The organism is Natronorubrum amylolyticum (assembly GCF_052040145.1).
Classification (GTDB): Archaea; Halobacteriota; Halobacteria; order Halobacteriales; family Natrialbaceae; genus Natronorubrum.
On the sequence record NZ_JBPPFW010000005.1, the window covers coordinates 112405 to 167252 of the forward strand.

General features: G+C 63.4%; 57 protein-coding genes and 1 tRNA gene (1 of these 58 running past the window's edge). 29 read left to right on the forward strand and 29 right to left on the reverse strand.

Features of this window, described 5'->3' with window-relative positions; translation table 11 throughout:
* Positions 1–49: 49 nt before the first annotated feature.
* Positions 50–628 carry a hypothetical protein gene (locus ACSFDB_RS18360; RefSeq protein WP_440772361.1) on the reverse strand — a complete coding sequence of 193 codons (579 nt, stop codon included), beginning with the start codon at positions 626–628 and terminating at the stop codon, positions 50–52.
* Between the two features lie 149 nt (positions 629–777).
* A complete protein-coding gene (locus ACSFDB_RS18365; RefSeq protein ID WP_440772362.1) occupies positions 778–1956 on the reverse strand; it encodes an aspartate kinase in 1179 nt (392 codons plus the stop codon).
* 308 nt (positions 1957–2264) lie between these two features.
* Here ACSFDB_RS18365 and ACSFDB_RS18370 point away from each other — a divergent pair, with 308 nt between their 5' ends.
* Complete coding sequence (locus ACSFDB_RS18370) at positions 2265–2702, forward strand: hypothetical protein (protein WP_440772363.1); 438 nt, start codon at positions 2265–2267, stop codon at positions 2700–2702.
* Between the two features lie 74 nt (positions 2703–2776).
* Here the strand turns inward: ACSFDB_RS18370 and ACSFDB_RS18375 are convergent, their stop codons facing one another.
* Positions 2777–3538 (reverse strand): hypothetical protein, encoded by a 762-nt coding sequence (locus ACSFDB_RS18375; protein ID WP_440772364.1) that lies wholly within the window; start codon positions 3536–3538, stop codon positions 2777–2779.
* Between the two features lie 714 nt (positions 3539–4252).
* On the opposite strand from ACSFDB_RS18375, the gene ACSFDB_RS18380 reads away from it, so the two are divergent.
* Together ACSFDB_RS18380 and ACSFDB_RS18385 are read left to right on the forward strand one after the other, a co-directional pair.
* A complete protein-coding gene (locus ACSFDB_RS18380) occupies positions 4253–4456 on the forward strand; it encodes a hypothetical protein (protein ID WP_440772365.1) in 204 nt (67 codons plus the stop codon).
* A gap of 52 nt (positions 4457–4508) precedes the next feature.
* Positions 4509–4649 (forward strand): hypothetical protein, encoded by a 141-nt coding sequence (locus ACSFDB_RS18385; protein WP_440772366.1) that lies wholly within the window; start codon positions 4509–4511, stop codon positions 4647–4649.
* A 207-nt stretch (positions 4650–4856) separates the two neighbouring features.
* Here ACSFDB_RS18385 and ACSFDB_RS18390 read toward each other — a convergent pair whose 3' ends face one another.
* Together ACSFDB_RS18390 and ACSFDB_RS18395 are read right to left on the reverse strand one after the other, a co-directional pair.
* Positions 4857–5708 (reverse strand): hypothetical protein, encoded by an 852-nt coding sequence (locus ACSFDB_RS18390; protein WP_440772367.1) that lies wholly within the window; start codon positions 5706–5708, stop codon positions 4857–4859.
* 420 nt (positions 5709–6128) lie between these two features.
* Complete coding sequence (locus ACSFDB_RS18395; protein ID WP_440772368.1) at positions 6129–7697, reverse strand: DNA-directed DNA polymerase II small subunit; 1569 nt, start codon at positions 7695–7697, stop codon at positions 6129–6131.
* Positions 7698–7986: 289 nt separating this feature from the next.
* Here ACSFDB_RS18395 and ACSFDB_RS18400 point away from each other — a divergent pair, with 289 nt between their 5' ends.
* Entirely contained in the window at positions 7987–9150 is a 1164-nt protein-coding gene (locus tag ACSFDB_RS18400; RefSeq protein WP_440772369.1) for a S24/S26 family peptidase, read from the forward strand.
* Between the two features lie 211 nt (positions 9151–9361).
* On the opposite strand, the gene ACSFDB_RS18405 is transcribed toward ACSFDB_RS18400, so the two are convergent.
* The gene (locus ACSFDB_RS18405; RefSeq protein WP_440772370.1) at positions 9362–9805 is read right to left on the reverse strand and encodes a hypothetical protein; all 444 of its coding nucleotides are present in this window, start codon (positions 9803–9805) and stop codon (positions 9362–9364) included.
* A 184-nt stretch (positions 9806–9989) separates the two neighbouring features.
* Complete coding sequence (locus tag ACSFDB_RS18410) at positions 9990–11630, reverse strand: Cdc6/Cdc18 family protein (protein ID WP_440772371.1); 1641 nt, start codon at positions 11628–11630, stop codon at positions 9990–9992.
* 1760 nt (positions 11631–13390) lie between these two features.
* On the opposite strand from ACSFDB_RS18410, the gene ACSFDB_RS18415 reads away from it, so the two are divergent.
* The 4 genes from ACSFDB_RS18415 (at position 13391) to ACSFDB_RS18430 (ending at position 16744) form a co-directional block, all read left to right on the forward strand.
* Positions 13391–14029: an Era-like GTP-binding protein gene (locus ACSFDB_RS18415; protein WP_006092808.1), complete on the forward strand. Its 639-nt coding sequence runs from the start codon at positions 13391–13393 to the stop codon at positions 14027–14029.
* A 6-nt stretch (positions 14030–14035) separates the two neighbouring features.
* Positions 14036–14437, forward strand: coding sequence for a DUF2073 domain-containing protein (locus tag ACSFDB_RS18420; RefSeq protein WP_006092809.1), 402 nt, complete (start codon positions 14036–14038; stop codon positions 14435–14437).
* 13 nt (positions 14438–14450) lie between these two features.
* Positions 14451–15497, forward strand: a complete 1047-nt coding sequence (locus tag ACSFDB_RS18425) for a Zn-ribbon domain-containing protein (protein WP_440772372.1) — start codon at positions 14451–14453, stop codon at positions 15495–15497.
* Positions 15498–15961: 464 nt separating this feature from the next.
* Positions 15962–16744 (forward strand): DUF7089 family protein, encoded by a 783-nt coding sequence (locus ACSFDB_RS18430; RefSeq protein ID WP_440772373.1) that lies wholly within the window; start codon positions 15962–15964, stop codon positions 16742–16744.
* 848 nt (positions 16745–17592) lie between these two features.
* On the opposite strand, the gene ACSFDB_RS18435 is transcribed toward ACSFDB_RS18430, so the two are convergent.
* From ACSFDB_RS18435 to ACSFDB_RS18445, 3 genes are all read right to left on the reverse strand, one after another.
* Positions 17593–18171 carry a DUF7090 family protein gene (locus ACSFDB_RS18435; protein WP_440772374.1) on the reverse strand — a complete coding sequence of 193 codons (579 nt, stop codon included), beginning with the start codon at positions 18169–18171 and terminating at the stop codon, positions 17593–17595.
* An 80-nt stretch (positions 18172–18251) separates the two neighbouring features.
* Complete coding sequence (locus ACSFDB_RS18440) at positions 18252–19871, reverse strand: ABC transporter permease (RefSeq protein ID WP_440772375.1); 1620 nt, start codon at positions 19869–19871, stop codon at positions 18252–18254.
* 322 nt (positions 19872–20193) lie between these two features.
* Positions 20194–21324: an extracellular solute-binding protein gene (locus ACSFDB_RS18445; protein ID WP_440772376.1), complete on the reverse strand. Its 1131-nt coding sequence runs from the start codon at positions 21322–21324 to the stop codon at positions 20194–20196.
* A gap of 293 nt (positions 21325–21617) precedes the next feature.
* On the opposite strand from ACSFDB_RS18445, the gene ACSFDB_RS18450 reads away from it, so the two are divergent.
* Positions 21618–22298: a class I SAM-dependent methyltransferase gene (locus tag ACSFDB_RS18450; protein ID WP_440772377.1), complete on the forward strand. Its 681-nt coding sequence runs from the start codon at positions 21618–21620 to the stop codon at positions 22296–22298.
* Between the two features lie 251 nt (positions 22299–22549).
* Here ACSFDB_RS18450 and ACSFDB_RS18455 read toward each other — a convergent pair whose 3' ends face one another.
* Positions 22550–23125 (reverse strand): DUF1684 domain-containing protein, encoded by a 576-nt coding sequence (locus tag ACSFDB_RS18455; RefSeq protein ID WP_440772378.1) that lies wholly within the window; start codon positions 23123–23125, stop codon positions 22550–22552.
* A 157-nt stretch (positions 23126–23282) separates the two neighbouring features.
* Positions 23283–23522, reverse strand: coding sequence for a DUF7127 family protein (locus tag ACSFDB_RS18460; RefSeq protein WP_440772379.1), 240 nt, complete (start codon positions 23520–23522; stop codon positions 23283–23285).
* 135 nt (positions 23523–23657) lie between these two features.
* Here ACSFDB_RS18460 and ACSFDB_RS18465 point away from each other — a divergent pair, with 135 nt between their 5' ends.
* A complete protein-coding gene (locus ACSFDB_RS18465; RefSeq protein WP_440772380.1) occupies positions 23658–26033 on the forward strand; it encodes an ATP-dependent DNA helicase in 2376 nt (791 codons plus the stop codon).
* A gap of 17 nt (positions 26034–26050) precedes the next feature.
* Here ACSFDB_RS18465 and ACSFDB_RS18470 read toward each other — a convergent pair whose 3' ends face one another.
* A complete protein-coding gene (locus ACSFDB_RS18470) occupies positions 26051–26362 on the reverse strand; it encodes a DUF7521 family protein (RefSeq protein ID WP_090311839.1) in 312 nt (103 codons plus the stop codon).
* A 163-nt stretch (positions 26363–26525) separates the two neighbouring features.
* Positions 26526–27662, reverse strand: a complete 1137-nt coding sequence (locus ACSFDB_RS18475) for a thiamine ABC transporter substrate-binding protein (protein WP_440772381.1) — start codon at positions 27660–27662, stop codon at positions 26526–26528.
* A gap of 111 nt (positions 27663–27773) precedes the next feature.
* Between ACSFDB_RS18475 and ACSFDB_RS18480 the strand changes: the two genes are divergently transcribed.
* Positions 27774–28907, forward strand: coding sequence for an AI-2E family transporter (locus tag ACSFDB_RS18480; protein ID WP_440772539.1), 1134 nt, complete (start codon positions 27774–27776; stop codon positions 28905–28907).
* Between the two features lie 78 nt (positions 28908–28985).
* Positions 28986–29537 carry a DUF5518 domain-containing protein gene (locus ACSFDB_RS18485; protein WP_440772382.1) on the forward strand — a complete coding sequence of 184 codons (552 nt, stop codon included), beginning with the start codon at positions 28986–28988 and terminating at the stop codon, positions 29535–29537.
* A 30-nt stretch (positions 29538–29567) separates the two neighbouring features.
* Here ACSFDB_RS18485 and ACSFDB_RS18490 read toward each other — a convergent pair whose 3' ends face one another.
* The 4 genes from ACSFDB_RS18490 to ACSFDB_RS18505 all read right to left on the reverse strand — a co-directional run bounded on the left by ACSFDB_RS18490 (position 29568) and on the right by ACSFDB_RS18505 (position 32577).
* Entirely contained in the window at positions 29568–30938 is a 1371-nt protein-coding gene (locus ACSFDB_RS18490; protein ID WP_440772383.1) for an ABC transporter permease, read from the reverse strand.
* A complete protein-coding gene (locus ACSFDB_RS18495) occupies positions 30938–31693 on the reverse strand; it encodes an ABC transporter ATP-binding protein (protein ID WP_440772384.1) in 756 nt (251 codons plus the stop codon). The genes ACSFDB_RS18490 and ACSFDB_RS18495 overlap by 1 nt, the downstream gene beginning before the upstream one ends.
* 113 nt (positions 31694–31806) lie before the next feature.
* A complete protein-coding gene (locus ACSFDB_RS18500; RefSeq protein WP_440772385.1) occupies positions 31807–32235 on the reverse strand; it encodes a DUF5788 family protein in 429 nt (142 codons plus the stop codon).
* Between the two features lie 48 nt (positions 32236–32283).
* Entirely contained in the window at positions 32284–32577 is a 294-nt protein-coding gene (locus ACSFDB_RS18505; RefSeq protein WP_440772386.1) for a hypothetical protein, read from the reverse strand.
* A gap of 325 nt (positions 32578–32902) precedes the next feature.
* On the opposite strand from ACSFDB_RS18505, the gene ACSFDB_RS18510 reads away from it, so the two are divergent.
* The 3 genes from ACSFDB_RS18510 (at position 32903) to rpiA (ending at position 35518) form a co-directional block, all read left to right on the forward strand.
* Positions 32903–33835 (forward strand): ABC transporter ATP-binding protein, encoded by a 933-nt coding sequence (locus ACSFDB_RS18510; RefSeq protein ID WP_440772387.1) that lies wholly within the window; start codon positions 32903–32905, stop codon positions 33833–33835.
* Complete coding sequence (locus ACSFDB_RS18515; RefSeq protein WP_440772388.1) at positions 33832–34683, forward strand: ABC transporter permease; 852 nt, start codon at positions 33832–33834, stop codon at positions 34681–34683. Before ACSFDB_RS18510 ends, ACSFDB_RS18515 begins: the two co-directional genes overlap by 4 nt.
* Positions 34684–34810: 127 nt before the next feature.
* Positions 34811–35518, forward strand: coding sequence for a ribose-5-phosphate isomerase RpiA (gene rpiA, locus ACSFDB_RS18520; protein ID WP_440772389.1), 708 nt, complete (start codon positions 34811–34813; stop codon positions 35516–35518).
* Between the two features lie 3 nt (positions 35519–35521).
* Here the strand turns inward: rpiA and ACSFDB_RS18525 are convergent, their stop codons facing one another.
* Together ACSFDB_RS18525 and ACSFDB_RS18530 are read right to left on the reverse strand one after the other, a co-directional pair.
* Positions 35522–35941, reverse strand: a complete 420-nt coding sequence (locus tag ACSFDB_RS18525) for a hypothetical protein (protein ID WP_440772390.1) — start codon at positions 35939–35941, stop codon at positions 35522–35524.
* A gap of 62 nt (positions 35942–36003) precedes the next feature.
* Positions 36004–36420, reverse strand: coding sequence for a hypothetical protein (locus ACSFDB_RS18530; RefSeq protein ID WP_440772391.1), 417 nt, complete (start codon positions 36418–36420; stop codon positions 36004–36006).
* 148 nt (positions 36421–36568) lie between these two features.
* On the opposite strand from ACSFDB_RS18530, the gene fni reads away from it, so the two are divergent.
* Positions 36569–37630, forward strand: coding sequence for a type 2 isopentenyl-diphosphate Delta-isomerase (fni, locus tag ACSFDB_RS18535; RefSeq protein WP_440772392.1), 1062 nt, complete (start codon positions 36569–36571; stop codon positions 37628–37630).
* A 140-nt stretch (positions 37631–37770) separates the two neighbouring features.
* Here fni and ACSFDB_RS18540 read toward each other — a convergent pair whose 3' ends face one another.
* Positions 37771–37938 carry a DUF1931 family protein gene (locus ACSFDB_RS18540; RefSeq protein ID WP_005578700.1) on the reverse strand — a complete coding sequence of 56 codons (168 nt, stop codon included), beginning with the start codon at positions 37936–37938 and terminating at the stop codon, positions 37771–37773.
* 792 nt (positions 37939–38730) lie between these two features.
* Here ACSFDB_RS18540 and ACSFDB_RS18545 point away from each other — a divergent pair.
* The 6 genes from ACSFDB_RS18545 (at position 38731) to ACSFDB_RS18570 (ending at position 42288) form a co-directional block, all read left to right on the forward strand.
* Positions 38731–39156 (forward strand): type IV pilin domain-containing protein, encoded by a 426-nt coding sequence (locus tag ACSFDB_RS18545; RefSeq protein WP_440772393.1) that lies wholly within the window; start codon positions 38731–38733, stop codon positions 39154–39156.
* Between the two features lie 18 nt (positions 39157–39174).
* Complete coding sequence (locus ACSFDB_RS18550) at positions 39175–39720, forward strand: type IV pilin domain-containing protein (protein ID WP_440772394.1); 546 nt, start codon at positions 39175–39177, stop codon at positions 39718–39720.
* A gap of 134 nt (positions 39721–39854) precedes the next feature.
* Positions 39855–40622: a nickel pincer cofactor biosynthesis protein LarB gene (gene larB / locus ACSFDB_RS18555; RefSeq protein ID WP_440772395.1), complete on the forward strand. Its 768-nt coding sequence runs from the start codon at positions 39855–39857 to the stop codon at positions 40620–40622.
* A 113-nt stretch (positions 40623–40735) separates the two neighbouring features.
* On the forward strand, positions 40736–40885 hold the full coding sequence (locus ACSFDB_RS18560) for a DUF7563 family protein (protein WP_006092839.1): 150 nt from the start codon (positions 40736–40738) through the stop codon (positions 40883–40885).
* Positions 40886–40966: 81 nt separating this feature from the next.
* Positions 40967–41215: a GIY-YIG nuclease family protein gene (locus ACSFDB_RS18565; RefSeq protein ID WP_440772396.1), complete on the forward strand. Its 249-nt coding sequence runs from the start codon at positions 40967–40969 to the stop codon at positions 41213–41215.
* Between the two features lie 80 nt (positions 41216–41295).
* Positions 41296–42288, forward strand: a complete 993-nt coding sequence (locus tag ACSFDB_RS18570) for a DUF8054 domain-containing protein (RefSeq protein WP_440772397.1) — start codon at positions 41296–41298, stop codon at positions 42286–42288.
* A gap of 35 nt (positions 42289–42323) precedes the next feature.
* Here the strand turns inward: ACSFDB_RS18570 and ACSFDB_RS18575 are convergent, their stop codons facing one another.
* Positions 42324–42917: an NADPH-dependent FMN reductase gene (locus ACSFDB_RS18575; protein ID WP_440772398.1), complete on the reverse strand. Its 594-nt coding sequence runs from the start codon at positions 42915–42917 to the stop codon at positions 42324–42326.
* 175 nt (positions 42918–43092) lie between these two features.
* On the opposite strand from ACSFDB_RS18575, the gene ACSFDB_RS18580 reads away from it, so the two are divergent.
* Together ACSFDB_RS18580 and ACSFDB_RS18585 are read left to right on the forward strand one after the other, a co-directional pair.
* Positions 43093–44493: a phosphoglucomutase/phosphomannomutase family protein gene (locus ACSFDB_RS18580; protein ID WP_440772399.1), complete on the forward strand. Its 1401-nt coding sequence runs from the start codon at positions 43093–43095 to the stop codon at positions 44491–44493.
* 102 nt (positions 44494–44595) lie between these two features.
* Entirely contained in the window at positions 44596–44967 is a 372-nt protein-coding gene (locus ACSFDB_RS18585; RefSeq protein WP_440772400.1) for a hypothetical protein, read from the forward strand.
* 64 nt (positions 44968–45031) lie between these two features.
* On the opposite strand, the gene cysE is transcribed toward ACSFDB_RS18585, so the two are convergent.
* The 4 genes from cysE to ACSFDB_RS18605 form a co-directional block, all read right to left on the reverse strand.
* Entirely contained in the window at positions 45032–45541 is a 510-nt protein-coding gene (gene cysE, locus ACSFDB_RS18590; RefSeq protein ID WP_440772401.1) for a serine O-acetyltransferase, read from the reverse strand.
* Positions 45542–45755: 214 nt separating this feature from the next.
* Positions 45756–46424, reverse strand: a complete 669-nt coding sequence (locus ACSFDB_RS18595) for a metallophosphoesterase family protein (RefSeq protein ID WP_440772402.1) — start codon at positions 46422–46424, stop codon at positions 45756–45758.
* Positions 46425–46526: 102 nt separating this feature from the next.
* Positions 46527–47219: a ferredoxin--NADP reductase gene (locus ACSFDB_RS18600; protein WP_440772403.1), complete on the reverse strand. Its 693-nt coding sequence runs from the start codon at positions 47217–47219 to the stop codon at positions 46527–46529.
* 134 nt (positions 47220–47353) lie between these two features.
* Positions 47354–47944: an IMP cyclohydrolase gene (locus ACSFDB_RS18605; RefSeq protein WP_440772404.1), complete on the reverse strand. Its 591-nt coding sequence runs from the start codon at positions 47942–47944 to the stop codon at positions 47354–47356.
* A 174-nt stretch (positions 47945–48118) separates the two neighbouring features.
* Here ACSFDB_RS18605 and ACSFDB_RS18610 point away from each other — a divergent pair.
* Together ACSFDB_RS18610 and ACSFDB_RS18615 are read left to right on the forward strand one after the other, a co-directional pair.
* Positions 48119–48191: transfer RNA gene (locus ACSFDB_RS18610), tRNA-Gln, on the forward strand.
* 131 nt (positions 48192–48322) lie between these two features.
* The gene (locus tag ACSFDB_RS18615) at positions 48323–49123 is read left to right on the forward strand and encodes a rhodanese-like domain-containing protein (RefSeq protein ID WP_440772405.1); all 801 of its coding nucleotides are present in this window, start codon (positions 48323–48325) and stop codon (positions 49121–49123) included.
* Between the two features lie 24 nt (positions 49124–49147).
* Here the strand turns inward: ACSFDB_RS18615 and ACSFDB_RS18620 are convergent, their stop codons facing one another.
* The gene (locus ACSFDB_RS18620; RefSeq protein ID WP_440772406.1) at positions 49148–50527 is read right to left on the reverse strand and encodes an oxidoreductase; all 1380 of its coding nucleotides are present in this window, start codon (positions 50525–50527) and stop codon (positions 49148–49150) included.
* A gap of 252 nt (positions 50528–50779) precedes the next feature.
* Between ACSFDB_RS18620 and ACSFDB_RS18625 the strand changes: the two genes are divergently transcribed.
* On the forward strand, positions 50780–51196 hold the full coding sequence (locus ACSFDB_RS18625; RefSeq protein ID WP_440772407.1) for a hypothetical protein: 417 nt from the start codon (positions 50780–50782) through the stop codon (positions 51194–51196).
* Positions 51197–51237: 41 nt separating this feature from the next.
* Here ACSFDB_RS18625 and ACSFDB_RS18630 read toward each other — a convergent pair whose 3' ends face one another.
* The gene (locus ACSFDB_RS18630) at positions 51238–52281 is read right to left on the reverse strand and encodes an NAD(P)-dependent alcohol dehydrogenase (RefSeq protein ID WP_440772408.1); all 1044 of its coding nucleotides are present in this window, start codon (positions 52279–52281) and stop codon (positions 51238–51240) included.
* Positions 52282–52466: 185 nt separating this feature from the next.
* On the opposite strand from ACSFDB_RS18630, the gene ACSFDB_RS18635 reads away from it, so the two are divergent.
* Positions 52467–53531 (forward strand): amidohydrolase family protein, encoded by a 1065-nt coding sequence (locus tag ACSFDB_RS18635; RefSeq protein WP_440772409.1) that lies wholly within the window; start codon positions 52467–52469, stop codon positions 53529–53531.
* A complete protein-coding gene (locus tag ACSFDB_RS18640; RefSeq protein WP_440772410.1) occupies positions 53531–54352 on the forward strand; it encodes an iron-sulfur cluster assembly protein in 822 nt (273 codons plus the stop codon). Before ACSFDB_RS18635 ends, ACSFDB_RS18640 begins: the two co-directional genes overlap by 1 nt.
* A gap of 27 nt (positions 54353–54379) precedes the next feature.
* Here the strand turns inward: ACSFDB_RS18640 and cgi121 are convergent, their stop codons facing one another.
* On the reverse strand, positions 54380–54848 hold the 3' portion of the coding sequence (gene cgi121, locus ACSFDB_RS18645; RefSeq protein ID WP_440772411.1) for a KEOPS complex subunit Cgi121. It continues 101 nt past the right edge of the window; the window shows 469 of its 570 coding nt (coding positions 102–570); the start codon falls outside the window, past its right edge — the gene reads right to left on this strand; its stop codon occupies positions 54380–54382.

Consider the following 54848-nt stretch of genomic DNA (forward strand, 5'->3'; position numbering starts at 1 on the left):
CTCACGACGGCGACGAACGGCTCGTATTCGTCGCCCCGAAGCAGTAACGTCAGCAGACGTCGGCTTCGAGACCGCTGAACGCGTCGTTGGTGACCCGCGTCGGCGTCGGGCCGGGGCCGACGAGTTCCAACTCGTCCGCGGGTTCGGATCGAACGGTGAGTTTCGCGGTCGAATCGGCGGTCTCGACCGTTCGCTCGGCGTCGGTGGCGTCCGTCGCCTCGAGACCGTCGTCGGTGTCGGTTCCGTTCTCGAACGACGAGTCGCCCGCAACGAGTTCGCCGAGTTCAGCTGCCGCGGATTCGATCACGTCGCCGTCGTCGCGGACGGTCACGTCGGAGTCGCCGACGAATTCGAATCCGAGGTCGTCGACGTCAGGTGCGGGTTCGTCGTCCTCGGATTCAGTATCGGTCCCGCTCGCCGAGTCCGCCGTCTCGAGGTCCGCGAGGCCGGCGAACAGTTCGGCCGCCGTCGTATCGTCGACGTCGAGTTCGTCGTCCGGGATCGTATCGTGGGCGCCGTCGCTCTCCTCGAGGTCGTCCGGCGATTCCACGCCGAACTCGGCGAGAACCGCGTCGGGATCGGGCTCTACGTCCGCGAACACTTCCGTACCAGTCGAATCGGTGCTCATGACAAGAGCTGTTACACTCATGACTTTCGTTACGAGGGCGTTACCGGCGGTTCACGGACTGGTTACCAGGGCGACTGCGGACGAAACGAGGGTCTCGGTCAAGACTGCGCAATACGGTGTAATCCGGAAAACGACTACAGAGCTGCGTCCTAGAAGAGGTCCTGCGTCAACTCGAGGGTCTTCTCACGGTCGTCCCATTCGACGAAGAGGGCGACGCTGGTCGCGCTCGTGATGATGTCCTGGAGGTGGATCCGCTCCTCGGCGAGCGGGTTGACGATCTCGCTGATGATCCCCGGCTGGTTGGGGAGTTCGCCGCCGGTGACGCGGACGACGGCGATAGGCGAGTCGACGGTGACGCTCGAGAGTTCGTCGCGGGCGATGACCTCCCGGTGGAGGATGTTCTCGGCGCGTTCGGCCTCCGCCTCGTCGATGTAGAACGTGACCGTGTCCATCCCGCTGGCGACGGCGTCGATGTTGATGTCGCTCTCGGAGAGCGCCTCCGAGAGGTGATTGAAGATCCCCGGCTGGTTGCGGATCGCCCGACCGGCGACGGTTAGGCAAGCGAGCGGTCGCTCGCGCAGGTCGACGAGGTTCTTGAACTCGCCTTCGATGCTGGTGCCGCCCGAGAGCAGATCGCCGTGCTGGTAGTGGACGACGCGGACATCGAGATTTCCACCCTTGTACGACAGCGCGGAGGGCGCGACGACCTCGGCTCCGCGGAACGAGAGGTTCCGGAGTTCGTCGACGGAAATCTCGCCGACGTTACGGGCTCCTTCGACGACGTGTGGGTCGCCGGTCATGACGCCCTCAACGTCGGTGACGATGACGACCTCGTCGGCGTCCATGTACTTGCCCATCATCACGGCCGTCGTGTCGCTGCCACCGCGGCCGAGCGTCGTGATCGAGCCGTCCGGCCCTTCCGCGAGGAAGCCCGTGATGACCGGCACCGTGGTGTCGAGATCCTCGGCGACCTCGAGCGCTCGCTTCTGGGTCTCCTCGACGTCGACCTCGCCGTACTCGTCGGTGACGACGGGCCAGCCGTCGGCACCGGGTTCGAAGAAGGTCGCGTCGATGCCTCGAGCAGAGAGGGCGGCCTTGAGCATCCGGACGGACGTTCGCTCGCCCATACTGACGATCTGGGCGCGGTCAGCTTCGTCGGTCTCGAAGGTGATCTCCTCGAGCAGGTCGTCCGTCGTCGATCCCATCGCACTGGCAACGACGGCGATCTCGTGGCCGTCCTCGACGGCCGCCGCGATCGAGTCCGCGGCGCGATTGATGCGATCCCCGCTTCCGAGGCTCGTTCCTCCGAATTTAGCTACAACGCGCATACTGACACCTCGTCCGCGACTGGCGTGGCGATCTCGTGGCTCATATGCCAGACCGTTACCAGAGCGCGCAGATAACTGTGTCCCATCGTTCGTATTTTTACCACTGGTCGCGACGCTCTCGAGGAGAGACCGATCGCCTCGAATCGCCGTACACCGGACGGGTGACCGACAGGTCGCGCGTTCGGAGGGGCCACCGATTCACCGGCTCGAGATCGCTGTGTCGAGCGGCGATCGTCCGGTCGATTGGAAGTCGAAACGACACTGTTGCGGGCGGGATTTATGTTTGTGCGTGGCATTACCACACCCTAATGAACGTACGGGACGCTCTCGAGGCCGACGCGGACGCGCTGGCGTCGATCGCCGACTCACCGACCGACGTGATGCGAAATCTGGTTCACGATCGGACGGTGCGCGTCGCCGAAGACGGCACGCACGACCCGAACGCGGACGTGTCGGGATCGCAGTACAACGGCTCCGATCCGGAGGATCTGCTGGGGTTCATCAGCTTCGACGCGAAAGAAGACACCGTCCACGTGACCCAACTCGACGGGACGGCCGACGCGTGCAAACGGCTGCTCGCCGAACCCGTCCGGTTCGCCGAACGCGAATCGATGAACGTCGAAATGCTGGTTTCTCCCGAGACGACGGGTGTCGAGGACGCCGCCGAAGAACTCGGCTTCGAACGTCGCGGTCAAGGGCCGCGGTTCGAAGGCGCACCGACGGTCCGGTTTCGACTCGAGCCGTAGCGACTGGCCGCCGTCGGGGCCGCTCGGTCTCGTTCCGTCGCCGTTCGTCGACGCCCCGGTCCGAACACCAGCCATCAGCCGAGCAGGAGAATAATCGAATATCCCACTAAGCCGGCAGCGAACGCCCAGAACCGGCTTTCACGATCCGCCGGTAGTTCCTCCTTGATCACGTTGAGAATGACGCCGCCGGCCAGAAACGCGAGCAGGAGGCTCAACACGAGTTCCGGTACGCCGACGAGCGCGCCGACCGCCGCACCGCCGAGGATCGAACCGGCGAGCAGCCAGCGACCGACCCGATCGTAGGTGGCTCGGTGGTGTTCACGCAGCCCGTAGTCGTTGACGACGAAGTGGACGCCCATCGCCACCGCGTAGAGCAGCAGACTCGAGACCCCGGTTTCCTCTCGGTGAAGCAAGAGATAGCCGATGAGTCCGTTGTACAGCGCAAACGAACCGATGTGGATCCAGAACACGCCGGAAACCGCTCGAATCGTCCGTTCACCGGCACTCGCTTCGCCATCTGATCCACGGCGCGACCGGCGAACGATCTGTTCGAGTCCGTAGAAGAGCGTGAAGCCGACGAGCGCCGCGACGAACAGCGACCGTTCGTGCGTCGCGGCGAGGACGACGTTCGTCGGCTCGAACGCCTCGACGACTCGAGACTGGTGTTCCGTGACCTCCGGAAGCAGGTGGACGAAAACGTAGGCGACGGAGACGCCGCCACAGAGCGAGAGCCACCCGCTTCGAGGCATCCCGCGCAGAAACTCGAGCCGTCCGGCGCCGACGTGCACCGCTGCCAGTCCGCCGGCGACGAGCAAGACGCCGAGCGTCGAGAGCATCGGCCGTCACTTCGGCGAGGGCGACAATAAAGGACTGCCGATGCGTTTGAGCGATGGCTTGCCGAACGGGGCCGGTTCGCCGACTGCGAGCCGAGAGTCCTCGAGGCGCTCGTCTCGCTCGATATGGATCCAATCATAACCGTCCCTGAAGACGTGGGATCGAGCGTCGCAGCCGCGGTCTGCGGTTCGAGGGGTCCCCGATGGCTGGGTTTGGCCTCGATCCGCGTCGATGAACGGCGGGTCGTGTGCAGTACAAGGCACGGCGTTACCGACCGGACCGATCGGACCACGTGCGGTGGCGTGCGCTGACTCTCGGTGAGCGAACAGCGAACCGTGGGCCGAAGTCGCACGAGGTCGTCGCGAGTAACACGAGCGACTGCGTGGAAGACGTGAAGCGTCGTCCTTTGGATGAGTGAGCGCCTCTGGCACGAGCGTTAGCGCGGAACCATCGGTTCCGTGAACTATCCGAACAGGCAGTGCGCGGCGCATAGCGCCGCGACCATCGAGGCGGTGAAACCGCCTCGCAGCGCCCGTGAGGAGAAATCGGCTGGGGAGGACGTGGCACTCATCCCCGCCAGCGACAGCAACACGCTCGACCTCACCAATTCCTCATTAACATAGCTCTTGATTGAGCAAATCCTCGTCCCCATCGATAAACAGCTCAGTTACCTCAGACACAATTCTCTGAAAAAGTGTGATGCTTCCTGTTGTTGCGTGGCTGAAGTCGCAGGTGGCGGGGACATCCTCGAGATCGAACTCGAGGACGCCTCCGACGACGAACTCGAGCCCGCTCGGACGATCGCCCGCGAGACCGACCTGTTCGACGATGGCGAGGCAACCGCGGTCACCGACGAGGGCATCAGCGTTCCCCCACAGAGGCGCGACGGCTCGGCACCGATCTGCCCGCGTGCTGCGTGAGGCCGGTTTCCGTCGTCGGCTTCAGCGTCTGGAGTCCGACGCCGTCTTCCTGGTGATCACCGACGGTTCCGATGGTGACGACGAGGGCGGCAGTGGAGACGGCGCGGAGACCGCGGGCGAAGGCGATGAGGCCGTAGACAAGAGTGATGAGACCGCGGACGAGTCACTCGAGAGCGAGGAGGTGGCGCGATGAGCGCCGAAACCGAAACTGGCGGGCAGAAGACGACGGGGAACGGCTTCTTCGGAGACACGCGGGTGAACCTGAAGCGCTGAGTGCTGAAGACCGTCCGCAACCCGTTTGTGATGACGGTCTCGCTGCTGAAGCAATTATCTTCCTCGTCTTCGGGTTCGAACAATTATACTCGAGTGCCACAGCGGACGCCGCGTCCGTTGTCCTCAGTTAGCCGCACCGATAATCGAGTTCGCCAAGGTGTGTGCCGCGGTTAGTGAGTACCCGCTGAAGATCATCAGGGTATAAATTCCATCCTGCACCGACACCCAGTCGCACCTGTGGTCCGCTCCCAATTCCACCGATCGTGCCACTGGAGTCACGGTCCCAAGGTGAGATTGTGTACGATCTACCAGTACCAACGCTGATTATCGCAGCAGCGATAATTCCGACGGCACCACCGATCCATCTTGCCCATCGATTACTCATGTACATCTCCACTAAAGCACCGATAGCGGCACCGACAGTACCGACTCCAAGTTCGTCAGCGAGGTCGGAAAACTCCACACTAAACCCGGTTTGTCCGTGTTCGTACGTGAATCCATCACAGAAGTCTTCATTACAGTACTCTCCTAATGAACGATCGATATTCGTTGATCGTTCGACGACAGCGAGGGAAGTAGTGGCAAAATCCTCTTGAATACTGTACTGAACGTTCGCTGCTTCGTTTGATCGGACACCTTCTACGAGATGTACATCACCGACCGGTCCGACTTCGGCAAGTTCGAGCTGTCCTTCCCTCCGTCCATTAGTGTAGAACTTTCCTAACCAGATCTTGCCGTCAAACGCAACCCTGACCAAATTATATTTATCAGTACGAGAGAGTACAGATGTTGTAGCGCTGACATCGTCAGTATCAGCTGCTCTTTTGAATTCCGACTCGAAATCGTCAGTTGATTTTGCCGAGGTCGTTGCTGGTATCGCACCTAGTGCAGTGAGACCGACACCGCACTTTAAAAAATTCCGGCGGTTATCATTGATCGATAATTTACTCTTGTCACCACATTGTTTTTTGTCTACCATATACACCACCAGTTATAATTCTATTCATATTAAAACTCCTGTTAACTAGATAGTTCAAATTCACAACTAGTAATCAAAAAATAAAGACCCATATATAGTTAGCAGATGATACTGAATTAGACGACTATGAAGCGTCTGCTAATAGATACGCTACTAATAGGACTAATCGGAATCCCGATCATAGCGATAATTTACTGGATAGCGGGGCAATCGATCACGTATACATCTCTGTTTGCCCTAGTTTTCGGGATTATGCTGGGCTTCCTGCTTTTCAGACTCCCATCGGTGATCAGTTCGCGGTAGACGTGTATCCAATCCATTCGGTAAAGAGCGGGAGTGAGCGCTCGTCTCGAACGAGAACCCGATGCCGGCTACGCGTTCGAGTCGAAATTGGAGGGGCGATAGAACGGGCTGGCGAACTTAGCTGAACTTCTGGACCGTCACGTCGAGCGTATCGAGGTCGACGATCGGCGCAAAACCGGCGTCGGGATCGATGTTGACGCTCTTCTGGAAGTCGGTCTGGGACTGCCAGCAGCCGGAGTTGATCGCGAGCACGTTGTGGTACTTCCCGAAGCCGAGTTTGTGGACGTGACCGGTGTGGAAGATGTCGGGCACCTCCTCCATCACGAGGAAGTCCTCCTCTTCGGGTGCGAGTCGCGTGTGGCCCCCGAACTGGGGCGCGACGTGGCGTTTCTTCAGGAGGTGGAACATCGCCTTGTGCGGGTCGTCGTAGCTCGCTTTCTCCTCGGGCAGTTCCGCGATCACTTCGTCCAACGAAACACCGTGGTACATCAGGACGGAGACGCCCTCGAGCGTCACCGTCGAGGGATTGCTGACGATCCGCGAGTCGTGAGCCGACATGATCTCCCGGAGGTTCTCGTCGAATCCGGGCTGGGGTTCGGCGAGACGCACCGCGTCGTGGTTGCCCGGAATCATCACGATCTCGATGTCGCCGGGCACCTGTTTGAGGTACTCGTTGAACACCTCGTACTGCTCGTAGATGTCGACGACGTCGAGTTCCTCGTCCTGATTCGGGTAGACGCCGACGCCTTCCACCATGTCGCCCGCGATGAGCAGGTACTCGACGTGTTGGGCCTCAGGGGTGTGTAGCCAGTCGGCGAAGGCGTTCCAGGCGTCGTGCATGAACTCCTGGCTTCCGACGTGAACGTCGCTAATCAGCGCCGCCTGCACGTGGCGATCGGCCGTCGACGGCTTGTGCGTCCGTGGTACGTCCGGGAAGTACATCGAGTCGACGAACGCGATCCCGGAGTCGTCGGCGAGGGTCCCCTCCATCGCCAGCACCTCGTCGCAGAGCAGTTCTTCCACCAGGTCGGCGTACTCCCGGTCTTTCATCACCAGCCACGGGAACGTTCCCGTCGCGTCCTCGAGTTCGATCAGCCAGTGGCCGCTCGCCGTCGAGCGGATGTCGTTGACTAGCCCGACCATCCCGACCTCGCCGCCGCCTGGCATCTTCTGGATGGCCGTCGCGGGTCGGTGGTTGACTCGCCCCCGCAGTTTCGACCCCAGCTTCTCGAGTCGATCCCGAAAGACGGCGACGAAATCCTCGTACTCGCCCGTTCCGGTGCTGTCACCGGTCATATCTCCCGCGATCTCGAGCGAACGCAGCTCGGGATCGACGGAACGGTTCGCGGTCCCCGACCCCTCTGTTTCGACTGGAGCGTCCCCATCCACGTCTGACGGATCGGCTGTTCGATCTCCAGTCGAAACGGAGGGGTCTCCGCTGTCAGCTGAGACCGGTGGTTGCTGCCCGCCCGCTGTCGGTTTCGCGTCCGCGTCGGTCGTCGAGAGGACGGCTTCGACGTGGTCGGTCCGAACGACCAGCGCGTCCGCCGGCAACTCCTCGACGACGCGCTCGAGGGTCGCGTGCGGGTCGTCGGCCGACGCGAGTTTCGTGACGGCCTCGCGTTCGGCGTTGTATCCACGACTGGTGAGTTCGCTGACGATCCGAGCGGAGGCCTCGAGTGGCACACGATTCGTATTCGCGAGCGGGGAGAAAAGGATATCGTAATGGGAGAGTTCTCGGGACCGTTCCGTTTCGCCGACCGGCGGACGAGACGGCGACCCGACCGTCCACTGTTCGCACCAGTAGAGTTATTCCCGTAACTAAAATAGCAACGCGGACGAGTGATTCAGGTGTGTCCGTCTTCCATCGCGCCGGTCCGGTCATCGTGCGAAACGACTACCGCAGTGTTCGCCGCGCTCGATCCGGGGTGTCGGAGCAGAAGGTTGATTGCAGGCCCCAGCAAAACGGGTGACGATGAGCGGTTCTAACCCCGGTGACCCGCCTGACGATCCCGACGAGCGTGGTGACTACACCGGTAAGCGGGGTGATCCGGACGGTGAGGGACGCCGGGATTCGGATACAAACACGGGTCGAGGTCCGGACGGTGACGGAGGCCAGAATCCGGACGCAAACACGGGTCGAGGTCCGGACGGTGACGGAGGCCAGAATCCGGACGCAAACACGGGTCGAGGTCCGGACGGTGACGGAGGCCAGAATCCGGACGCAAACACGGGTCGAAACCCAGTTGCCGACGCGAAGCGAGATCCGGCCAGCGGGACTCGAGAGTCGGCCGGCACCTCCGCCGGGACGGCCGACACGGCCGCCACCGACGACCGGGTGACGATCGAGGACGACGGCGTCGTTCGCTGGTTCCTGAAATCCAACGACGGGAACGTCGTCTTCGTCCGCGATATCCTGAGCAGCGTCGCTATCGTCGCCGTGATCGGACTCCTCCTGTTCGCGCTCAGCGGGGTCTGGCCGCCGCTGGTCGCCGTCGAGAGCGGCAGCATGGAACCCGATATGGAACGAGGCGATCTCATCTTCGTCATCGACGAGGATCGGTACGTCGGCGACGATCCGGCCGGTGACACCGGGATCGTCCCCCTCGAGAACGGCGTCGAAAACGGCCACGAGCGCTTCGGTCAACCGGGCGACGTCATCATCTTCCAACCCAACGGCGACGAGCGACAGACGCCGATAATCCACCGGGCGCACTTCTGGGTCGAGGAGGACGAAAACTGGGTCGACACGAAAGCTGACGAAGAGATCATCGGCGATACGACCTGCGACGACCTCCAGACCTGTCCCGCGAACCACGATGGGTTCATTACGAAAGGCGACGCCAACAACGGCTACGACCAGCAGTACGGCAACTTCAACGAGCCACAGAGCGAGGTCGTCGACCCCGACTGGGTCACCGGCAAGGCGAGATTCGGAATTCCGTGGCTCGGCCACATCAGACTGACATTCGACTCGATCCTCGGCGGGATGCTCGCCCCTTCGCCCGTAATCGAGATTGGTCCCACTGGGATGACCGAACTCGACTCGAGCGCCGCACAGGTCGGGCTCGTCGGATCCACCGGCGCTGCCGGAGCGACTGGCGGGATTGCCGTCGCGGTTAACCGGTACCGCGACTGAGCCTACGGATCCGACTCGACTGCGCTCCCGATTCGCCCGTTTTCTACGTTTCTTTCTACGTGAATGCAACGGCTTCGAGGCGAATCGCCACTACGGACCATCCGTTCGAGTGGAAGTAAACCGGAGGAGCGACGCTGAGCCGAAAACGAGGGTCAATCGTCGAGTACAGATCATCGAGCACGGATCGGTGAACGTGCAAATCGAGCGACGATCAGACGTCGGTGTCGATCTCGAGTCGGAGGTCGTCGCCGTCCTGGACCACGTACTCGCTCGGATCGACGGATTCGCCGTCGACCAGAAACGTCAGTTCGGTGTCCCCGTCGGTACCGTCGTAAATCGTTCCGTCGATGGTCACGACGTGGGATCCGTTCGCACGCGTACACTCGAGATGGGGGAGAAGATCGATCCCCTCGGCGAACGTCACCGGCTCCTCGCCCTCCATGTACCAGTACTCGTCTCGCTCGTGGAGGTGAAAATCGATCGAGTGGTTCTCGGCGTGTTCGGCCTGATATCGGTCGGCCTCGAGGTTGACTGGGTCCCCGTCGACTAGGACCTCGATCTCGCCGCGCTCGTACTCGACCTCGCCGTCGACGAATACACAGCCAGCGAGCGAGACGAGACCTGCCGTCGCACCGAGAACGGCCCGTCGTTTCATGTCGAATCGAAGTGACCGCGGCTATATCGGTTCGTCGGTAGCTCCCGGGAAGGTAGAGACCGAAGGGACAGCGGCGGCGAGCAGAATGGAGAGGGAAGCTCTAGAGTGGCGTCGAGAGGTGCGTCGGACAGAGCCGGGAGTTGCCGAACAGAGTGACCTTGAGGTTGTGCAGCCACGAACGAAGTCAGTTCTCGAACCGCGCCTGAACGAACGGCTGGACGTCGTCGATATCGGAAAGGCGGGAGTCAGAGAGGAGGACGGCCTCCGTCTCGTCGATCGGTACCGAGAGACTGATCTCCTTGGTCCGGCCGTATCGGCCCTTCGAGACGACGACAGCGTTGACAATGCCGAGCATGTCGAGTTCGCTGATGAGGTCGGTTACGCGGCGCTGAGTCAGGACGTCGGCGTCGATCTCCTCGCAGAGCCGTTTGTAGATGTTGAACACCTCGCCCGTGTTGATGCTGTGGACGCCGTTTTTCTCGAGCAGGATGATCGCGAAGAGGACGAGTTTCGACTGCGTGGGGAGGGTCCGGACGACCTCGACCACGCGGTCGAGTTCGATCTTGTCCTGGGCCTGCCGGACGTGTTCCTCGACGATCGTCTCCGTTTGGGAGCGCTCGGCCAGTTCGCCCGCGGTCCGAAGGAGATCCAACGCGCGACGCGCGTCACCGTGTTCCTGTGCCGCGAAGGCCGCACAGAGCGGGATCACGTCGTCCGACAGCGCGCCGGGCTTGAACGCGACGTTCGACCGGTGCTCGAGGATATCGCGCAGCTGGTTCGCGTCGTACGGCGGGAAGACGATCTCCTCCTCGCCCAGCGAGGACTTGACGCGCGGATCGAGGAAGTCGGTGAACTTCAGGTCGTTCGAGATTCCGATGATGGAGACCCGGGAGTTCTCGAGTTCGGAGTTCATCCGCGAGAGGTTGTAGAGCGTATCGTCACCGCTCTTCTCGACGAGTTTGTCGATCTCGTCTAGCATGATGACGACGACCCGTTCGTCGTAATCGACCGCGTCGAAAAACACGCTGTAGACCCGGTCGGTTGGCCACCCCGTCATGGGGACTTCCTCGAACGACTCTTTGTCCGCCTCGAGGTCCTCGATTTTCGTCTCGACCTCGCCTCTGGAGTCGAAGGGAGTCGACTCGAGCGGATGGGCCGCCGGCAACTGTCCGTTCGCGTCCACATCGTCCGCAGGGACCGCAGTCGCTCGATCGGAAGACTCCGTATCGGCGAACCGGTCTGATTCCGCGGGATCGTCGGAAACAGCCGTCTCGGCGTCGAGCTCCGGCTCGGCATCGGCGTCGGTCGTGTACTCGTCGAGAGCCTCGAGCAGCACCTCGAGTTCGGCGACCCGGTCGTCGATTCGGGCCTCGTTCTTCTCGATGAACTTGTTCGCGAGCTGTGCGAGTACGCGGTACTGCGTGTCCGTGACCTCGCAGTTGATGTACTCGACGTCACACGGAACGCTGTACTTCTGGGAGGTGCTCTCGAGTTCCTTGCTGACGAACTTTGCGCTGGCCGTTTTCCCGGTTCCGGTCTTACCGTAGATGAGGATGTTCGACGGCGTCTCGCCGCGAAGTGCGGCGACGAGAATCGTCGCCATCTTGTTGATCTGATCGCTGCGGTGGGGGAGTTCGTGCGGCGTGTAGGACGGCCGAAGCACTTCCTTGTTCTCGAAAATCGGTTCGCCGCTGAGCAGGTCATCGAACAGCCCCTGGCTCGACGCTTCGTCGTCGAGATCGGATCGCTCGAGGTTCGAGAACCCGGGACTCTCGTCGCTATCGACCTCCTCTCCGCCTCTCGGTTCTGAATTGTCGTCTGACATCCGTCGTGTACATACCCCCTTGCTTCGAGTGGAAGACCGGACCCTAAATCAGGAATATTGCGCGGTAGATAGCCCGACTGGGGCAACCTCCTATTCCAAGCACCCAACCTGGGTCCAGTTGATGCAAACGAAACAGAGGAAAACCATGCTATTAAATTCTTCCCTTCCATCCACGGCCGTTTTCGAATCTTCGGAGGAACGAGCCCGTTAGCCACTGAGAAAGGCGATTTCATGTAACGAGCGCGTCACGGAGCCGCTGGAGTGAGATAGAACGTGCGTTTCAGGTCGACAGAGCAGTAGTCAGAATTCAGACACCTTTCGAGCAGTCACCAGTGGGCGAGAACCGAGCAAAGAAGTATGAGAATTGTCATACTTTGAGGATCCTCCGGTGTTCGGTTGGTATCGACCGAGAGCCGGACGGGAAGCTGGAACAGCAGTCGTGCGGTGATTCCAGTGGAGAAGCCGGACCGGCACCAGAGTGGCGGCGTTGGTACGGATCGTCAGAACGGCGAGTTCTCGAATTCGATCCGCCGGAGCCGTTGACAACTCGGGACGGCGACGAGACTCGGGGGAAATCGGAAGCGATAGCGGTGACGTACCGTGGCGACCAACCAGGCAGGCCCTCGAGAACGGAGAACCGGTGGTTGTCGTACAGAAGGAAATGAACGATCGGTTCGGTAGCGAGCAAACGAGTGTCGGAGAACGCGAGGGCGAATTTCGAAGCGTGCGAACAGGACGGTAGAGCGAGTGCGATGTGGCTCGAGTGCACCGGTATGTCTGAGGTGGAGAAAAGAGAGGGAGGTCAGTCTACGAGTGATCGAACGACGTGAAAGAGCAGTGTGTTAGAGGATGACATGAGCCCTATGTTAACAATGTCTCGAGGAGGGGCTAGCCCCCCACCCCTTCGTTTCGGGTGGAACGAGTCAACAGAGGGGGTGGGGGGAGGGGGGTGTCTCTAGGACGGGAATCTTTAAGTTAGTAGGTGAGAAACACGGTCCGTAGCACTAGCAAAACGCATTTTTTACTAGAGAAAGTGGATATAGTTACTAGTCCCTACTAGAATTGTCTCTCTCACCGTCTCGAGTTACTAGATCGCTCCCTTTTGCCGAATTCCCTCCGCTGAACTCTTCTCGCTCCGGTCTCGAGGCGATCTTGCTTTCTTTCGACGGGATCGCGATCGATTTCGCCTACTCGCCTACCACCTCCCTCGACCGTCTCCAGTTGAAACGAAGGGGTGGGGGTGTCTCGACTCGGTTGTCTACTGCTATCGTTCCCCACACGTGGCTGCCGAATCCGTCGAATCCTCCCCACCGATTCACGTAGTCTCACAGTCACTCTGGTGTCGCGCTTTCTTCGATCCCGTGAAACTCACACACAACTGGCTCGCCGTCGTCGCACCGCTGTCGTAGCCGGACCAACACTCATCATCGAACGGACACACCGCCTACCAGTAGCCGTCCCAAATCCAATGGTTTCGCGCGTACCCGCGTGTGTCCGTGCAACGTGCGTAGTGTCCGTGCAACGTGCGTAGTGTCGCCCAGCTTGACGACTTCGACGAGCAATTACGACTCTCGACAACTCCGACGAGCAACTAACCGAACGGGGCCGACGCGGAACGCCGTACGGTATCCGATCGACCCCCTCACCGGGCGGGACGGACTCTTTGTCGCGTTGAATTGTCTACACGTCTGACGTAGGCTTAAGTGAATTCAGTTTGTAGTACGCGCAACTGCACCCCGCGGTGCTGGAGGGCCCCACTGATGGGACTGTTCACAGAACTCAAAGATAGTATCTCTCGGGTTACGGACCGCCTGTTTTCGGAACAGGAACCCAAACGAATCGGCATCTACGGTCCGCCGAACGCAGGAAAGACAACGCTTGCCAATCGTATCGCTCGTGACTGGACCGGTGACGCCATCGGCGCGGAGAGTCACATTCCACACGAAACGCGGCGCGCGCGCCGGAAGGAAGGCGTCGAAATCGAGCGCAACGGCAAGTCGGTGACCATCGACATCGTCGACACCCCCGGTGTCACGACGAAAGTCGACTACGAGGAGTTCACCGACGAGATGGAAGAAGACGACGCGATCCGTCGCTCCCGTGAAGCCACCGAAGGCGTCGCAGAAGCGATGCACTGGCTGCGCGAGGACGTCGACGGCGTGATCTACGTACTCGACAGCGCAGAGGACCCGATCACGCAGGTCAACACGATGCTGATCGGCATCATCGAATCTCGAGATCTCCCGGTTCTTATCTTCGCGAACAAGATCGACCTCGACGACTCGAGCGTCAAGCGGATCGAGGACGCGTTCCCACAGCACAAGACGGTCCCGCTGTCGGCCAAGGAGGGCGAGAACATGGACGAAGTGTACGAAAACATCGCGGAGTACTTCGGGTGAACGAGGATGCCAAAAGCAACTAACGCGGACGACCCGGACGCTCCCAACGGTGTCCAGATCGACCTGATCAGCGGCGAGCGCATGGAGAACATGGCGACGATGGAGAAGATCCGGATGATCTTGGACGGCGTCCACGACGGCAACATCGTCATCTTGGAGGAAGGGCTGACGCCCGACGAGGAGAGCAAACTGATCGAGGTGACGATGTCCGAGATCAGCCCCGACGAGTTCAACGGGATCGAGATCGAGACCTATCCGAAATCCACGACGCGTGACTCCTCGCTCCTCGGCCGGATCATGGGTGGCGACGAATCGACGGCTAAACTGACGGTCATCGGACCAGCGAACCAGATCGAGACGCTTCACAAGGACGAAACGCTCATCAGCGCGCTCGTCTCTCGAGACTGATGTCACACGAATAATGCCACACGAATGTACGAACTGCGGCCGCACGTTTCCCGACGGCTCCAAGGAGATGCTGTCGGGCTGTCCCGACTGCGGCGGGAACAAGTTCCAGTTCGCCCCGTCCGGACGGGCGACGAGCGGGTCGTCCGGGTCGACTGCGAGGAACGCAGCCGATTCGGGCGCGGGAACTGCAGAGTCACCCGACACAGCCGCGGACCCCGACACCTCCGGAACCGTCGGACGCGCCGCAGAAACCGTTCGTGGGTGGATGTCGTCGGAATCGGACGACTCGAGTACTGAACCGGAGTCGCAACCGACTGCGTCGAATCGCTCCGGATCGCCGACAGTCGACGATCGCTCCACACCGACGGCCGGAACTCGGACCGGATCGGCGGATGCAAACCGATCCCAACAAACCGAAGTCCAACAGACGGATCGGTCGTGGCCCGACAGCGACGGATCGGTCGACCCTGACGAGCGTTCCGAACCGGGCGAGTTTGCCGAGTGGCCGGAGACCGCCCGTCGGCCCGAAGACCGTTCGACACCTCCGGGCGACGCGTCCAGTGGAATCCAGGGGGACAACGCTGGGGCCGGCTCTGTGTCACCCCCTGCTGATTCGATCGACGATGGCGGATCGCTCGAGGACGATGGGACGCTGACGGACGGGCCGACGCTCGCGGAGAGCGAGAACACGGCACAGGCCGACGCGCGAAGCGAGGTCGTGTCGACGGACGACCTCCCCAGCGACGTCGATCGGACCACTGCACCCGAAACGGGGGCCGCTGGACCGTCGGGATCACCGGACCCCGCAGACGGTACTGGTGAGCAGCCGCCGGATCACGGCCGCGTCGTCAGCGAACCGTCGGGAGCCCAACCGTCGATCGAGGAACTCCGCGCGGAGCTCAACGAGCAGTTCGAGAGCATCAAAATCGTGAGCCCGGGACAGTACGAACTCAACCTGATGGAGCTCTACAACCGCGAGGAGTACATCATCTCGCTGCAAGAAGACGGGCGGTACGTCATCGACGTGCCGGACTCGTGGCGCTCGGACGACGACTCGTAGCGGTTGGAGGGCGACTCGTAGCGCTCGGACGATGACCCCTGGTGCTCGGACGACGTTTTGCCGGCCGTCCCGACTCTGTACGGTCTGGCGAGGGTTCGCCGATCGTGTCGCCTCCGATCCATCGTCCGACCCCCATTACTTCGACTGCAAAATCTACTGTCCAAGACTCTCATGGATAATAATACGAGATGCGTGTTCCAGGTGAACTACTGGTTTTCAGTCGTTGCTCTCGGTTCGAACGCGTCTCCGTCGCGGTCCGAGATCGTGACGGACGACGATCCGTGTTCCACTCGAGGGGCGAGACTCACCGGCGAATCGCTCGCCGTATTAGGCGAGAAAGATGGATTTAAGCGAGACGGCTGACTGTGTTCGCGTATGAGCACTCCCACCAAGGTCGTTCTCACCACGATCGCCGTCGCAGCACTGCTGTCGCTGCTGGTCATCTTCCAGACCGTCCTCGCGTAATGTTCGAGGCTCGCGATCTCTCGAGTCCGGTCGAGGCAGTTCGCGACGAGTACGCGTCTGACGTACAGGTACTCGACTGTGCACGCGATTTCGAGACGCTGGATCCCGCACGGGCGGAAGACCTCGGTCTCGTCGTCGACGCACTCGAGCCCGCGGGCTATCCAGCGGACTGGCTCCCTGCGGACGCCCCGACGCTGCTCGCGCGCTACGCGGGGTCGGATCTCACCATCGGGATGCCCGGCGACGGCAGCGTCGTCTGGACGCGCCAGACCGAGCCGCCGCTCGTTCTCGTGAAGGCTCGCGTCGAAGGCTCTCCGGAGGCGTTCGTCGACTTTCTGATCGCCGAAGCGCTCGTCGAACTCGCGTGTGAGGTGCCAGAACACTTCCTCGGCTTCTTCGAGGCGGACTACCTCGCGCTCGACGCAGCGACCGATCTCGAGCCGAACGACACCTATCAGGTTGCTGCGGCGCTGTTCGACGGCTGGGTTGGACTCCAGACCCGCGAGGAGTTTGCGGCGTGGCAGGACGATCACCCCGAACTCTTCGACGCCTGGCAGGACGCCGGCGACCGACTCGAGGACCGCGTCTCCGGCCTCTCTCGGGCCGTCGCTCGCGGCGAGACGGATTTCGCCGACGCGACGGAACTCGCGTGTGCGGCGATCAAACACGGCCTCGAGTTACCGGCTCCGTTCGCAGCGCTCGACACCGACGCGTACCGGGATCACGGCCCGGAGTACGCGGTCAAGTGGGCCGAGAAGACGTTCGATTCGCTCGCTGAATAACGGACACACGGCTGGTTGTCTACGCTCTCCTACGTTTCAGATTCGACAGTATCGGTAGCGGCAGTGGCCGTCATAACGCAGTTCCCCTCGCGTGGCCACTATCGTGACAACTGGAACCATTTACACACTGGTCGTACGTCCGCAGTTCTCGCTTACTCGGTTCGCTCACGGCTCCCGTCGGTCACCGTTCGCTATTCCGCGGTTCTCGCTCACTCCGTTCGCTCACGGCTCCCGTCGGTCACCGTTCGCTTTGCCGCGGTTCTCGCTCACTCCGTTCGCTCACGGCTCCCGTCGGTCACCGTTCGCTATTCCGCGGTTCTCGCTCACTCCGTTCGCTCACGGCTCCCGTCGGTCACCGTTCGCTATTCCGCGGTTCTCGTTCACTCCGTTCGCTCCGAACCGCGCTCTCGCTCCGAACCGCGCTCTCGCTCCGAACCGCGCTCTCGCTCCGAACCCGTTGCTGTCGTGCGATCAGGTGTGCATTGACTTCCGGTGGACACTAGGTTTTCCACGTCCTCCCCAGCCGATTCGCTCGTTCGCGGGCTCACGGCCGCCGGCCGCTCGCCTTGTCGCGGCGCGTTGCGCCGCGGTTTTGTTCACTCGCTCATCCACAGGAAGACGCTTCGCGTCTTCCAGGCTGCTCGAAAACGTGACGCGTTTTCGGCATCACGAAACGACAAAGCCGTTTCGAACGACGCCACTCGCTCGGCTCGCGACGACCTCGCGTGATTTCGAATCGCGCCTCGTTATACTCCACGCGATTCGGTACGCGCCGCGTGGTTCGTCGAGTTTAGCACTCGAGACGTCACTATCCACAACCGACTTGCAGCGAAAATCGGGGCCGGGAGTTAGAACTCGCTTTCGATGCTGCCGTCCTCGTCCAGGTCGATGGTGCCGTCGAACAGGGCGCGGAACTCGTCGACGAGGGAGACGTCGTGGGGCTCCTCCGAGACGTGGAAGAGGCCGATGGCGTCGTGTTTTTCGAGCAGTTCCAGGATTCGCTCGACGGCCTCGAGTGCGGCGTCGTCGCCGGCGTAGTAGGCGAGTTCGGTGACGGAGTCGAAACTGAGCCGGAGTTTGCCGTCGTGGGCCTCGAGGAAGCCGTCGATGTGTTCGACGATGCCGTCGACGTCGTCGGGGGCGGCGACGTAGTGGACGTTGTCGGAGGAGCGTCGGGAGTAGCCGCGTTCGATGCTGAGCGTGTCGAGAATTTCGGCGCGCTCTTCGTCGACGTCGTAGTACTCGAGTTTTTGTCTGACTTCGCGGGCAGTGGTTCGGGTGGAGATGACGAGGAAGTTGTCGGTGTCGGTTTTCAGAAAGTCGGTGTCAATGCGGTCCGTTTCGCCCGTACTCGGGTGGAGGAGCAGTACGCCCGTCCCACCCGGTACTGTTTCTGGCGTCCCGTCGATTGCAAGCGAATAGTCCATATTGACGTGAACAACTTTGGGCACCGACTTAATTGTGCGGATGTCGCGAGATACCTGAGTGCGAGAGGATCGGTTCGTCCTCAGCCGACGTCGTTTCCTTCCTGTCTGAGCAGGATCAGCATCGAGAGCCCGGAGATGAAGATGAGCAGGAGCGACGGGATCGCCGCATACCGATAGGCGATGGCGTCCTGGGCGTTCCAGATGATACTGACGAGCGTCTCCATGCCGATGGGCCTGAGCATCAGCGTGACCGGGAGCTCCTTCATCGTCGTCAGAAACACCAGGACACCGCCGGCGATCACGCCAGGCATGATCAGCGGCAGCGTCACGCGCCGGAACGCCTCGAGCGGACCGGCGTTGAGCGTCCGTGCGGCCTCGATCGTCTTATCGTCGACCTGGAGCACGGAGGACCGAACGGTGCCGACCACCTGCGGAAGGAACCGGACGACGTAGGCGAAGATGAGCAGCCAGATCCCCTGTCTGTACAGCGAGGGGAGGAGTCTGTTGCCCATGAACACCAGCGCGAGTCCGATGACGACGCCCGGAACGGCAAAGCCGACGTAGGTCGCTCGCTCGAGAATTCTCGAGACGATGGAGTTCGACCGTCCGGAGTAGTAGGCAACGGGCAGGGCGAACGCGCACGCGACCAGTGCTGCGATGAGCGCGAGATGGACCGAGTTGTACGCGAACTCCCACTGGAACTCGTAGGCCGGGATCCGGTCCCCTTCGCTGTAGAGCAGCCAGCGCGTAAAGATCGCGACGGGGACGACGAGCGTGAGCGCTCCGAGCAGCGAGACGAACCCCATTGCGGGCCACTTCCAGTGTCCGAGTCGAACCGTACTGCCGCTTCCACCCCCACCGGTGGCGTCCTCGTCCCGCCCGATGCCGGCCTCGATGACGAGCACGATGGCGACGATCGCGACCAACTGCAGTGCGAGCAATGCGGCGTACTCGCGTCCGAAACCGGTGGTTTCCCAGTAGATCCGGCTCGTGAAGACGTTCGCGCCCATGAACGCCGGCGTCCCGAAGTCCGAGATCGCGTAGAGCCCGGCGAGCAACGCCCCGGCGGCGATTCCCGGTCTGATCTGTGGAAACGTAACCCGTCGGAACGCTTCCAGCGGGCCGGCGTTCAACGTGCGCGCGGCGTCGACGATCGAACTGTCCATCGAGAGCAACGCGGCTCGAGCCGTGAGGAACACGTACGGGTAGGTGTAGAGCGTAATAATGAAGATCGCACCGGAGAGCCCGTCGATGGCGGGAAGCGTCGTTCCGAAGAGCGTGTCCACTTCGCCGCCCGAGCCGAACATCCCGACGAACGCGATCGCGCCGATGTAACTCGGGATCACGAGCGGGAGCGCGGCGACGACGGTCCAGAACCGCGGGTAGGGGAGATCGGTCCGCGTCGTCAGGACGGCGAGCGGAACGCCGAGAACGATCGAGAACAGCGTGACGAGGGCCATCAGGACGATACTGTTGACAGTAACCCACGCCGTGCGACCGGAGACGATGAGGCTGTACGCACGCGACGGTTCGACTTCCGTCGCTCGCAACAGCAGCCACAGCATCGGTGAGATGACGAGTAGGGCGACGATAGCACTCGAAATCGCCAGGGCGGCGCTCGAGCGATCCGTCTCGCGGACTCGTTCGCGAATCACCGCGAGCTGCCGTGAGAGATCGAGATAGTTCGTGAGTGATTTCATGGGAGGTGCTCGACTCGATCGGCGGAATCGCGAATCTGATCAGTCGCTTGGAGTTAGGTTCACCTAAATCCTCCGAAGCGATTCAGCGGGGTCTACAGACGGTGCAGGCCGAGCACCTCGGGACCGTTCGAGGCTCTCGAAACGACGAGGAGCCTTCGATCCCGAACCACTCGGTCCCGAGGTGGCTCAGGGTATCGAAATCTACCGCGAACGGAGTGACCACGAGTAAAGAAACTCCTGCTGGCGCGGGTGTGGCGGGTACGGTTGGCCGTCGGGGACGCGAGACGGTTCGGGTGTCGCTGTACGTCGATTGACGACCGTTTCAGACGCCCAGCCCTTCTTCGTCGATGAGATCTCCCGCCTCCTGGAGATCCATGTCGAAGTTGCTGAGGTCGAACTCCGGCGGATTGATCTCCTCGAGGTCGGGGAGTGGGCCGACGTAGTCGATACCTTCGATGACGGGGTACTCGCCGTTGTCGTCCATCATGAGCTCCTGTCCGTCCTCGGCCAGCAGGTGACGGACGAACTCGGCGACGAGCTCGGAGTCGCTGACTTCGTTCAGGACGCCGACGCCGGCGACGCTGAACAGACAGCCGGCGTCGTTCTCCGTAAACGTCGTTCTGATCGGGGCGCTTGAGTCCTCGTTGAGGATTCGGGCGGCGTAGTAGCTATTGCCGAGCCCGACGATCGGATCGTTATCGCCGCCCTGGTTGACGGCCTCTGCCTGCGAGGACCCGCCTTCGAAGAGCTGCGCGTCCTGGTCTTCGGCCATCGTTCGAACCCACTCGCGGGTTTCCTCCTCGCCCTCGAGTTCGACCATCGCCTGGATGAATCCGCGGAACGTTCCGGAGTTGGGTCGCGTCGAGATGATTCCCTCGAAGCGCTCGTCAGTCGCGTACTCCATGATGTCGGTCGGCAGCTCGTCCCAGTCGTCGAACTCCGTTTCGTCTAACCGGTCGTTGTTGTACAGAATTGCGCGCGTTCGGCCAGTAACGCCGGTCCAGTAGCCTTCGTTGTGCTGGTAACTGCCGGGGACCGCGTCGACGATGTCTTCCGGAAGCTCCTGCAGGATGTCGTTGTTGTAGAGTTCGTTCAGTGCACCCGGATCCTGCGAGTACATCAGGTCCGCCGGATGCGTTTCCTCTTCGAGAATCTGGTTGACCTGCACGTCGTTGTCGTCGTAATCGACGCTGACGGTGAAATCGTCGTACTCCTCCTCGATCGCATCGAACACCGCGGAGATCTGATCGGGAGTTCGACCGGAGTAGATGGTGATCTCCCCCTCGAGATCGCCGAGATCGTCCCAGCTGGCAACCGACGAGCCGAGCGGTTCTTCCATTGGATCGGTCTCGACGAGCGGTGTGTCGTCGATATCGTTCCCGAGACAGCCCGCGAGTCCTGCGATGCCGGCTGCAGAAACGCTCGCGGTCGCGAGAAATCGTCGTCGGTCCATTGCAGTTCGATGCGCCGGTGTGCCGTTTCGCTGTTCCATATCTAGTTTTAGGCCGACCTAAAACACATATAGCTTCCGATTATTCCCGGGATGTTGCACGAAAAATTGCGTCAGCGGGAGCTGTTTTTCGGCCTTCGTCCGATGCCCACGGAGTTTCGGCCAACCTAAACCTCTCCATACACACCTTTTTAGGCCAGCCTAAAGAGTCTGTCGATGATTCCTGCGTTCGTGGTCCGGAACGCCGCGCGACTCGAGTCGAACGCATTTTGGCTCCCGAGCGCCACATTGTGCGTATGAGCGTCCGCGAGGAGTTCGACGACTGGGCCGCCAGCGGCCGGGATCGAGGGATGGAAGATCGACACTGGCACACGGCGAAACACGCGCTCGCGCGCATGCCGGTCGAGCCGGGCGATACCGTACTCGATCTCGGCTGTGGCAGCGGCTATGCCGGCCGTGCACTGCGTGATACCAACGACGCGGGCCGCGTCTACGGGCTCGACGGCTCGCCGGAGATGGCACACAACGCGGCGGGCTACACGGACGATCCGCAGGTCGGCTTTCTGGTCGGCGACTTCGATTCGCTTCCGTTCGCCGATGACTCGGTCGACCACGTCTGGAGCATGGAGGCGTTCTACTACGCCGCCGATCCACACCACACCCTCGAGGAGATCGCCCGCATCCTCCGTCCCGGCGGCACGTTCTACTGTGCGGTCAACTACTACGAGGAAAACGTCCACTCCCACGAGTGGCAGGACCGAATCTCGATCGAGATGACCCGCTGGAATCGTCGGGAGTACCGCGAGGCCTTCCGCGAGGCTGACCTTCACGTCGCCGCACAGGACAACGTCCCCGATCTCGAGACGACGATTCCGCCCGCCGAGGAGTTCCCGACCGACGACTGGGAGCGCCGCGAGGCGATGGTCGAACGCTATCGCGAGTTCGGGACCCTGCTGACCGTCGGCGTCGCACCCTGACTCTCACGGCGGCTCCGGTTTCGTCGACGGGATGATTTTGGGGACGGCCGTCGACTGATCGACGGGCTGGCCTAGCGAACGGCCCCCGGTTTCCACTCGATACGCGCCGATCTTACAACCCCCTCGCTTCGACTCGAGTCACTCCTCTGTCGGGCGGTTTTGCGGCTGTGGCTCGACTCGAAGCCACCCACCCCTCACCCCCGTCACCGATCCGAACTCGTTTGGCTACTCGAACCGTTCGTCCTTGGACGTCACTCGAACCGTTCGCCCGCGGGAATCGTGATCTCGAGCCAGTTTTCCTCCGGTGGGAGCGGACAGTCGAACGTCTCGCTGTAGGCACAGAACGGCGTGTACGCGAGGTTGAAGTCGACCACGAGTTCGTCGCCCGAATCGAGGTCCCGATCCGGCGAGAGTTCCATGTACCGACCGCCGTCGTAGCTCTGCTGGCCGGTCGTCTTGTCCCGGAAGGGGACGAACAGCGGCTCCTCGTTCGGGCTCTCGAGCTGGTAGGCCGCGAGTTCGTAGGTACCGTCCGCGAGGTCCTCGTCGTCCCGGTCCAGTTCGAACTCGAGCGTCGCCACCCGCAGATACCGCATCTCCCGGCCCGCGGTCGTGTCCATCAGGACGACGTCGGGCTCGTCGTGGCGCTCGACGGTGGCGGTCACGCGGTAGGTCGCGTCCGGGTCGAAGTACTCCAGTCCGTCGAACCCGTCGCGCTCCTCGGGCGGAACCGGGGACTGGGGGTGCTCAGCGAAGAAGTCGTCTTTCTCGGCGCGTTTCGACTCGAGTTCCTCGCGCCAGCGCTCGACGTCGATGGATTCGCTCATATCGTGGGTAGTCGACCGAACGGGGAAGGCGTTGCGTTTCCGCCCGCTCTTCTGGAGCCGTCAAATCCGGTCTGGGTACTGGATCGGCGAAAAAACTGAGCGGCGTCGAACGGATCGTGTCGCGCGCCGGTCGCTGTCGGCGCTCGGAACCGAACCGTTACTCCTTGATCGTCAGCACGCCGTTGCGGGCGGAGACGTCGCTCGCCTCCGGCGGCAGTTCGAACTCGTACTGCTCGCCGTCGGCGACGATGATGGCCGTCGATCCGAAGATATCCATCGAGATGTCCGCGGCCGAGTTACCGAAATCGACCGCGATAACGCTGCCGTCGTCGTACTCGAAGGTGCGGACGACGATGTCGTCTCGGTCGACGTTCTCGAGGGAGTGGGGGACTTTCATAAGTGACGGTAGGGGCTCGGACACTTAAAGGAGCACGCTGGCAGCGTCCGGCCTGCGGCCGTCCCACTCTTTATTAGTGATGACGCGGCCACAGTCCGTCAAGGATATGCACGACCGCTGCGGAGTACGGAAAGCATGACGGACTGGCGATCGATCTTCGGCCACAGACAGCCCTACGACGAGCAGGTCGACGGTATCGAGACAACCATCGACACCGCTCGAGACGGCGGCTACACCGTCGTCGAGGGCGCCTGTGGCACGGGGAAGACGATGATCGCGCTCACCGCCGGGATCGACCTGGTCCGCGATCCCGACAGCGACTACGAGCGCGTCTTCGTCCTCACGAGCGTCAAACAGCAACTGCGCCAGTTCGAAGCCGACCTCGAGACGATCAACGAAAACCTGCCCGCCGACTGGAACCCGATTTCGGGACTCACGCTCGTCGGAAAGGCCGACGTCTGTCCGTATAACCGCGAAGGAGCGGCGGGGATCGACGACGGCAACGTCTACGACCGCTGTGAGACCTTACGGGATCGCACCCGGGACCTCACTGGCGAGGCCGGCGAGACGACCGCCCAGAACCTCGCTGCACGCGCCCGCAGCCAGCAGATCGGATTAGCCGACAGCGGCAGCCGAGGTGGAACTAGCAGTCGCTTCCTCGAGACTGCCGGCGAACCGACGCCGTACGCGCCCGACCTGCCCGAGTACGGCGAAGGCGGCCCCGTCGGGGCCGAAACCGAGTACTGTCCGTTCTACGCGCAGTACCTGGAAGATCTCCCCGAGGAGGGGAGCGACGGCGACGCGGTCGAGGCCGTCCCCTACGACTTCACCGAGGCGGGGATGATCACGCCCGAGGATCTTGTCGCGCGGTCGGTCGCCCACGGCACCTGTCCCCACTCGGTGATGGGAGCCGTACTGGGCCACGCCGAAGTGGTTCTCGGAAACTACTACCACGCGTTCGATCCCCGAACGACCGGCTCCTTTACCGGCGCGCTGCTCGACGACTCCACGTTCGTCGTCTGCGACGAGGCCCACATGCTGGAGCCGCGCGTGCGCGATCTGGTCAGCGACGGCATCAGCGATACGTTTCTGCGCGACGCAGAAACCGAACTCTCGCGCGTGATCCAGCCGATCAAATTCGAACGGGAGGGTCGCAACGCGCAAGGCGGCTCGAAGACCGCCGACGCCGACCTCGTGCGGGCCGAACTCAACGATACTGACGTCACTTTCGAAGAACTGAATCGCACCCTCGAGTTCGTTCAGGACCTCCGGAGCGAACTCGACCGTCGAGTGACGGCCTATCTTGACCGGAACCACAGGGGATGGGAGTCCGATCCCCACGACCTCCACGACGAGGAGATTCCGCTTCGAGACCCCGCCGAACCGGCCGAAGACGAGTTGACCGAGTGGGCGAGAGAGGCCGGCTACGGCGACGCCGATTGGGTCCGGGCCGACTCCGTCGGGGCCGTCGTCGAGCGAATCCTGAACGAGGCCGAAGACGAGGACCGAACCCGCGCGGCACCGGCGGTCGGCCGCGTCCTCGGCGAATGGTACCGCTGCAATCACACCGACTACTTCCGGGAGATCGAACTTGAGCGCACCTGGGACGACACCGAACCCGCCGACACCTGGCGCCGAGCCTACAACGCTCGCCTCGCCCTGCACAACTGCGTGCCGAGCGACGCCATCGGCGACCGACTCGCCGCCTTCGGCGGCGGCATCCTCATGAGCGCGACCCTCGAGCCAATGGAGGCGTTCACCGAAGTGACGGGACTCGACTACCTCGAGCGGGAGGAGGAGCGACCGGTCGTCGAACGACGCTACGGACTACACTTCCCCGCCGAAAACCGCGAGAGCTTCGCGGTCGCCGCGCCGAAGTTCACGTACGACAACCGCGGTCGTCCGGGTGCGGAGAATCCGACACGGACGCAGTACATCGACGCCATCTCCCAGGTTGGGGGACTTTCGGGCAACGTACTCGTCGGCATGCCCAGCTACGCCGAAGCCGAGTGGATCGCCGGCGTCCTCGAGGACCGCCTCTCGAAACCCGTTTTGGTCGACGCGGCGAGCGACGACGAGACCACCCAATCGCTCAAACGCGAGTTCTTCGACGGGGGCGGGAAGGTCCTCGTCACGAGCCTCCGTGGCACCTTGACCGAAGGCGTCGACTACAGCGGCGACCGCCTCTCCGCGGCCGTCGTCTGTGGCGTTCCCATCGTCAACACCTCGAGTCCGCGGACGAAGGCGGTTCGGCGGGCCTACGACGACGAGTTCGGGGACGGCTTTACGTACGCGCTGACGATCCCCGCCGTCCGCAAGGCTCGGCAGGCGATCGGACGCGTTATTCGAAGTCCCGAGGACGTCGGCGTTCGCGTTCTCCTCGACGAACGCTACGCTCGCGATAGCTGGGACTCCGTCCGGCCGTATCTGCCCGATGACGGCGAGTTCCAGCCCGTCAGTCCGGACATGCTCGAGATGGGACTGGAGCGGTTTCGGAGCCGACTCGAGTAGACACTCGCGAGTTGTCCTCAGTCGGATTGGCGAATCGTCACCGTCCTCGTTGCGGACGTCTCGGCGTACAGCGAGTACAGCAGGATTGCGAACCCGCCAGCGGTGAACGCACTCTGGATCGTCACGCCGAGAGCGACGTTACCGCCGACGAGGTGGGCGATGGCGCCGCCGACTGAGCCGGCGACGATGAAGCTGAAGCCGAGGGCGACCGCACGCAGTGCAGCGGATCCCGTTCGTCGAAACGCACGGTACGCGAGCGCGGCGACGGCGCCACCGGTGAGCAACGTCGCGGTGTTCGCGCCGGCGATGAGGAGTGTGTATTCATCCATGGTGATCGCGTAGTCGGTCGCTGTCTCACGTTCGAGCCACCGATTGGTCGCCGATTCGGTGGTCGAACGCCGCTCGGATGTCGTCCACTCCGTCGCTATCGCACTTTAGTGACAGTGGCAGTTCCCACTCTGAGGGAACGGCTGGAACGGAGCAATCGGGCCGCTACTGGTCCCCGAGGCGGTCGTCGAACCGTTCCGTCCAGTCTTCGAGCCACTGGTCGAGGTGGCCCCGAAGTTCGGTGTAACTCGTCGTCACCGGCTCCATGGGTTGGCGGACGGCTTCGCCGAACTCCGGCGAGAGGCTGACGTCCTCGATGGCCGGAAACTGGACGTTCCGCCTGGCGAGTTCCAGCTGTGACTCCGGCGAGAGTACGTGTTCGAGAAACGCGTAGGCCAGATCGGGCTCCTCGCTTCCCTCGAAAATCCCCATCCCCTCGGGAACGGCGTACCCCTCGTCGTTCGGGAACGCGACCCGGTGGCGTTCGGGCTCGTAGCCTTCCGTGGCCGCGAACAGCGGATCGGTCGAATAGGAGACGACCATCGGCCGCTGGTTCTCGAGGTACGCATCGTAGTAGGCGTCGCTCCAGGTGTCGTGAACCTGAACGCCGTTCGCGAGGAGTTCCTCCCAGTACTCGAATGCGGTCTCCGCGTCGGCCGACTCGATCGTCCACAGCAAAAACGCCTGCCCGGGGTTAGAGGTGACTGGATGTTGGGCCAATAGCGCGTTCTCGTACGCGAATCCGAGCAGGTCGTCGAACCCCTCGGGCGTCCCGAGTTCGGTTTCGTCGTAGACGAGGCTGACGTAGCCCGTATCGTAGGTCAGCGACCGATTGTGCGGATCCCCGAGTGCGAGGTCGTCCCGGATTCGTTCGTGGCCGTCGATTCGCTCGAGGTTGAGTTCGCGGAGGAGCCCTCCGTCGCCGATCCGGTCGTCGATCCGTGCCAGATCGCCGACGGTGAACCCGAAGAGCACGTCGACGTCGATATCGGCGTCGTACTCCCCACGCCGGATGTAGTGTTGAAGACCCGTGTTCGGAACGACCCACTCGAGTTCGGCGTCGGGATACTCCTCGACGAACGTTTCCTCGAGCCACGGTCCGGCGGGGTTCGGACCCGTGACCATCGAGCCGTAGGTGGCGATCCGGAGGGTGCCGTCAAAATCGGGTTCCTCGGGTTCAGGATCGCCGTCTTCGCCCCCGTTCGGTGGATCGTCGTCGCCGTCGCGAGTCAGACAGCCGGCGAGACCGACGGCTGTTCCCGCTCCGACGCCGATAGTTCTCACGACCGTCCGCCGTTTCATTCAGTGGGGATACGTCGTGAAGACGTAAGTTTCGTTCCCAACGTCTAACTGATCGTACACGTTCTCGGAATTTCTTTCGATCCGAACAGTTTTGCTCCCGCAGTGTGAGCCATAGCTGTGACATCGAACGCGACCGCTCCCAGGAACCGCCGGTACGTGCTCGCAGGTATCGTCGCGATACTCGGACTCGTTACGGGCGCAATCTTGCTCGAGGTTCTCGGGACGATTCTCTTCGCATTGACGGTGGCGTACGTGCTGATGCCCGTACAGGACTGGCTGGTCAGACGCGGGCTCTCGGAGTGGCTGGCGGCCGTCGGAGCGACGCTAATCGGCTTCGTCAGTGCGATCGCCGTCTTCGCACCGATCGTCGTCACGCTCTACTTTCGGATCGACCAGGTGATGGGCGTGATCGAGGGGATTCCACGGGAGGTACCGATCGAGGCGCTCGGCATGGCGTACACGATCGAGGTCGCCGAAGTACAGTCCATCGCACTCGACTTCCTGAGCGGGGCCGCCGTCTCCTTTGCCTCGGCGCTGCCGGTGCTCGCGATCAAGTTCGCGCTGTTCGTCATCCTGTTGTTCGCACTCGTGCTCAAGGGTGACGCGGCCGGCCGGGCGGCCATCGCGCCCGTCCCGCGGGAGTATCGCGACATCGTCTACGCGCTCGCCGACCGAACGCGCGAGACGTTGTATGCGATTTACGTCCTGCAGCTCGCGACGTCCGTCGCCACCCTGCTCATCGGCTATCCGCTGTTCTGGCTGTTGGGCTACGAGGCGGCCTTTACGCTCGCGATCATCGCCGCGATCCTCCAGTTCGTCCCGATTATCGGGCCGAGCCTGCTCATCGCGCCGATCGCCCTCTATCACGTCGCCGCGGGCGAACTCACCGCGGCCGTGCTCGTCGGCGTTCTCGGCATCACCCTCGTCGCCTGGTTCCCTGACATCGGTATCCGGCCGCGCCTCGCCCAGCACTCCGCCGGGCTCCCCGGCAGCCTCTACTTCGTCGGCTTCACCGGCGGGCTCTTCACGCTCGGGCCGATCGGGATCGTCGTCGGGCCGCTGATCGTCGCGGTCTTCGTCGAAGCGGTCGACCTGCTCGCCGACGAGGTCAACGGGAACGCGACCTTCTCCGAGATTATCGAGGCCGACCTCGAGGGGCCGCCGGGAGAGGACGTGTCCAGACCCGGCACCGAGACCACGATGACGTCGCCGGAGGAGCCCGGCTCGCGACCGGCCGACGACTGAGCCGTCTGCGATTCGGAACGGACCGGGCCGGGTTCCGACACCACCGTCACTTTTCTCCGTGCTCGCCGTTCGTTCGGTATGGTCAACAGCCGGACGCTCATCAACGCGCTCATCGGTGCCATCGTCGGGGTCGTACTCTCGTTCATTCCGCTCTCGACCGTTCTCGGTGGGGCCGCCGCGGCCTTTCTCGAGGGACCGGACACCCGCGACGGAGCGATCGTCGGTGCGCTGGCGGGAGCGATCACGTTCCTGCCGCTCGCCGGTATCGCGATTTTCGGCCTCGGGGTGCTCGGATTCGGGATGGGGATCGCTGCGGTCCCGTTCGAGGGGTTCGCGCTCGTGGCGCTCGTCGTCCTCGCCGCTGTGGCGCTCCTGTTTTTCTACACCGTCGGTCTCTCGGCGCTCGGCGGCTATCTCGGCGCGTATCTCGCCCAGGAGTATCCGGTCCATCGCGTTCGAACGCGAGAGACGATCGGACTGTCGTCGGACCGCTCGGGCTCGGAGGCGGTCGCCCGGACACGTTCGTCCGGACCGCAGTCGGACTCGCGGCAGGGACGGGACCGAGAGCCGAATCGTCCCGACGCGCGCGACTCGAGGCGCGACCGTGATGTCGAACGGGGCCGACGCTGACTCCCCACCACGCTGGTGATCCACGTCACGTCACTCGTATCTGAGCGCGTCGATCGGATCCGTTCGGGCCGCTCGCCAGGCCGGATACAGTCCGGCGGCGATGCCGACGAGCACGCCGACGGCGATGGCGAGCGCGACGTACTCGTAGGGGTAGACCAGCGGGAGTTCGATGTACCACGCGCCCAGATAGCCCGCGACGAGACCGAGCAGCGTCCCGAGGATCGCCCCGACGATACCGAGGATCACCGACTCGGCGAGGAACAGCCCCAGAATCTCCCGGTTCTGCGCCCCGACGGCTTTCATAATCCCGATCTCGCGGGTCCGTTCGGTTACCGAGACGAGCATGATGTTCGCGATGCCGATCGATCCCACCAGCAGCGAGATCGCCGCGATGCCGACGATGAAGTTCTGTAAGAGGTCCAGAACGTCCTCGAGTTGCTGGAGCAACTCCGCGCTCGTCTGCAGCGTTATCTCGAGGTCGTCGCCCAGCAGTTCGCTCGCGTCGGACTCGTCGCTCTCGAGGTAGGCGAGCGCGCTCTCCTTGGCGCGGTCGATATCCGCTTCGTTGGCCGATTCGGCCTCGACGACGATGGCGAGGAAGAGCGCGTCTCCGGACCCGTCGGCGTCGCCCGTCTCGCCCCCGTCGTCGGTATCGCCGTCGTCAGCGTCACCTTCTTCGTCGGTATCGTCCCCGTTGTTTTCCTCGTCGCCGTCGCCACCCTCTCCTCCCCCACCCGGAATGGCTCCAGCGGCGTCCTCGGTGTAGAAGGGGTCCGTCGGCACGTAGACCCGCGGCGACGGCTCGAATCCCTCGAACGGGCTCAGTCCTTCCGAGCTTTCGGTGATTCCGACGACGGTGACGGTCGTCTGCTGGCCGCCCTGCAACGCGATAGTCAGCTCGTCACCGACCTCGAGGTCCTCCTCGAACTGGCCGGCGACGGCCGGGTTGACGACGGCCTCGCGTTCGCCCTGTTCGAACTGGCGGCCCTCCTCGAGCGTGTTCTCCCTGATGTAGGGCGGCCCGGCCGCGACGAGAGCGTCGCTCTGGGGTGAGATTTCGCCCTCGTAAACGAGCGCTTGCGTCGACAACGGCATGTAGCCGTACGCGGCGTCGATATCCCCGTCGTCGTTCAGCGCGTCGAGATCGTCCTGGCTAAAGACCGGTTGCGCACCGGCGAGCGGCCCGCCCTCGGTGTCGGGGTCGGCGGCCCAGCCGTAGCTGTTGCGCTGGTCGTCGGGGCTGATATCCCCGATGATGCCCGCCTGCAGGCTCGCTCCCAGCGTGACGAACGCGATCACGGCCGCGATACCGATCACGATACCGAGCGTCGTCAGCGTCGAGCGCAGTTTGTGACCCCGAATCGATCGCCAGGCGAGCCGCAGACTCTCGGTCGGTCGCATCAGGTATCCGCCTCGTTGGAAACGTTCGCGCTGCCGAGGTCTTCGATCCGCTCGAGTTTCCCGTCTAACAGGTGGACGATGCGTTCGGCGCGCTCGGCGACGTGACGCTCGTGGGTGACGACGATCATCGTCGTTCCGCCGCCGTGGAACTCGGCGAAGAGCTCGAGAATGTCGTCTTCGGTGTCCGTGTCCAGATTCCCCGTCGGCTCGTCGGCGAGGACGAGGGCGGGGTCGTTGACGAGCGCCCGGGCGAGCGCGACGCGCTGGCGTTGTCCCCCGGAGAGCTCGTTCGGCAGGTGGTCGGCCCGATCCGCGAGTCCGACGCGCTCGAGGAGCTCCCCGGCCCGCTCGCGACGCTCCCCGCGACCGACGTTCTGAAACAGTTGCGGGAGGGCGACGTTCTCGAGGGCGGTCAGCCGGGGCATGAGGTTGAACGTCTGGAAGACGAAGCCGACCGTCGTCCCCCGAAGGGTCGTCCGCTCGCGGTCGTCGAGCGTCGCCACGTCCGCCCCGTCGACGATCACGGTCCCCTCGGTCGGCGTGTCGAGGCAACCGACGAGATTCATCAGCGTCGACTTCCCCGAACCGCTCGGACCCATAATCGCCGTATAGGAGCCCCGCGAGATGTCGAGGGAGACGCCGTCTAGCGCGTGGACCGGCTCGCCGAGCTGGTAGGTCTTGCGGACGTTCTCCAGGGAGACTGCCGTACCGGTGTCGTCAGTGTCGGGCTCGTTTCCGGTTCCCGATGTCGCCATAGGACGTCAACGACAGCGCCGGCGAAAAAGGTACAGCCGAACCAGGCAGCTCGGGCTCGCGGTTCTCGAGTCGTGATTCACGGATAAGACGGGTCCGGACGACCTCAAGAAGACTACCCGCGGATCGCGTTCACGAAGTCGAGCCAACGCTCGTGATCGTCGAGCACAGCCGAACTCGCTTCGGCACCGAAGCGCTTTCGGCGCAAGCTTCGGAGGGCGTTCTTGGCTCGGTCGAGCCCGACGATCGTCTCGACGATCTGCTCGCCTTCCTCACGGCCGATCGGCGCCGATTCGAGGCGCGCGACGAGCCGTTTTCGTTCGGCGGTCAGTTCGCGTTCAGTCTCTCTGACCAGCGGCTGGACGTCGTCCGGGATACCCTCGACCTTCCGGGTCTCGATGACGAACTCCTCGAGCGGGAGTTCGTCGTCGCCGACGGTGATCGTCTCAGGGAGCGTCTGGCCGATGGTCGCACTCTGTCGGTTCGCGCGCTCGAGCAGGTCGCGTCTCTCCGTCCGGGTCAGTTCGTCGCTGGTGGATGGCATGGGAGTAGGTCGGGTACCGGAGCGTTCGGATACCGGGTCGACGAGTCGTTACCAGTCGCCGCCGCCCGCCGCTTCCGGCGGTTCGTCCGGCGTCTCGTCGCCGCGGATGATGAAGTAGGCGATGAGCGCCACGAGTCCGAAGATGAACGTGAAGAACGTCAGTCCGGCGGTTCCGATCGCCCACAGGACCTCGTTGTTGTCGCGTTTCGAGGCGTCCTTGTACACCCAGTAGCCGATGACGACCGAGATGATCAGGAAGATCACGGTCGAGACGAGGATGAGCGTGGGACTCATGCCGAACTCCTCACCGTTGGTCTGTAACGGAGCGAGTGCGAACAGCATCAGTCACCGCCCTCCGATCCAACTGCCGCGGTTCGAGTGCCGACTCGCCGATACCGTTCGTGATCGGGCCGAGGTCGAGTTGCCGTCTGCGGGGATACTGTGAACATACTGTTGCTTCCCTCAAAAAATAAATGATGGCCAATATATTTCTTTTGATCGTTTTTGTCGGGACGAACCGACGGAACCGATCCGGTGGCGATTCCCGAAGTACCGACGGCTCGACCGTGCCATACTTTGACGATGATCGCTCGGCGGCTCTCCGCGATCAATTGTTAGATGAGAAAACCTATATGTGTATTGAGCCGAAACTAGTATAATTAACACCGTGACTGCTATCGATATCTCCAATGCGACGAAACGATACGGGACCGATACGGCCCTCGACGGTCTCGATCTCTCCGTCCGGCGCGGCGAGATTTACGGCTTCCTCGGCCCGAACGGCGCGGGCAAATCGACGACGATCAATCTGATCCTCGATTTCATCCGTCCGACCGAGGGCGAGGTGAGCGTCTTCGGTCTCGACGCTCGCGAGGACACGCTCGAGATCCGAACCCGGACCGGCATCCTTCCGGAAGGCGTCGATACCTACGACCGCCTGACCGGTCGCAAACACGTCGAGTTCGCCATCGAATCGAAGGGAGCGGACGACGACCCGGACGATCTCTTAGAGCGCGTCGGGATCGCCGACGCGGCGGACAAGAAAGCCGGCGGCTACTCGAAGGGGATGACCCAGCGGCTCATGTTCGCGACGGCGCTCGTCGGCGAACCCGACCTGCTGATTCTGGACGAGCCCTCGACGGGACTCGATCCCAATGGGGCCCGAGAGATGCGCGAGATCATCCGCGAGGAGAACGCCCGCGGCGCGACCGTCTTCTTCTCGAGCCACATTCTCGGTCAGGTCGAAGCGATCTGTGACCGCGTCGGCATCCTCCGGAAGGGAGAGCTGGTCGCCGAAGACACCGTCGACGGCCTTCGCGATTCGATGCCGGAACAGACCCGGCTTCGGGTCCAGGTCGACCGAATTCCCGAGGACTCCTCCGCGGCGCTCGAGGCCATCGAGTCGGTCGACGGCGTCTCCGAGGTGACGGCCGACGGCACGACGCTCGTCGTCACCTGCGAGGATCGGGCGAAGACGACCGTCCTCCGCACGATCGAGGAACAGGGCGTCTCGATCGAGGACTTCGCGACCGACGAATCATCGCTCGAGGACCTGTTTATGGCCTACACGTCGGACGATCGAACGGAGGTGGCCCAATGAGCGCGATCGCCGTCGCGAAGAAGGACTTCGCGGATGCGGCTCGCTCGCGCAAGCTGATGGGGCTGACGGCCATCTTCGCGCTCTTTACGCTCGGCGGCGCGTTTCTGGCCTCGTGGGCCGGAGATCTCTTCGCGGAGATGGACGGCGAGGGCGCGGAGACGACGCTCGACCTCGTCTTCGCCCTCCAGACGCCCGCGGGCTATCTCGTACCGATCATTGCGCTGGTGATCGGCTACGCCGCCATCGCCGGCGAGCGAGAGAGCGGGAGCTTGAAGTTCCTGCTCGGACTGCCTCACACCCGTCGAGACGTCGTGATCGGTAAGATCCTCGGCCGCTCGGCGGTCGTCGCCGTCTCGATCCTCGTCGGCTTCCTCGTCGGCCTGATCGGGCTGTTCGTCTTCGTCGGCTCGGTCTCGATCGTCGACTATCTCCTGTTTACGGTCGTGACGATCCTGTTCGGGTTCGTCTACGTCTGTATCGCCGTCGGGCTCTCCTCGATGACCCGGTCGACGACCCGGGCGGCGGCCGGCGCGTTCGGGCTGATCGTCTTCTTCTGGTTCATCTGGAGTCTCCTCGCGATGGGGCTGCTCTATCTCGTCGAGGGCTCGCTGTGGATGGACGAACACCCCGACTGGTACGTGAGCCTCCTCTCGCTGTCGCCGGACGCCGCCTACGGTTCCGCGATCGCCGCCGTCTTCGGCGAGGGACAGTTCACCATAGCCAGCGCGTACGGCGTCGAGAACCCGCCGCTGCTCGCCGAGCCCTGGTTCGGCTTTGTCTTGCTCGCAGCCTGGGCGCTCGTTCCGCTCGGAATCGGTCTCTGGCAGTTCGGCCGCACCGACCTCTGAGCTTCCGTTCGCCCCCTTCCTTCTGCGTTCGCCGTTTGAAGCCGATCACTCGACGCACTCGAACCCACCACCCGAACCGGTCCGCGAGATTGCAACGTTTTTCCCGTCGGCCCTCGCGAGAGTAGGCATGAAGACGGCAGGCGGTTCCGAGGCGGCGAAACGCCGTGCGGGTGAACGCGCGGCCGAGGAGGTCGAAGACGGGTTCGTCGTCGGGCTCGGCACCGGGTCGACGACCGCCCACGCAATCAGGGCGCTCGGTCGGGACGTCGACGACGGCCTCGAAATTCGGGGCATTCCGACATCGTTCCAGTCTCGCCAGTTGGCACTCGAGGTCGGGATTCCGCTGACGACCCTCGACGCGGTCGACGGCGTAGATCTCGCGATCGACGGCGCGGATCAGGTGGTCGACGATCCAGACGCCGAGGACGACGGCGCGCTGATCAAAGGCGGCGGGGGCGCCCACGCGCGCGAGAAATTGGTCGATGCGGCGGCCGACCGGTTCGTCGTCGTCGCCGACCCCTCGAAGCTCGCGGGAACGCTCGAGCGACCCGTTCCGGTCGAGGTGGTGCCGGACGCCCACACGGTCGTCGCCGACCGCATTCGCGCGTTCGGGGGTGAGCCGACGCTTCGCGAGGCCGGCGAGAAGGACGGGCCGGTCGTCACCGACAACGGAAATCTGGTCCTCGACTGCGCGTTCGGGTCGATCGACGATCCCGACGGGCTGGCCGGTTCGCTCTCCCAGATTCCAGGGGTGCTCGAGCACGGGCTGTTCGTCGGGCTGGCGGACGTGACGTACGTCGGTCGCGAGGACGGGGTTGAGCGTCGGGTGTACTAAGAATCAGGTATTCGCCGGCGACGCGGTCTCCGTTTTCAGCCCGGCGGCACGGACCGCACGCAATCCGACGACGAGGAAACAGCCGCCGATGAGACGCGTTACGGGACGGATCCAGGGCTTCACCTCGAGTTCGTCGGGGTTCTCGTAGGCGAGCTCGAGTCCGACGTCGAGGGCCTGTCGCGGCACCAGTATCATCACCAACCCGAGTACGCTGAGCGGCCGTTTGAGGATGGACGTGTGTTCGGGGTAGCGGCCGAGCAGCCAGACGAAGACGACTCCCTTGAATCGGCCCGCCTGCAGCGTCCACGGCCGCAGCCTGCCGTCGTCGGGGTTTTCGAAGGCGAGCCGTTCGACGGCGTCGACGATTCGGTTCGGTGCGATACTCAACAACAGTCCCAACGCGAGGGCGAGCGGTCGTCGCATATCGACCGTACGCGTGCGACTCGCAAAACGGTTGGCCGTGATCGTCGACGTTCGCGCTCGAGTCACGCCGTCTCCGTCGACTCCTCAGCGGTCGGCTCGTCGCTGCGCTTCGAGAGGACGACGACGAGCAGGTAGAGTCCACCCAATGTGCGCGCCGCCGGTTCGATCCAGGGTTTCAATTCGAGATCGTCCGTGTTCTCGTAGACCACTCGCTGGCTGAGTTCGACGGCCGGCTGCGGGAGCAGGACGAGGAACACACCGGCCATCCCCAGCAGGGTGCTGACGACCGTCGACCCCTCCCGACCGCGGACGAGCAGCCAGACGACCAGGAGGCCCTCGAGTCGCGCTCCCCAGAGCGCGTGGGGACGAAGCTGGGCTTCCTCGGGGTTCTCGAGACCGATGCGTTCGCAGGCGTCGATCACCGGCTGGGGTTTGAGAATCTCGAAACAGCCGAAGGCGACGAGGAGTGTCCGGAGCATGCGGCTTCGAACTACGCCAGCCAGCGTGAAAAAACGCGAGCTTGAGTACAGTTGACACGTCGGTAGTTGGGATCCGGTACGACAGCCGTGTGGCGTCGATGGACACCTTTTCAATGGTCTCACGCTATCGTCCGGTAGAGACGATCCGATGCCCGAAACATCCGACAGGAAAGACGATCACATCCGAATCATCGAGGACGAAGACGTGGAGACGTCCGGCGCGGGCTTTACCGACGTCGAACTCGTTCACGAAGCGCTGCCGGAGCTCCACCGCGACGAGATCGACACGACGACGACGCTGTTCGGCCACGAACTCGACGCGCCGATCGTCATCGAGAGCATGACCGGCGGCCATCCCAACACGACCAAGATCAACCGCGCGCTCGCCGAGGCTGCCCAGGAAATGAACATCGCCATGGGCGTCGGGAGCCAGCGTGCCGGGCTCGAACTCGACGACGAGGCGCTGCTCGAGTCCTACACCGTCGTCCGGGACGTCGCCCCCGACGCCCTCCTCTACGGGAACGTCGGCGCGGCGCAGTTGCTCGAGTACGACGTGGGAGACGTCGAGCGAGCCGTCGAGATGATCGACGCCGATGCGATGGCGGTCCATCTAAACTTCCTCCAGGAGGCCGTCCAGCCCGAGGGCGACGTCGACGCTCGGGGCTGTCTCGAGGCGATCGAACGGGTCGCAGCCGACCTCTCGGTGCCGGTCGTCGTCAAGGAGACGGGCAACGGCATCGCCCGGGAGACGGCCCAGCGACTCGCCGACGCGGGGGTCGACGCGATCGACGTCGCCGGACAGGGCGGGACGACCTGGTCGGGGATCGAGTCCTACCGGGCCGCCGCCGTCGGCGCGTCCAGACAGGAACATGTCGGAAAGCTGTTTCGCGCGTGGGGCGAGCCGACCGTCGTCAGCACCAGCGAAGCAGCGTCGGTCCACGACTGCGTGATCGCCAGCGGCGGCGTCCGGTCGGGACTCGACATCGCGAAAGCCATCGCCCTCGGTGCCCGCGCGGGCGGCCTCGCGAAGCCGTTTCTCGGCCCCGCAGGGCAGGGTACCGACGCCGTCGTCGACCTGATCGAGACGCTCGAACTCGAGTTGCGTACGGCGATGTTCGTCACGGGTTCGGCGTCGGTCGACGAGCTACAGTCCGCCGAGTACGTGATGCTCGGGCGGACGAAGGAGTATCTCGAGGCGCGGCGGCAGTAGTCGACGTTTCGCGTCTGTGGACCGATCCCGTCGTCCAGATCCCGAGACGTGACTGATTATCGACACACTGTCTGCTCGAGGGTGTGGAAACCAGTGGCTACGGGCGTAGCGTCGATAAAATGATTCTCGGTTGGCGTCCCTTACAGGTCGCGGGGCTGGACCGTCTTCCGGTCGTTTGCTTCGGCACGTCGGGCTGCGTCCTCGAGAAGCTCGTCGACTTCCTCGTCGAGCGCTTCGTAGAAGTCCGAGGCAACGTTTTTGTCATCGAGCGCTTCCTTCACGGCGGCTTTGACGATAAGGTCTGCCATACGATTTACGGATTCCGCGTTACCTCATATAAAGATTTTGGTTGTGGGCGGGGATACGGGGGTTGCAGGGGTTAACCCGCCCGTTTCGACGGCCGAATCCACCGGAAAGTATATGACTGATGAGTAAACGACAGGAATTCCGCCGCCGAAATCGGGGTCGAAATCGCTCGCGCGCGCTCTGTGGACGCTGTGGCGTCCCTACCGTCGATTGGGCGTTCGGCGGGTCCGGCCCGGCAGTTGCCGGGTCGGACGAGAGTGCAACTCGAGTCCCCGATGGATTGAGATCGACACACGAGTCGGTTCAAGCGAGGAAATCACTCAGCGCTCGAGTCGTACGGTCGCGGTGTGGACAGGGTGACCGCGTAACTGTCTACCAAGATGATCTAGAGTCCTCTGGCTCTGCCAATGTTGTCGCCATCTCTGGTGATGATGAGGATCAGGCTGGCAGTTTTGAGTGGGACTGGTAGTGATATCAAATTCCGAGACATTTACCAAACGATGTTTTGGCGGATCGTCGACAAAGATTAGCAGATAGTGTTGTCTTCAAGCCCTCGCTGGGCCACTTCTACTCTCCCTTGATTATCAATATTGAAACTAAGTTAGAGGACAAGACGTTCACGATCACAAGGATATATATGGGTGTAGTGAACTGATTGCTATCAGCACCAGGCCGAACGGCAGGAAGGGTGACGCGTAGGAAGGACGGACTCATCCAATCCCCCAATGCGTCAGACGGTGGTTCCATACTACCGCGAATAAGCGTTCCGACCGTTCAGGGTGCTACAAACAACTATGGACGGAAAACAACTTAGCAAGAAACTCGTCGGCAACGACGAGGAACGAGCAGTATCGCCAGTAATTGGAGTCATTCTGATGGTTGCAATTACGGTTATTCTCGCGGCTGTCATCGCAGCATTCGTATTAGACATCGGTGACGATATGGGTAGCGGAACGGTTGATGCAGCTGTAACAACGGATGTTAGTTATGATGGCGGTGATTTAGATGAGATTCAGATTGAAGTGACTACTGCAGATAACGTTGACCAATTCGACGTTAGAGGTGATTATGAAGAAGATGACATAGATATTTCAAGTACTGGAGATGTAACGACGATTGATGGTAGCTCCATATCCGAGAGTTCAGGGACGATTAATATCATTGCTATCTCCGGTGATGATGAATCTCAGGCGGGTAGTGCTGAATGGGATGAAGACTAAAGCGCAATAATATAAAAAATGGACGGAAAACAACTTAGCAAGAAACTCGTCGGAAACGACGAGGAACGTGCAGTCTCGCCAGTGATTGGAGTTATTCTAATGGTTGCAATTACGGTCATTCTCGCGGCTGTTATCGCAGCGTTCGTGCTGGATATCGGTGACGATATGGGTGGTGGATCAGTCGATGCTGTTGTAAGCACTGAAGTCAGTGATAGCGATCAAACAGTTAACATTGAGGTGACCTCTGCAGATAATGTGGACTACTTTGTCCTGCGAGGAGAAGGTCTCGAAGATACTAGCAACCCCGGTGCTGATTACAGTGAAGACGGCGTTGACGGCATAGTGTTAGACATAGAGAATACGGGAGATACAACGACACTCAGATACGGTGAGGTATACGATGAGGGTGCTGGGGAAGACGAGGATGATGGCTATGTCGAAACCGATGATGCGGTCTTTGATTCTGATAGTGGCTCTGTTAACGTCGTCGCTATCAGTGGTGACGATGAGTCCAATGCCGGTAGCTTCGAGTGGGAAGACTGGGATGACGACTTCGATCCCTAACCTCGAGTAAGTAGATTGTTATCGAATTTATTTTTCGCGTGAGTTTGGCCGTCTACTAGACACGCAGCGGCTGCTCTCACGCCGAGCACACAGAACCCAACACCTTCGAGTACGCCCACCTCCCAACTTCCCCTATGCGCGAACTCCTCGAGGCCGTCGCCGACGGCCACCTCTCCCCGTCCGAAGCCGAAGCCGAACTCAGGGGCTATGCAACCAACGACGCGGGCCGATTCGACGCAGCCCGCAAACAGCGTCGCGGAATTCCGGAGGCGATCCTCGCCGAGGGAAAGACGCCCGCCCAGGTCGTCGCCCTCACAGAAACTGCCCTCGAGACCACCGACAGAGCCCTGGTGACCCGCACCGACGACGACCAGCTCGACGCGCTCGAGACCGCACTCGAGGACTCCTTTCCCGACGCGACCCTCGAGCGCTGGGGCACGTCGGTTCGCGTTGTCACCCCCGCGTTCGACCAGCCGTCGCTGGACGCGACGGTCGGGGTCGTCACTGCGGGGACCGTCGACGGCCCGGTGGCCGACGAAGCCGAACTCGTGCCGCGCGACGCGGGGGCGACGATCGACCGCGTCGAGGACGTCGGCGTCGCCGCGCTGGATCGCACGCTGGATCAGGTCGACCGCTTTCGGGCCGCCGACGTGCTGATCGTCGCCGCCGGCCGCGAGGGGGCGTTGCCGACCGTCATCGCCGGCCTGGTCGATACGCCCGTGATCGCGGTGCCCGTCTCGAGCGGCTACGGCTTCGGCGGCGACGGCGAGGCCGCGCTCGCGGGACTGCTCCAGTCCTGTACCGTCCTCTCGGTGGTCAACATCGACGCGGGGTTCGTCGCCGGCGCGCAGGCGACGCTCATCGCCCGCGCCATCGACGACGCTCGCGACTCGAGTCCCTGATACCGACAAAAAATTCTCCCGTATCCGAAACGCCAAACAGTGTATGGGGAAGGCTTTTTATTGCACACCGAATAGTGTCGGGTACCGGCCGAGGCCGGTGTGACCATTGCCCAATGCCCACCTGTGATCACTGCGACGCGCACGTGTCCGAGCGCTTCGCACGCGTCTTCGCCGACGAAAACGGCGAGATCCACGCGTGTATCAGCTGCTCGGCGAACGCCGGGATCGCGGAAGCCGCGCGACACCGCGCTCGCGGTACCTGATCCCCGCTCGAGCATCGCGACCGACGACCACACGCCCCCACTCCGTCGCGCTTTTTATCGACTCTCTGCGTAGCGTGAGCCATGGCCGATCACGTGGTCTACGTCCTCGAGTGTGCCGACGGCTCGCTCTACACCGGTTACACGACCGACCTCGAGCGACGGGTCGCCGAACACGACGCTGGCGAAGGTGCAAAGTACACCCGCGGGCGCACGCCCGTCGAACTCCGGTATCACGAGCGCTACGACTCGAAGTCGGCCGCCATGTCCCGCGAGTACGAGATCAAACAGCTCTCTCGCCGACGGAAAGAACGACTCGTCGGCCTCGAGTGAGCCGATCGCCGTCGGGCATAGAATTCCGTTCGAACCCTCCCAAAAAATAGATACCGCGGCGGTTCCTGTTTCGAGACGACATGAAGATCGACATCGCCGAGCTCAAACAACCGGAGTACACCGGCGAGAATCGGTGTGAGCCGTGTACGATACTGAACCTCGCGATCGCCGCGGTCGTCGGGTCGCTCATCGCCCGCAAGACGAAACTTGGCGGGCTGGCCGCGGTCGGCATCTCGATCGGCCTCATCTACGTGCGGGGCTATCTCGTCCCCGGCACGCCGACGCTGACGAAGCGGTATCTGCCGCCCGAAGTTCTGCGCTGGTTCGGCAAGGACCCTGAACCCCAGGTTTCGAGCGGCTTCGGCGGCGTCGAGGCCGGAACTGAGGCGACCGATATCGCGATCGACGGGACCGACGGCGACGACACCGCGACCGACGGCGACGACACGGCGGTCGAAGCCACCGGTGCAACGGCCGAAGGCGACGGAACCGCGACCGAAGACGCCGATACTGCCGAATCGGAACCCGAACCGGAACCGCTCGATCTCGAGGATTTTTTCCTCGCAAACGACGTCCTCGAGCCCTGTTCCGACCGGGACGACCTCTGTCTCACCGAGGCGTTCGAAGCCGACTGGCTCGCGGCGATCGAGGAGGTGGACGAAGCCGGCGTCGACGCGACGGCCGTGATCGACGCCTTCGACTTCGACGCCGAACAGGAGGCGTTCGAGCTCGAGGAGCGCGACGAGGCCCGACTACTCGTTGGCGAGCGCGGTATCGCCGGCCGCTGGCCCTCCCGCGCTGCGGTGGTCGCCGACGTCGCCGCCAGTCGCGTCCTCGCGGATTGGGCGCCTGAGTGGGACGTACAGACGCCCGAGACGAAAGGACAGGTGCTCAACGGGCTGCGGATGTTCCTCGAGACCTGTCCGGGTGCCGGCGGCGAGATCAGCATGGACGAGGAGGTCGTCGAATCCTGCTGTAGCTCCCACGACGTGATCGCCGTGACCTGCGACGAGACTGGCGAGCGGCTGTTCGAACAGCGCGTCAATACGTCCACGAGTCGGATGCAGCGGTAGCGTTTCGGCTTCTGAGGGACCCGGTCGACGTGTCCTCAGTCGTCGGCTGCTGCGGACCGCGAGGACGTCACGCTCGGCTCGATGAACGCGTACTCGGCGAGGTTTCGCCCTAATTTCTCCACTCGTTCCTGTAAGTCCGGATCACGAAACCGACGGCCGTCGACGGCGTCGGAATCGGCTTCGAACTTACTCGAGGCGTTCCGAAGCCCCACCTGGTGGGGCAGGACCCAGCCGTGGACGCCGCGAACCGTAATCCGCAGGTGATCGAGCGTCGAGCCGTAGCTCCCACCGCCGGCGGTGGCCAGCAGCCCGACGGTGGTATTCTCGTACTCGTCCCAGCCGCAGAAGTCGTGAAAGTTCTTCAGGGCGCCGGAGTACGAGCCGTGGTAGACGGGCGTCCCGAGCGCGACGGCGTCGGCCTCGCGGACGATCCGCATCGCCTCCTCGGCTTCGTTCGGTGCGTCGACGTCGGGATCGTAGACGGGCAGATCGTACTCGCCCAGATCGAGTAGCGCCGTCTCCGCGCCGGCGTTGGCGGCCGCCTCGAGGGCGTAGCGCAACGCCGTGCGCGTGTAGCTGGTCTCGCGAAGGCTGCCGTTGACGGCGACGACGGAGGGTGTATCGGACATACCGGCGCTAAGACGTCCGTCAAGAAAACACCGTTGCTCGCCCGTCCGCGTGGATTCGTGTCCGTCGCGGGCTCTCGAGGCCTCTCGGATTCCGACGCGCGATCCACTCAGCCCGCTCGCTGCACGATCCGTATGAGGACGCCGCCTTTTTCGCGCCCGGCGACGAGACACGCGTATGGAGACGATCAGCTTCGGCACCGACGGCTGGCGGGCGACATTAGCGGAGTTTACCGCGCCGCGCGTGCGGATGGTCGGACAGGCTGTTGCGACGTACCTGCGGGACGAGGGGCTCGAGGCCCCCGTCGTGGTCGGCTACGACGCCCGCGAGACCTCACGCGGGTTCGCCGAGGAACTGGCTCGCGTGCTCTGTGCCAACGGCTTCGACGTGATCATGCCCGACCGAGACCGGCCGACGCCGCTGGTCGCCCACGCGATCGTCGAACGCGACCTGGCGGGCGGACTCGCCATCACGGCCTCGCACAACCCACCGGAGTACAACGGCGTGAAGTTCATCCCAGAGGACGGCGCGCCGGCCCTTCCCGACGTCACCGACGCCATCGCAGACCGACTCGCCGACCCCGATCCGCTCCCCGAGGACGAACACGGCACCGTCGAGGAGGTCGATCTCACGACCCCCCACGCCGACGCCGCCCTCGAACTGGTCGAGCGGATCACCGGCAGCGCGGACCTCTCGAATGCGGACCTGACGGTCGCCTACGACGCCATGCACGGCAGCGGCCGCGGGACGACCGACGCCCTGCTCGAGCGCGCCGGGGCCTCCCTCGAATGTCTGCGCTGCAGCCGGGACCCCGAGTTCGGCGGCGGCGCACCCGAACCGGCGCCCGAGAACCTCGAGGCGCTGATCGATCTCGTCACCGACGACGCGACGGACCCGGCTCTCGGGATCGCGAACGACGGCGACGCGGATCGGATCGCCATCGTCACGCCCGAGCGGGGGTATCTCGATGAAAATCTCTTTTTTGCCGCGCTCTACGACTACCTGCTCGAGGACGATTCGGGTGCCGTCGTCCGAACCGTCTCGACGACGTTTCTGATCGACCGCATCGCGGAGGATCACGGCGAAACCGTCCACGAGGTCCCGGTCGGCTTCAAGTGGGTCGCCGAGGCGATGGCCGACCACGACGCCCTCGTCGGCGGCGAGGAGTCCGGCGGCTTCACCGTCCGCGGCCACGTCCGCGAGAAGGATGGCGTCCTGATGGCACTACTCGCCGCGGTCATGCACGCCGACGAACCGCTGGACGACCGCGTCGATCGCCTCCTCGCAGAACACGGCACCGTCGTCCAGAACAAGCGCAGCGTGGCCTGTCCGGATCAGGAGAAGGCGCGAGTCCTCGCCGATCTCGAGGACGCAATCCCCGAGAGCGTCGCGGGCACTCCGGTGGAGGGTGTCAACACCGCGGACGGCTTCAAACTCCAGCTCGCCGACGGCTCCTGGCTCCTCGTTCGCCCCAGCGGAACCGAGCCCGTGCTCCGGGTCTACGCCGAAGCCGCAGACGAGGATCGGGTGAGCGAGTTGCTCGAGGCGGGCGAAGAACTAGTCGAGCCGCTGGTCTGAGTCAGCATCCCTTCCGTGCTGCGTTGGTGACGTTGCGTTTCTCCGGTCCGGGTTGCGTGCTCCGGGCCCTTCTTTACCGGCGTCGGCCCGCTCCCTAGAAGTATGAGCCAAGAGAACCGCGAGGACGTCGCGTTCACGGAACTCACGCCGGATTCGTGGCACCAGAACGATGAGGGCAGCTACTACCTCGACTGCCCGGAGTGTGGCTCCGCGGCGCCGCTGATGACCATCGTCAAACACGGTCGGTGTAACGGATACATGGACCAACAGGAGGACGACACCGAACTCGACGAGGCCGAACTCGACTGCACGGCGACGCTCCGCCTCGAACTCGGCTACACGTCCGATCCCGACCCCGAGGCGACCGGCTCGGACGCCGAACAGTCCGAAGACAGCGTCGAGACGGGCGAGGGCATTCCCGGCGAGGGGTCCCCGGCGGGCTCGGACGGGACGGTGAGCAACGAACAGCAGTGATCAGCCGGGTTACGTTCCGTATTGCTCTGCCCCGATTCGACTCGAGACGGAGCCGGTACGACCGTCAATCCACTCGCTCCGCCGGTACGCCGACGACGGTCGCCCCGGCTTCGACGTCCCGCGTGACGACCGATCCGGCGCCGACCGCCGCATCTTCGCCGACCGTAATATCGCCGAGCAGCGTCGCGTTCGCCCCGATCTGGACGCCCGATTCGATCGTCGGATGGCGCTTGACCGGTTCGTTCGTGTCGCCGCCCAGCGTGACGCCGTGATACATATGGACGTCGTCACCGATCTCGGCCGTCTCGCCGATGACGATCCCCATGCCGTGGTCGATCGTCACCCGCCGACCGATCGTCGCTCCCGGATGGATCTCGACGCCGGTCAGGAAACGCACGAACTGCGAGAGCAGCCGCGCGAGGAGTCGAAAGCCCCGATTCCAGAGCCAGTGGGTGATCCCGTGCGCCCAGACGGCGTGTAAGCCCGAATAACAGAGGACGACCTCGAGACACCCCGTCGCGGCGGGGTCGCGCTCGCACATCGTCCGCGCGTCCTCACGCATTCGCCGGAGCATCGGTCACCCGTCCGGACGCGGTAGTCACGGGACGATGCGCTCGGTGCGAACGCGGGCGACCGTTCGAGCGACAGCACCGGCCGGAAACGCGACGAGAGGAGTTCCTGCCGATGCGCGCCGTCTGGCCGGTAGATACCATACCCGGACCTACCGGCGAGTTGGCCTAAAAGGGTTCGTTTCCCGTCGATCGCCGCGCGGAACCCCCGGTTCCGACTTATTCCCCACGTGCGAGTCGCGTGCCGATCCGCTTGGGCAGGTCGGTCTCTCGAACCGCCTCCTGGACGGCGTCGATATCGTACTCCACGCGGTGGGTTTCGGCGGTCAGCGCGTCGAGATCGACGACCGCGTAGGCCGCTCGCGGATCGCCGTCTCGAGGCTGGCCCACGCTGCCCGGGTTGATGACGATCCCTTCCGCAAACTGCTCGACGCCCTGGACGTGGGTGTGGCCGAGCACGAGAACGTCCTCCTCGTCGAGCAGTCCGGGCGAGAACTCCCGCGGATAGGTGTATCTGGTGTACCGATCCGGATCGTCCGGATGGCCGTGGACGAGTTTCACTCGGCCGTCACAGGCGAGACGTTCATCAGGAAGCGACTCGAGCCACGCGAGTTGTCCCTCCGAGAGCTGTTCGCTGGCGTGCTTGACGCCCGCTCGCGCCATCTCGTTGAATCGGAACGGGGCGTCGCCGACGACCGCAGCGTCGTGGTTTCCCATCACCGTCGGCACGCTGCGCTCCCGAAGTACGTCGACGCACGCCGCGGGCCAGGGGTTGTAACCGACGACGTCCCCAGCACACAGCACCTCGTCGACGGGCGGCATGTCGTCGAGAACGGCCTCGAGAGCGACGCGATTGCCGTGGACGTCGGAGATGAGTCCGACTTTCATGTACGAGGACAACGGTCGCGAGCGGTTTGTAGGTTGGGCGCTCGCGTCGGCCGGTCGTCCGCATCGTTCGGCTTCGCACGTGATTCGCGGCCGCTTCGATCGTTACGCCTCGATTTCGTCTTCCTCCCAGCCTTCGGAGAAGACGTGTTCGTCCGGCACGCCGAGTTCCGCGAGGCGATCTTTCGCCTCGACGACCATCTCGGGCACGCCGCAGACGTACCAGTGGCGATCGACGTCGATACCGTCGAGGTGGCTCTGGACGTGGCCGGTGGGGCCGTCCCACTCCTCGTCGGACAGCGAGTACAGCACGGAGCAATTCTCGTGTTCCGTCGATAGCTGATCGAGGGTCTCGCGGTACATGATCTCCGCTTGACGCTGTGCGCCGTAACAAAACTGCACGTCGCCGGAACCGACCTCGAGATACCGCTTGAGCAGCGCCATCATCGGCGTGATACCCGTCCCCGTCGAGAGCAAGCCGATATCGGTGTCGGGATCTCGAAGGGTGAGGTTCCCCTCGAGTTCGCCGAGCGTGACGCCGTCGCCGACCTCGCGGTCGTGCATGTAGACCGACGCCGTCCCGTCGTCGTAGCGCTTGATCGCGAGCGTGATGGCGTTCGATCCGGGCGTGTTCGTCGGCGTGTACGGCCGGACCACCTCCTCGCCATCGTCGTCTTCGAACTGCACCGTCGTGTGCTGGCCGGGGTCGAACTCGAACGTGCGGTCGGCCTCGAGCACGAACTGTTTGACCTGTGGTGTCATCCGGTGAATCGACGTGATCGTCGCCTCGAAGGTCATACGTAGCCGGTCGGAACCGCGCGTCAAGTAGCTGCGGCCAGCACTGGCATCCCGGCCCGACCCGCGGCTCGAAAATCGTTCTCTGTCACGGAGCCGCGACTATCGCTGCCCTTGTCTCGAGGCAGCCCCCTCGCTCACTCGCCGTTCTCGATGGCCGTTTCGAACCCGTCGTCGGTCCGGGCGACGCCGGCCGCACAGACGGCGTGTTCGAACTCGAGGTTGTAGACCTCGCTCGCCGCCGCTTCGGCACTGTCGGCTTCGAGACCGAACGACTCCGGCGCGTCCTTCTCGTAGGTCGCCACGAGCGTCGGCTCCTCGACCGTCTCGACGAACAGGGCGTCCTTCCGGACGGTGCCGATCAGGGCCTCGCCGTCGTCACCGATCGTCGCTGCGATCCGTGGCGTGTTGTAGTCGTCCTTCTCGTAATCCAGCGCCAGCAGGCTCTCCGCGAGGGCGTCTCGAGCGGGATAGCCGAGTTCGAGTTTCTCCGCAATCGGATCGACGTGCGAGCCGTTGCCGAAGGCGGCCGTCTCGCCGGTCGGCGTCTCGACCACCCGCAGGCAGTTGTAGGACACGTAGGGGTTGTCCGTCTCGGGGGCGTCCGCCGTGGGGCCGACGGTAAGGGCGTCCTCTCGAGCGGTGATCTCCCGGTTGGGGAACGAGCGCGACGACACGCGGTAGGCGCCGACGTCAGGACCGACGACGACGAATCGTCCAACGTACATACGCGGGAGTGTGCGAGAGAGGGGAAAAGGGGTGTCGGTTCGACTCGAGCGGCCGTCTTCGCGGGCACCGTACCGCGATGTACTTCGACATCTGGTCCAGTTCGTAACACTCTAATACGGACACCAACTACTGGCTGGTACGTCGTCGGAAAACGAGCCCGGCGAAACATGTCAAGTCCATTGGGGTAGCGGCCAATCCTGAAGCCTTCTGGGGGCTTCGACCCTGGTTCGAATCCAGGATGGACTACTCCTTTCCGTTCTTCGACTCGAGCCCTTTGAGCCCATCCTCTCCGACTCTCCAGTGGAAACGAAGGGGTCGAGCCCGCGTCGTCGATCGTACCAGAACCCCTATCTGAGTTGCATTCGTACTGACTGGCAATGAATCGACGGCAGTTTTTCACAGCGGGGGCGGTCGTAACCGCCACGACCGTCGCTGGCTGTCTCGGTGGTGACGACGAGACCGATAACACGGACAATGGAGTCGACGACGTCGATCAGGGAGACGGCTACGGTCCGGAGCCTGACGACGAACTCGACGAGCGATCGATCGACACCGACGACTACGAGACGATGTCCTACGAGGGCGTCGAGGTACCGCTCGCCCCGATCGAGGACGTTTACTACTGGTACGCGCGACAGGAAGCCCGGATAGTCGACACGCGAGACGCCGGTTCGTTCGAGGACGCCCGAATCGTCGGTGCCGCGTTGAGTCCCGCACCCGACGGCGGCGACGACGATCCAGTCGCGGGCTGGGCCGAAGACGACCGAATCGTGACCTACTGCGTCTGTCCGCACGCGATGGCCGTCCAGCGGGCCGCGGGGTTGATCGATGACGGCTACGAGAACGTCTACGCGCTCGACGACGGCTTTCAGGAGTGGATCGAAACCGGCTATCCGATCGAAGGGAACGACGTCGACGACGCCGCCAGCGCGAGCCTCCCGGCGTACCACGTCGAAGGACGGTCCGATCCGGCCTACGCCGGCGAGTACGTCTCCGTCCGGACGCTCGACGACGACAAGCGGGAGATGAGCCTCGTCGACGCCGACGGCTCCTATGAACTAACACTGCATTTCACCGGACTGACCGACGACTCGCTGCTCGAGGTCGAGGCTCCCGACTACACCCGCGAACTGACGCTCGCGGAACTGACGAGCGACGTCGTCACGGATTCGGCCTGATCCCGTCTCCTCCACAAACCCCGGTTACGTCCGCTCATACGCGCCCTCGCGCTCGAGTTCGCCCCGTTTTCGCAACACGCTTGGCGTCCGGCAGATACCTGGCGCGCCGGTCGCCTGCGGCACCGTACAGTTGTTACAGTTCTCACAGAGGACGCGCAGGTCGCCGTCCGTCGGCGTCTCGGCGTCGGTACCGTTCTCGAGCAGCCGCGCCCCCAGCCGGGGTTCGGCGTAGAAGGGGCGGGCCATGCCGACCATGTCGCAGGCGGGCGCCGCTGGCGTCGCGCCGCCGTCTTCGCTCCCGGCGCCCGAGCCGAGCAACCGATCCATCTCCCGTCGCTCGCGAATCCCGCCCTCCGCGAGCACGGGGATCGACACCTGCTCGCGGACCCGCCGGCAGAAGTCCTCGTTCCACGCGGAGTCGAAATCGTACTGCAGCGACTGGACCCGGTTTGCGGCGGCGACGAGCCGTCTGCGCGTCGCGCCGCCGAACGCCGCGTCGTACGCCTCGTGCAACTGTTCGTTCCCCCAGGCTCGCTCGGGATACTCCCCGCGGACGATGCTCATGTCCCAGACGACCGACGTCTGGACGGGGACGACCGCGTCGTAGCCGATTCGTTCGAGTCGCCGGGCGATCTCGATCCCGTCCTCGAGCGAGAGCTTCCGGCGCACGACGGGCGCGGGCGGTGCGGGCGTCTCGGCGGGCACCTTGGTCATCAGCGGAACGTCGCCCGCCCGCTCGCGGATCTCGTCGTGGACGAGCGCGAGGAACTCGAGTCTCGCCTCCGGAGAGCCGCCGAACTCGTCGTCCCGCTGGTTGTAAAACGGCGAGAGAAACTGCTGGACGATGCCCATGTTCGCCCCCGAGAGATGGATGCCGTCGTAACCCGCTTCCGCAGCGGAGGCCGCAGAGCGTCCGAAATCGGCCGCGAGTTCGTACACCTCCTCGGTCGAGAGGATGTGAGGATCGTAGGCGAGAAACCCCAATCGATCCAGCAGTCGCAACTGCCAGGGTGGTCTCGAGACCGCCAACTGCTCCATTTCCGGATGCGCCTCGCGATACTCGGCGTGCCAGGTCTCCATGCTCCGCAGGCCCCCGTGCTCGAGTTGCACGAAGATCCGGCTGCCGTGCTCGTGAATCCGGTCGGTCAGCCGCGACAGTTGCGCCACGAACTCGGGGTCGTGGACGCGGGTCATCCCCGGCGCGGCACAGCCGCCGTCGCCGCGGACGATGGTCGCCCCCTGACAGAGGAGGCCGACGCCGGACTCGGCGGCCGGCTCGAGATCGTCGATCAGCGTCTCGACCGCGTCGGGGCCGTTGCCCGCACACTCGAGCACTGGCGCGCGATAGAGCCGATTGGGAACCTCGCAGCCGCCGATCTCGATGGGGTCCTCGAGGGTGGTCATACCGACGCTATCACGGGATCGTACAAGAGCGTGCCGTCCGTGCGCACGACGTCCCCGGCCGCGTCTACGGCGACTCGATCGCCGTGACGGTGACGGATGCAGTAGCGGTGGTGCGTTGCCGCCGTTCGGATGCAACTGCCGAGGATTGCGGTCACCGAAATCAACGTGTTTTACCGGGCTCATATCGATACGGCAGACGTATCAATTATTGTAAGAAAACGTCTCGTTGTTGGCCGTCAACGTGTCGACTGTATGACTCGTATACGCATGGACCCGACGAACCAGACGACGACTGCCATCGCTTCGAGACTCCTGCCCTGGTTTCGCGTGGTGTTCGGAGCGATCGGGCTCCTGGTTCCGCGCGTGCTCGGTCGGTGGTACGGCCTCTCGGCGAACGGCGGCTCCCTCGACGTCGCGCTTCGCTACGCGTGCATTCGAGCGCTCGGGCTGGGAATCGGCCAACTGACGGCGAGCGGGGCGACCCGCCGCGAGTGGGATCGCATCGCCCTCCTGATCGACGTTCTCGATACGCTCATGCTCCTCGAGGCCGCCGTCCGAGGACGGATTCCGAAACGAAGCGCGCTCGTGATGCTGAGCGGGACGGTCTCGGGTGTCGTGGTCGGACTCCTCGTACGGCGGGACGGTGCGCCCGCTCGAGCGTCCGACTGAGACCGGGATGGGACGATTCGACCCGATTCGACTCGAATCCGTTACGGCGGCGTCAGGACCGCACGCCCCTCGATCTCGTTGTGCTCGAGGCGTTCCGCGACCGTGTTGATGTCCGCGAGGTCGTGGGTCTCGGTTCGCAACTCGACGTCGCCGCGGTCGACGAGCGTGACGAGTTCCTGCAGTTCGGCGTACTTCCCGACCAGCGTGCCGCGAAACGCGAACTCGCCGTTGACCAGCGCCTGGCTGGGTTCGTGGACGTGGCCGCCGTAGCCGACGATGTGGTGGTCGCCGCCCGCGGCGACGATCTCGGGTGCCAGCGCGGTCGTCTCGTCTCTCCCGACGAAGTCGACCACCTGTTGTGCGCCCTCGTCGTCGGTCAGATCCGCGATCACGCTCGGAACGTCTTCGTCGGCCGAGTTGACGGTGTGGTGGGCTCCCAGCTCCGTCGCCAACTCGAGCGCTTCGTCCTTGATGTCGGCGGCGACGATGGTCGCGGCACTCGTGGCGTCGAGACACTGGAGGCCGATGTGGCCGAGTCCGCCCACGCCGATGACGACGCAGGTGTCGCCCGGATTCAGTTCGCGGACGGCCTTCTTGACCGCGTGATAGGCCGTGATCCCCGCGTCGGCGTGGGGGGCAATCTCCGTCGGATCGACGCCGTCGGGCAGCGGGATCACCGCCCGCTCGTTCGTCTGCAGGTACTCGGCGAAGCCTCCGTCGGTGGTGAGCCCGTTGAACGCGCTGTTCTCGCAGTACATGTCCTCGCCGAGCCGGCAGGGCCGACAGATGCCGCAGGTCTGGACGGGGTGACAGATCACCGGATCGCCCTCCTCGACCAGCGTCACCTCCTCGCCGGTTTCGGCGACGATGCCCGCGTTCTCGTGGCCGAGCGTCATTGGGAGCTCCTGGGGGGCGTACTCGGTCCACATCCCCTCGACGATGTGGTTGTCAGTCTGGCACCACCCCGCGCCTTCGACCTCGACCAGGACGCCGTCGGACTGGTCGATCTCGGGCCGGTCGACGTCTTCGATCTCCAGGGCCTCGCTCATCTCGTCGGTGTACTCGTGAAGTCTGGCTGCCTGCATGATACTGTCTCACATTCACCGTCCCCCACCAAAACGTTCCCCCCGCCTATCGCTTCTTGTGAATGTTTGAAAGCTGATATTGGTGAACTGAACCGATAATTTAGTCGGTCAAGAGTCGCGTATATGGGATATTCAAACGTATCTGAAAAAGAGTAACGTGGTATGGTAACAATGTTCATAATGCGATGTACGAGCACGACGGCGAGGACGTATTCGTAATCGACTCCCACGTTCACCTGTGGGACGCTACCGAGGGGAACATCACACACGAGGGCGGTGAGGAGTTCATCCAGTGTTTCTACGATTATCACACGACGTTCACGCCCGAAGAGCGTCAGTGGGATATCGAGGAGTATCGGCAGTACGGTGCCGACCGGATGGTCGAGGACCTGTTCGCCAACGCGGCCGCGGACATGGCGATCTTCCAGCCGACGTACCTCACCGACTTCTACGAAGACGGTTTCAATACGACCCAGCAAAACGCCGAACTCGCGACCGAGCATCCCGAGCGGTTCGTTCTCAACGGGACCTTCGACCCGCGCGACGGCGAGGAGGGCCTCGAGTATCTCGAGGAACTCCACGACACCTACGATATCCCGGGTGTGAAACTCTACACCGCCGAGTGGCGCGACGAATCGAAGGGGTGGCGTCTCGACGACGAGGAAGCCTTCGAGTTCTTGGAGAAGTGCGCCGAACTCGGCATCGAGAACATTCACGCGCACAAGGGACCGACGATCCGGCCGCTGAACCGCGACGCGTTCGACGTGGCCGACGTCGACGACGCGGCCTCGTCGTTTCCGAACCTCAACTTCGTCGTCGAGCACGTCGGCCTCCCTCGTCTCGACGACTTCTGCTGGATCGCCGCCCAGGAGCCGAACGTCTATGGCGGACTCGCGGTCGCCGCGCCGTTCGCCCAGAATCGCCCGGGCAAGTTCTCGGAGATCATGTCCGAACTGCTCTGGTGGCTCGGGGAGGATCGTGTGCTCTTCGGCTCGGATTACGCCATCTGGAACCCCGACTGGCTCGTCGAGGCGGTCCTCGAAGCCGAACTCACCCAGGAGGATCGGATGGAGTACGGCGTCGAGTGGGATCTCGAGACGAAAAAGAAGGTCATGGGTGAGAACGCCGCCAAACTCTACGATATCGACATCGAGGAGAAACGGCGGCAGTTCCGGGACGACGAGATTAGCCAGCAGTTCGACCTCGGGGACCACTACGCGAGCGAGGAACCCGCGGCGGCGGACGACTGATGACCGCGAACAGTCACGACGGCCCGACTCGAGCGGCCGTCCGCGACCGACTGGACCGGGTCGCCGATCCGGAACTCGACCGCTCGATCGTCGCCCTCGAGTACGTCGATTCGATCGATATCGACGACGGCCGCGTGAGCGTCGCGTTCACGCTACCGACGGCGTGGTGTTCGCCGGCGTTCGCCTGGATGATGGCTGTCGACGCTCGCGACGAAGTGGCGTCGCTGCCGACGGTCGAAGAGGCTCGCATCACCCTCCGCGAACACATGCACGAGGACGAGATCAACCGCGGCGTGAACGATCGACTGTCCTTCGCGGCGGCGTTTCCGGACGCCGACGGCGACGTCGAGGCCGTCCGCGCGGAACTCGACGAGAAGGCGCGGATCGCACGGCAGTACGATGCGGTCGAGGCGCTTTTGGACGCCGGCCTCGAGGCGGACGCGATCGTCGACCTCCGTCCCGATGATCTCCAGGGGATCGAGTTCGAACGCCTGACCGACGATCGGCCGTACCCCGCTGAAACGGACGCTGAAACGGCCGAATGGATCTCTGTCTACGTCCGCGATCGGTCGTTCGCCGTGACCGTTCCGTCGGAGCCGATCGAGCGGTATCTCGAGAAGACCCTCGAGACGGAGCTCGTCTCGAAACCGGACGATATCCTGTTCCGAACGCCCGAGGGCGACCCGATCGATCCCGACGCATTCGAACTCGTCCACCGCAGGGGGCGACTCGGCAAGGTCAACATGTCGAGCCAGGGCGGAATCTGTGACGGACTTCGCGAGTCTAGAAACGGTCGCCGCGAGAAAACTGCGGACGACTGATTGGTTCGGGGAGCTCCGCTGTACCGACTACTTTTCGACCTCGAGTAAGGCGACGCGCTCGCGGACCAGTTCCGAGAGCGTCGCGTTCGTCGCCGTCCGCTCGCGGCCAGCGATATCGAAGAAGGCACACAACGTTTCCTCGTCTCGGGAGTCGAGCGTTGGCTCCCTCCCGACGACGGCGTCCAGTTCCGCGAGTTCCTCGAGTGCCGCCGTCTCGCCGACGTCGGAGCCATCCGCTGCCGTGTCGTCCTCACCGTTCGCGCCGTCTCGACCCCCTTCGTTTCCGGTGGAACCCGTGTCAACAAGGACCACGGCTCGACTCTCACCCTCGCTGACGCCCATCTCGAGGGCGCGATCGATCTGTCGACGTCCGGCGGCGTAGAGCAGGATCTCGACGGCTCGGTCCCGGGCGACGTTCGTTCCGCGGGCGATGGCACGGTCGGCCAGTTCCACGGCCCGCTCGAGGTGGGATGGGTCGGCGACGTAGCGCGCGTCG

What these genes read in the sequence shown, in the direction of transcription:
- ACSFDB_RS18360 (WP_440772361.1), bottom strand. Translation starts at nt 628, where the DNA reads ATGAGCACCGATTCGACTGGTACGGAAGTGTTCGCGGACGTAGAGCCC.
- ACSFDB_RS18365 (WP_440772362.1), bottom strand. Translation starts at nt 1,956, where the DNA reads ATGCGCGTTGTAGCTAAATTCGGAGGAACGAGCCTCGGAAGCGGGGAT.
- ACSFDB_RS18370 (WP_440772363.1), top strand. Translation starts at nt 2,265, where the DNA reads ATGAACGTACGGGACGCTCTCGAGGCCGACGCGGACGCGCTGGCGTCG.
- ACSFDB_RS18375 (WP_440772364.1), bottom strand. Translation starts at nt 3,538, where the DNA reads ATGCTCTCGACGCTCGGCGTCTTGCTCGTCGCCGGCGGACTGGCAGCG.
- ACSFDB_RS18390 (WP_440772367.1), bottom strand. Translation starts at nt 5,708, where the DNA reads ATGGTAGACAAAAAACAATGTGGTGACAAGAGTAAATTATCGATCAAT.
- ACSFDB_RS18400 (WP_440772369.1), top strand. Translation starts at nt 7,987, where the DNA reads ATGAGCGGTTCTAACCCCGGTGACCCGCCTGACGATCCCGACGAGCGT.
- ACSFDB_RS18405 (WP_440772370.1), bottom strand. Translation starts at nt 9,805, where the DNA reads ATGAAACGACGGGCCGTTCTCGGTGCGACGGCAGGTCTCGTCTCGCTC.
- ACSFDB_RS18410 (WP_440772371.1), bottom strand. Translation starts at nt 11,630, where the DNA reads ATGTCAGACGACAATTCAGAACCGAGAGGCGGAGAGGAGGTCGATAGC.
- ACSFDB_RS18415 (WP_006092808.1), top strand. Translation starts at nt 13,391, where the DNA reads ATGGGACTGTTCACAGAACTCAAAGATAGTATCTCTCGGGTTACGGAC.
- ACSFDB_RS18420 (WP_006092809.1), top strand. Translation starts at nt 14,036, where the DNA reads ATGCCAAAAGCAACTAACGCGGACGACCCGGACGCTCCCAACGGTGTC.
- ACSFDB_RS18425 (WP_440772372.1), top strand. Translation starts at nt 14,451, where the DNA reads ATGCCACACGAATGTACGAACTGCGGCCGCACGTTTCCCGACGGCTCC.
- ACSFDB_RS18430 (WP_440772373.1), top strand. Translation starts at nt 15,962, where the DNA reads ATGTTCGAGGCTCGCGATCTCTCGAGTCCGGTCGAGGCAGTTCGCGAC.
- ACSFDB_RS18435 (WP_440772374.1), bottom strand. Translation starts at nt 18,171, where the DNA reads ATGGACTATTCGCTTGCAATCGACGGGACGCCAGAAACAGTACCGGGT.
- ACSFDB_RS18440 (WP_440772375.1), bottom strand. Translation starts at nt 19,871, where the DNA reads ATGAAATCACTCACGAACTATCTCGATCTCTCACGGCAGCTCGCGGTG.
- ACSFDB_RS18445 (WP_440772376.1), bottom strand. Translation starts at nt 21,324, where the DNA reads ATGGACCGACGACGATTTCTCGCGACCGCGAGCGTTTCTGCAGCCGGC.
- ACSFDB_RS18450 (WP_440772377.1), top strand. Translation starts at nt 21,618, where the DNA reads ATGAGCGTCCGCGAGGAGTTCGACGACTGGGCCGCCAGCGGCCGGGAT.
- ACSFDB_RS18455 (WP_440772378.1), bottom strand. Translation starts at nt 23,125, where the DNA reads ATGAGCGAATCCATCGACGTCGAGCGCTGGCGCGAGGAACTCGAGTCG.
- ACSFDB_RS18460 (WP_440772379.1), bottom strand. Translation starts at nt 23,522, where the DNA reads ATGAAAGTCCCCCACTCCCTCGAGAACGTCGACCGAGACGACATCGTC.
- ACSFDB_RS18465 (WP_440772380.1), top strand. Translation starts at nt 23,658, where the DNA reads ATGACGGACTGGCGATCGATCTTCGGCCACAGACAGCCCTACGACGAG.
- ACSFDB_RS18470 (WP_090311839.1), bottom strand. Translation starts at nt 26,362, where the DNA reads ATGGATGAATACACACTCCTCATCGCCGGCGCGAACACCGCGACGTTG.
- ACSFDB_RS18475 (WP_440772381.1), bottom strand. Translation starts at nt 27,662, where the DNA reads ATGAAACGGCGGACGGTCGTGAGAACTATCGGCGTCGGAGCGGGAACA.
- ACSFDB_RS18485 (WP_440772382.1), top strand. Translation starts at nt 28,986, where the DNA reads ATGGTCAACAGCCGGACGCTCATCAACGCGCTCATCGGTGCCATCGTC.
- ACSFDB_RS18490 (WP_440772383.1), bottom strand. Translation starts at nt 30,938, where the DNA reads ATGCGACCGACCGAGAGTCTGCGGCTCGCCTGGCGATCGATTCGGGGT.
- ACSFDB_RS18495 (WP_440772384.1), bottom strand. Translation starts at nt 31,693, where the DNA reads ATGGCGACATCGGGAACCGGAAACGAGCCCGACACTGACGACACCGGT.
- ACSFDB_RS18500 (WP_440772385.1), bottom strand. Translation starts at nt 32,235, where the DNA reads ATGCCATCCACCAGCGACGAACTGACCCGGACGGAGAGACGCGACCTG.
- ACSFDB_RS18505 (WP_440772386.1), bottom strand. Translation starts at nt 32,577, where the DNA reads ATGCTGTTCGCACTCGCTCCGTTACAGACCAACGGTGAGGAGTTCGGC.
- ACSFDB_RS18515 (WP_440772388.1), top strand. Translation starts at nt 33,832, where the DNA reads ATGAGCGCGATCGCCGTCGCGAAGAAGGACTTCGCGGATGCGGCTCGC.
- rpiA (WP_440772389.1), top strand. Translation starts at nt 34,811, where the DNA reads ATGAAGACGGCAGGCGGTTCCGAGGCGGCGAAACGCCGTGCGGGTGAA.
- ACSFDB_RS18525 (WP_440772390.1), bottom strand. Translation starts at nt 35,941, where the DNA reads ATGCGACGACCGCTCGCCCTCGCGTTGGGACTGTTGTTGAGTATCGCA.
- ACSFDB_RS18530 (WP_440772391.1), bottom strand. Translation starts at nt 36,420, where the DNA reads ATGCTCCGGACACTCCTCGTCGCCTTCGGCTGTTTCGAGATTCTCAAA.
- fni (WP_440772392.1), top strand. Translation starts at nt 36,569, where the DNA reads ATGCCCGAAACATCCGACAGGAAAGACGATCACATCCGAATCATCGAG.
- ACSFDB_RS18540 (WP_005578700.1), bottom strand. Translation starts at nt 37,938, where the DNA reads ATGGCAGACCTTATCGTCAAAGCCGCCGTGAAGGAAGCGCTCGATGAC.
- ACSFDB_RS18545 (WP_440772393.1), top strand. Translation starts at nt 38,731, where the DNA reads ATGGACGGAAAACAACTTAGCAAGAAACTCGTCGGCAACGACGAGGAA.
- ACSFDB_RS18550 (WP_440772394.1), top strand. Translation starts at nt 39,175, where the DNA reads ATGGACGGAAAACAACTTAGCAAGAAACTCGTCGGAAACGACGAGGAA.
- larB (WP_440772395.1), top strand. Translation starts at nt 39,855, where the DNA reads ATGCGCGAACTCCTCGAGGCCGTCGCCGACGGCCACCTCTCCCCGTCC.
- ACSFDB_RS18560 (WP_006092839.1), top strand. Translation starts at nt 40,736, where the DNA reads ATGCCCACCTGTGATCACTGCGACGCGCACGTGTCCGAGCGCTTCGCA.
- ACSFDB_RS18565 (WP_440772396.1), top strand. Translation starts at nt 40,967, where the DNA reads ATGGCCGATCACGTGGTCTACGTCCTCGAGTGTGCCGACGGCTCGCTC.
- ACSFDB_RS18570 (WP_440772397.1), top strand. Translation starts at nt 41,296, where the DNA reads ATGAAGATCGACATCGCCGAGCTCAAACAACCGGAGTACACCGGCGAG.
- ACSFDB_RS18575 (WP_440772398.1), bottom strand. Translation starts at nt 42,917, where the DNA reads ATGTCCGATACACCCTCCGTCGTCGCCGTCAACGGCAGCCTTCGCGAG.
- ACSFDB_RS18580 (WP_440772399.1), top strand. Translation starts at nt 43,093, where the DNA reads ATGGAGACGATCAGCTTCGGCACCGACGGCTGGCGGGCGACATTAGCG.
- ACSFDB_RS18585 (WP_440772400.1), top strand. Translation starts at nt 44,596, where the DNA reads ATGAGCCAAGAGAACCGCGAGGACGTCGCGTTCACGGAACTCACGCCG.
- cysE (WP_440772401.1), bottom strand. Translation starts at nt 45,541, where the DNA reads ATGCTCCGGCGAATGCGTGAGGACGCGCGGACGATGTGCGAGCGCGAC.
- ACSFDB_RS18595 (WP_440772402.1), bottom strand. Translation starts at nt 46,424, where the DNA reads ATGAAAGTCGGACTCATCTCCGACGTCCACGGCAATCGCGTCGCTCTC.
- ACSFDB_RS18600 (WP_440772403.1), bottom strand. Translation starts at nt 47,219, where the DNA reads ATGACCTTCGAGGCGACGATCACGTCGATTCACCGGATGACACCACAG.
- ACSFDB_RS18605 (WP_440772404.1), bottom strand. Translation starts at nt 47,944, where the DNA reads ATGTACGTTGGACGATTCGTCGTCGTCGGTCCTGACGTCGGCGCCTAC.
- ACSFDB_RS18615 (WP_440772405.1), top strand. Translation starts at nt 48,323, where the DNA reads ATGAATCGACGGCAGTTTTTCACAGCGGGGGCGGTCGTAACCGCCACG.
- ACSFDB_RS18620 (WP_440772406.1), bottom strand. Translation starts at nt 50,527, where the DNA reads ATGACCACCCTCGAGGACCCCATCGAGATCGGCGGCTGCGAGGTTCCC.
- ACSFDB_RS18625 (WP_440772407.1), top strand. Translation starts at nt 50,780, where the DNA reads ATGACTCGTATACGCATGGACCCGACGAACCAGACGACGACTGCCATC.
- ACSFDB_RS18630 (WP_440772408.1), bottom strand. Translation starts at nt 52,281, where the DNA reads ATGCAGGCAGCCAGACTTCACGAGTACACCGACGAGATGAGCGAGGCC.
- ACSFDB_RS18635 (WP_440772409.1), top strand. Translation starts at nt 52,467, where the DNA reads ATGTACGAGCACGACGGCGAGGACGTATTCGTAATCGACTCCCACGTT.
- ACSFDB_RS18640 (WP_440772410.1), top strand. Translation starts at nt 53,531, where the DNA reads ATGACCGCGAACAGTCACGACGGCCCGACTCGAGCGGCCGTCCGCGAC.